This is a genomic window from Alteromonas sp. IB21 (assembly GCF_016405965.1).
In the GTDB taxonomy this organism is placed as follows: Bacteria; Pseudomonadota; Gammaproteobacteria; order Enterobacterales; family Alteromonadaceae; genus Alteromonas.
The window spans coordinates 1-57,333 of record NZ_JAEFCD010000022.1 but is presented as its reverse complement, the minus strand read 5'-3'; the positions used below and the strand labels follow the sequence as shown (position 1 = coordinate 57,333).

Genomic DNA, 57,333 nt, shown 5'->3' with positions numbered 1-57,333 from the left:
CCGCCTCTTCTTATAATTCGCAACTGTTCCTGTTGTTAGGCTTCTTGTTCGTTATTCCTATTGTATTAGCCTATACCAGCTGGACCTATTGGGTATTTAGAGGAAAAGTGGGCGACGCTGGTTATCATTAATCATGACTAGTAGTACCCCAAGTGCGCCTGATACCAAGGCTGTATCAGGCGTGCAGTTTTTAAAAGAGCAAGTGATTAGCCAGCGCTCACTTTTGAACCAGTCAGTGCTTTATGGTTCGCTTGGGTCAGTACTCATGATAATGCAGTGGCTGTTGGTTGCACTAATTGCACACGACACGCTCGTGAACAAGTCCCCTATCAGTACTATGCCAGGCTACTGGCTGCTACTTTTAGCCGTAAGTGTTGTAAAACCGATATTCACATGGAAACAAACAAACCTAGCGCAAGACGCAAGCGCTAATGTAAGAAACCTTTTGAGGAATACATTACTTAAACGGTGGAGTGCCACCAGCCCTGTTGCGTTACAAAGCCTATCTAACGGCGCATTGGCGTCGCAGTGGATTGAAGATATCGAAGCTACCGATGGCTATTTTTCTCGTTATTGGCCGCAGCAAATGCTTGCTGTGATAACCCCACTGTTTATTCTTATCACCGTTGCCTATTTAAATTGGCTTTGTGCCATTTTGCTCTTAGTATCAGCGCCTCTCATTCCACTATTTATGATTTTAGTGGGCATGGGTGCAGAACACGTGAACGAAAAGTATGCGCTATTAAGACAACGATTGGCAGGCCACTTTCTTGATCGTGTAGCGAACCTCTCAACTATTGCGCTTTTAGGTGCTCAGGAAACTATGTCTGATGAGGTTGCTAAGCGCGGTGACACTTATCGTAACGTTGTTATGAAAACACTTAAGTTGGCGTTCCTTTCTTCAACCGTGCTCGAATTTTTCACCAGCGTAGCCATAGCAAGCCTTGCTATTTATATTGGTTTTTCACTTTATGGAGCAATAAATTGGGGGCCCGCACAGTCGTTAACGCTGTTTTCAGGGCTTGGTATTTTACTGCTTGCACCTGAGTTCTTTAAGCCTCTGCGCACTCTATCTACTTACTATCACGACAGAGCCAGCGCTTTAGGCGCCGCTAATAATATTGTGTCTTCACTGCAGCATTTGGAAGAACAGGAAGCAGTATTAGGCGACAGCGATGCCAGACAGGTTACGGCTTCAAATGATGTTACTCGCTTGATGCTAAAAGACGCCATAATCGGGTATAACGGCAATAAACAGAAGAAGCCTGCTCTCAACTTTTCATTTTCCGGGCGAGGCTTGCTGGTTTTCTCTGGCGAATCGGGGTGTGGCAAAACTACTCTTCTCAATACTATTGCAGGCTATTTACACCCAGTTTCTGGCAGCGTTGAAGTAGCGCTTAAAGAAGCAAACTCCATTACCTACTTGCCTCAGAAGGCATGGATTAAAAACGCTACAGTTCGAGATAATTTATCCGTCACCGCCGCCTTCGCATCAGATGAAGAGATGTTAAGGGTTCTTGAAAAGCTTGAATTGTCAGATGAGCTTCTAACACATCATAACGGGCTAGACACCGTGATCGGTGAGCATGGGCAAGGGTTATCTGGAGGACAAATGCAGCGTATTGCGCTAGCAAGAGTACTATTAAATTCACCCGAACTCATTTTGCTTGATGAGCCCACGGCAAGCTTAGACATAAAAAGTAGGCTCGTAATTATAGAGGCTTTAGACGAGCTTAAAAGCCGCGCCCTTGTAGTGGTTGCAACGCACGACAGTGAACTTATTGCAAAAGCCAGTAATCATTTTGACTTAACCAATAAGGCCTAACGGTAATATGAAGTTTTGGTTTTCAATTATCTTTAAGAATGAGCGTAAACGCCTGCTAATTGGGCTCTTTTGGTCGTTTTTTACCATGCTTTCTGGCGTGGGGTTGCTGGCGCTTTCCGGTTGGCTTATTACTGCCACAGCGTTAGCTGGAATAGCCATAGGTGCGGGTTTAATTGTAAAGCTTGATATGTATATGCCGGGCTCTGGGATCCGCTATTTTGCGCTTAGTCGAACCATTGGCCGATACATTGAAAGGCTATACAATCACGACACTATACTAAGGTTAATTGCGACATATCGAGTCACGATATTTAATGCGCTTTCCCATAAGCCACTTCACGATGTTAGGCAAACGTCTGACAGCGAGTGGTTAAGCCGGCTAACCTCAGACTTAGATGCCCTTGATAGCATCTTAATCCGCTACACCATTCCAACTCTTGCCACAGGGCTTCTTTTGGGTGTGGTGAGCCTATTTTTGTGCTTTATCTGGTTTGATTTTGGTATTGTTTTTCTAGTTGCTTCTACACTAGCGTGGTTGCTTCTTATACTGTTTTCGATACGACAAACCAGAGGTGCCGCTTCGCAAGCCATTTCGCACCTAAACCACACTAGAGAAACATTGATTAGCCATCTCAAGGGCGCGTTTGTGCTCAATAGCCAGCATTTGATGAGTTATCACTCACAAGATACTACCCAGGCACTCTCGCAATTTGAACAACATCACAATATTTTGCAAAAACGTATTGCTCGAATTCAGGTGGTAACCGATTCAATATTTGGTATTGCGCTTGTAGCTACGCTTTATGCCAGCCTATGGGCTGTAAACCAACACATTATTGAGGGGCCAACAGCTATCATGTTGGCACTTTTGTTTATTGGTGTGGCTGAATTACTACAAACTACCCCAGAACAGTTCAGTACATGGGGAAAAACCGACTATGCAAGTCAGCGATTATCAGCCTTGGCCAATGAAAGCAGTGATAACGATAGCTCTGATATCACGGCGATAAGCGAAGTGTCTTGCACGATAAGCAATCACCCACATATTCCCGCGAGTGCGTCACGCACCATAAGCTTTAATTTGAGTGATAGCACCCCTCTTTTTATCACAGGGCGCTCTGGCTCTGGCAAATCAACCTTGGCCAAGCTTATGTTCAAGCTTGTACCGTTAGATAAATCGAACGCTAGCGTTGCGATAAATAACACTTCTGTACAAAACATTTCGTCAGACAGCTTATATCGCCATTGTGCCTATCTAGAGCAAACCTCTTCGTTATTGTCTGGCAGTTTGTACTACAACTTGACGTTGGGGCTTGAAAGCATAGAAGACAATAGAGTGTTCGATGTACTTTCGCTAGTAGAGCTACAAGCGTGGGCTGATTCACTTCCCGAGGGATTGAATACCTGGTTAGGTGAAGGTGGAGCAAAGGTCTCTGGTGGGCAGGCAAGGCGTATTTGTTTGGCTAGGTTATTACTTAGAAACCCAGAGCTTATTGTATTAGATGAGCCGTTTAATGGCCTAGATAGCGCTATGGCCGAACGCATCTTTATGCGTATATTGCCTTGGCTGGTGTTACGAAAATCTATTGTTTTACTTCATGAAGTGCCCTTGTTTATCGAGCAGCAAAGTATTGATTATCGCTCGCTTAATGTGGATTTATCTGCAGCGTAAAATTTGAGGCGCCGTTTATTTAACGAATGCTGGCGCCTATGCGTTCATTATCCTGTCTCGCTGTTAACGTATGAAGCGGCAAGCAAAAAGGATAAGTTAAAAGTCGAAACCAACAGCCAAACCAGCAACCTTTGAACTTCCAACGCCCTCATGGTAATCAAAATGAAATTGCGGCGAAAAGGTATACCCGCTATATCGAAATTCATACAAGGCACCTAGTCGTGAAACAAAGAACTCATGTTCAGAGGTGTACTCGTAGCCAGGACCCACCTGAATAATAAACTCATCGGTGAGATGTATATCTGCCACTGCAAGCACAGTTAGTGCGTCTAATGAGCCAAATGCGTACTCCACTACACTACCTAAACCTAATAACGGTGAAACTCTGTATTCGTAATCGATACCAACTGTTTCACCTTTACCATGTTCAGAAAAATCCGTATGACCGATAAATAACGAGACATGATTAGGACTATGTTCATGCTCTGAAGCGTCTGTGGAGAACGCCTGAACAGACAATATCAGTAACAAGAAACCGTACTTTAAAGCTAAGCGGTGTGAATTTAGGCGTATCGTTTTCATATGGTTTACTCCTGAGTGACGTTCCGCTGTTTTATTTAACGCAAACGCGCGTCTGTGCGTGTGGTGAAAGTCTTTTTATTCATTACTGGCATCTTGAATACGCCTGCTTAAGAGCCAGCCTGCGGCATAAAGACCAACTGAGAAAATAAAATGGGATAACAGTACCTTCGACTGAAGCATGGCGGGGTTAGGTGTGTGTAAGCCTGCGATACCATATCCCATTCCTGGATACATAAGGAAAAAAGGAATACTGCACGTTGCAAAACCCACAATAAACGCTGGCAAGAAAGATGGTTTCAGCACCCATTTAACGCCGGTAAAAATGAGCATAAGCAAAGCAAACCCGACGCCAATCGCATAGTGACCAAACCACCCCAGCAGTAATTCACCCTTTCGCGGCTCCGCGGTTTTAATTGATTCATGGGAAAATACGCCGTCTGTCATATAAATAACCCATCGCCCAATAAATTCATACCGCGTTAGTGGCTTATCTAGGACGATATGTTGCAGATAGTTCACAGCGTCTAAAAAGGCGGTTGCTGCTACACCGAGCACTATTGATAAGATCAAGAGTGTGGTTCTGTCATCTTTGTTTGTTAAAGCGAGATCCATGATCAATTACCTAAGTTGAGCCGACAGGCTAAGCTGAATATTCCTACCCATACCTAATGCATCCAACCCCAAAATAACGCTCGTAGGCCCACGTACTACATCAATTCTATAGGCATTAACGGGGCCAACGGTTGGTGCATGTCTAATTCCAAACTGTTGAAAGTCCTGAGGCACACCATCTTGCAACACTCGCACGCGGTTACCGGTTAAGCCTCTTATAACTGGCTTGCCCGCTTGCCCGCTTGCCCGCTTGTACTTACCGTATCTACTCCGGCCATATGTGCAATTGAGAAATTAAAAAAAACGCCACCTCTAAGAGGTGGCCAAGTAGTTTCGACCATATCCAAAATGGAAAAGACATGAAGTGCCTCGTAATGAGTTAAGCGATATCCAATTTTGAACTTCGCTAACTCACTACACCTGATAATATATATTTCATATACACATTACAATATTAAATAAGAGTTTGTTTATATTTAATATTGATTTTTAAATTGGGAGGAGTACGAAAGATTGGGCAAGGTATATGTTACTTAACATCCCCGCCAGATAGATGACGTTGAGATCTGGATTTTCGGGTCAAACTGTTATTAGAACAAAAAAGCTTTAGCCCAATTCACTGGGCTAAAGCTTCCTGTCACATATAGTTACGAGTTATTTATTAACGTGCTGTGTTTCTGGTTTAGCCAGCCACTCTCTGCCTTTTAGCATACCTTCCCAATAAATGGGGGGCAGCAACTTTTCTTTTAAATACCATGCTAGGCGCGACGGCTTCGTGCCATCGAGTACCCACGTTGGCATGCTGTTAAGTATTTTCCCGCCATAGCCAAATTCAGCCAATATCACTTTGCCGCGTTCTACAGTGAGCGGGCAGCTGCCATAACCGTTGTAAATGGCTTTATCTGTTTGTACACCGCGCTCGTAAAGCAAGTTATTGGCAACCACCGGGGCTTGCATGCGCGCCGCAGCGGCTGTTTTAGCATTAGGGGCGTTTATGGCGTCGCCAAGGGCAAAGATATTGGGGAACGACTTGTGCTGTAGCGTTGATTGGTCGACATCAATCCAACCGTTACCATCTACAAGCGGGCTAACTTTTATAAAGTCTGGCGGAGACTGGGGCGGAACCGCGTGCAGCATGTCGAATTCAGTTTCAACAAGCGGGGCGTCTGGGTCTGCCACCTTTTTAAATGAAGCCACTTTTGCTTTGCCATCAACCTTCACCAGCTGGTGTTCAAAGTTGAGCGTTGCGTGATATTTTTTGACGTATTCCATAAGTGCCGGCACGTATTCTTTTACACCAAAAAGTACGGCGCCCGTGTTGTAGAACTCAACGTTAATGTTATCTAGCACGCCTTCTTTAAACCAATGGTCGCAAGACATATACATGGCTTTTTGCGGCGCACCTGCACACTTAATTGGCATTGGCGGCTGTGTAAATACCGCCTTTCCCTTTTTAAGGTTTTTCACCAATTCCCATGTGTAGGGCGCCAAGTCAAAACGGTAGTTTGACGTCACACCATTTTCGCCCAGGGTTTCACTTAAGCCTTCCACTTTATTCCAATCTAGCTTAATGCCGGGGCAAACCACTAGGTGTTCGTATTTAATGGTGCGGCAGCCGTCTACCACAATCATGTTTTCTTTTGGCGCAAAGGCCGCTACGCCGGCTTTTATCCACCTAACGTTGTTTGGTATCACAGACGCTACGGTGCGCACCGTGTCGTTGGCGTTAAATACGCCACCGCCTACTAACGTCCAGCCAGGCTGGTAGTAGTGCACTTCATTGGGCTCTACTATGGCGATATCTAAATCTGGGCATCGCGATTTCAAACTTGATGCTACGGCAACACCACCCGCGCCAGCCCCTACTATCACTACAGCATGAGAGTGATCGGCATGATCACTGGGCGTTTCGCCGCCGTTTTTTAGGCGTCGCACTACCCCGCTTAGGTCGTAGCCGGCTTTTTGTGAAAGACCGAGTATCTCTTCATAAGAAAGGGTTTTGGTTGCGGTCATTGCCCATAGCGTAATAGAGCGCGTGCCTGTTCTGCAGTAGGCAAATACCGGGCCTTCTAGCTTTTGTAAGTTCGCTTCAAATTTTATTGCGTCTTGCTGAGTTACTTTTCCGCTAACTACTGGCTGATACACGCAGGGCATGCCCAATAAGGATGCTTTTGCTTCTATTTCAGAAAAGGTGGGCTGGTCTGCACCTTCACCGTCAGGGCGGTTACAAATAATAGATTTGAACCCTGCTGCTTTGATTACCTCGATGTCATCAACTGAAATTTGAGGGCAGACAGATAGCTGTTGTGTTACGTTGGCGTATTGCATAACTCACCCCTTCAAATGGCATTTACAGGAATTTTAATGAACTGCTTACCGCCTTCAGATTTTTCGCCAAACTGGCCGTTTCGAAGGTTTGCTTGAATAGCGGGTAACAGTAGTTTGGGTACCGCAAGGGTTGCATCTCTTGCCTCGCGTTTTTCCACATATTCCTGAAGCGTAACTTCTGGGCGAATTTGCTTGTTCGTTTCCTTGGCTTCTTTGATAGATACTGTTGATAGCGGCGCTGTACCTTCTTTGGGATAGTCGTGACCAAGATAAACAGTGGTGTCGTCAGGCAGGGTGAAGAAGCGCTGAATGGTGTTGTAAAGTTGCTCTGCACTGCCACCCGGGAAGTCGCATCGTGCTGTACCTAAGTTGGGGGCAAACATGGTGTCGCCCACAAATATTTTGCCGTCTACTAAGAAGCTTGCACAGGCTGGGGTATGCCCCGGCGTATGCCATACTGTCACTTCATATTCGCCGATATTGAACGTGTCGCCTTCTTCGAACAGCACATCGAACTGACTGCCATCGCTTGGCGTGTCATTGGCCGTTTCAAATACATCTAGCCAGGTATTTAGCACCGTTTTAATACCTGAGCCAATACCAATTTTGCCGCCAATTATAGACTTTAAGTAGTGCGCAGCCGTAATGTGGTCGGCGTGTACGTGGGTTTCTAGAATCCACTTATTAGTAAGCTGGTTTTGGTTAATGAAGTCGATAACTTTGTCGGCGCTTTCCATTGACGCGCGACCCGAAAAGATATCGTAGTCAGCAACCGAGTCTATCACGCCACACTCTTTGGAAGCGGGGTCGAATAGCACGTAGGTAAACGTGGCCGTTTTGTTATCGTAAAATGTTTCAACGTTCATGGGTGTTCTCCTAAAGAAGCTCTTTGGTCATGATAAAAACGGCAATAACTAGAGTGAAAAATGCAAAGAACTTCTGCAAAGCTGCACCGTCTAGTTTTCCCGCTACCTTCGTGGAGACTGCCATCCCAATAAACGTGGCTACCAACATAAGCGGCAGCAAAGGCATCTCCAATTGAATTCCGGTTTGTAGGTCGCCAATGAAGCCAAGTAACGACTTTAAGGCGATAATGAATAAAGACGCGCCCACCGCGTTTTTCATGGGCATGCCTAAAATAAGTACCAAAGCAGGTATAATAAGAAAGCCCCCACCCGCGCCGAGTATGCCGGTGATAACTCCCACCACTGCGCCTTCAATAACTATCAACCCTACGTTAGGTTGTTTTTTCTCAACGACATCTGCTACCGGGCCCGATTTGCTGTAAGCCTTTTTCAACATCATGGCGGCCGAGGCCAACATCAGTGCAGCAAAGAGCACCATGATGCCCAGGTTCTTATCTATGGTTAGCGATTGAAAAGAAATAGTTTCGGGAATGGCGGGCATTAGGTAGGCCCTTGAAAGATAAACAGCAATGATGGAAGGCACGGCAAATAAAATAGACGCTTTAACGTCTACTAGACCTTCTTTGAAATACCTTACCGCGCCGAATGCGGCTGTGGCACCCACAATAAGCAAAGAATAGCCGGTAGCGATATCTGGCGTGACGCCCATTAAGTAAACGAGGATAGGCACGGTGAGGATAGAACCCCCTCCACCTATTACGCCTAAAACCATTCCCATAAGAACAGCAGCGATGTAGCCAAGAATAATCATATCGACACCTTATTTCATTTTGTTATATGATAGAACAAAATATACAATAAAGTATATTCTAAATATATATTTAATTTTCAGGGTGCTGTAAAATTGCTAGATTACGTTAATCGTTTTTTTAGATATCCCATGAAAATCAATACTTTTACTAATTTAGCGTTTCGTGTTTTGATCTATCTCGCGCTACGCAAAAACCAAACTGTAAAGACCAGTGAAATAGCAGACGCGTACTTTGTGTCTTTCAATCACTTAAAAAAGGTCATCACTTTGCTAATTGACCAGGGATATATCATTGGTACGAAAGGGCGCGGTGGCGGCATTCGGTTGGCGAAAGAAGCCAACCTAATAAACATAGGCGAGGTTTTTAGATTAACTGTTGAAGATGTAGCGTTAGCTGAGTGTTTTGCATCGCCAACGAATAAATGCGTTATTTCGCCAACATGTCGCTTGAAGACAATTCTTCAAGACGCTGCGGATAAATTCATAAGCGAGCTTGATCAATTCACGCTTCATGACTTGGTTAAAGACAGAGAGGGTGCATTAGCGATGCACCTTGCCATCGATTTTATAGAAGTTGAGTAGAAGTTTTTAAGGCTTCTATTTGTACTGTGTTTATTCGCGATAGCGTCATTTAACTTGGGCATCGCGCGGGTAGATTTAGGAGAGGAAATTGGAAAACTGGACATCAACCCCCTTTGAGCCATTTGCCGGTTTGGCAGGCGGACTGCTTATCGGCTCGTCGGTGGTATTGCTGCTATATACGCTTGGTCGTATAGCAGGCATCTCAGGTATTGCAGCAGGCGCAATGACGCAACAAGGCTCGGAACGTTACTGGCGGCTGGCATTTTTAGCAGGCATTGTTTTGTCTGCCGTACTTTATATTGCGTTTACCGGTGGCATGCAGGTACAAACTCAGATGGGGTCGGCGTGGTTGGTAGTAGCAGGCTTACTAGTAGGCTTTGGTACACGCCTTGGTTCTGGCTGCACGTCGGGCCATGGTGTAGCAGGCCTTTCAAGGTTATCACCCCGTTCTATTGTTGCCACGCTCACGTTCATGTGTGCGGCTGTCATTACCACCACAATCATCAGACATCTGTAAATTTATTGGAGGAGAAAAACCATGAGAGTCATTATCGCCTCACTAATTTGTGGACTGTTGTTCGGCTTAGGCCTTCTGATATCAGGTATGAGCAACCCTGCCCGCGTGCTTAACTTTTTAGATTTAAGCGCCAATTGGGATGCCACGTTAGCGTTCGTAATGGGCGGTGCTATTTTGGTGGCTGCACCAGGTATGTATTGGGTGCGCAAGCGCAACAAGCCTTTGTTTGCCGATAAGTTTGATATTCCAACCAGCACAACTATCGACGCTAAGTTAATACTGGGGTCTGCCGCTTTCGGTATTGGTTGGGGTATCAGCGGCTTTTGCCCAGGGCCTGCTGTGGTAGCTATCGCCTCACTTCAAGCTGATGTGCTGTTGTTTGTAGGTGCTATGATCGTTGGCATGCTGGCGCAGCATTGGTTGAAGCCTAAATCGGCTTAAAACATAACGGCCTCTTTTTGCGGCTTTATCCCCTGGTGGGGATAAAGTCATAATTATCCCCACCAAGGGATAAACCGTGGCTGCCACTTACAAAAAGTGCAAATGGCTCACTTAACGATTTGCGGTTTTCCCTTTCAATAAGCCCACACCCAATGCGGCCATGGTTACCGCGATAACGCCGTTTAGATAGTTAAAAAAGGCATAGGGTGCATAGTCGAGAACCTCAACCCCAAGGGTGGCAGAATAGAATGCTCCCGCTGTTGTCCAAGGTATAAGGCCTGTGGTCATGGTGGCGCCCTCTTCTACCGACCGTGACAGCACAGCAGGGTCGAGGTTTTGTTGTTCATATTTCGATTTGAACAACTGGCAATTTAATATGATTGAGATGTAGGCTTCGCCCATAGCCACATTGCCCAAAAAGCCAGAGGCTATGGTTACCGCTATTAAGCTTGCCGTGCGTTTTACCCGTTTAATAATACCGGCCAACAGGGCTGCCAAAAAGCCAGCACCATGCAATATGCCGCCTAATGCTATTGCCATTAGGGCGAGTAATAGCGTCCAGCTCATACTGCTGATGCCGCCCCGGCCTAATAGTGCGTCTAGATTCGCAATTCCCGTGTTTTGAGGGGTATTTTCCCACAGTGCATTAAGTACATGTATTGTATTAGTATCTTGATAAAAAATAGCAATAACCACGGCAAGCAGAATACTGGACGACATGGTCACTTCAGCGGGTACTTTCTTAATGCTTAACACCGTAAGCAACACCAGTGGTAACAGTGTTATGGAAGGCGCAAGGTTATAATGCGTGGCAAGCGCTGCCTTAATTTCAAATACCTGGTCGACGTTTAAACTTTGATTTGCATAGCTAAAACCTAATACTAAAAAAATGACCAGTGTGAGAAGGAAGCTAGGCAACGTTGTAAACAGCATGGCATACATATGCCGATAAAGGTTCGTGCCTGCGCTCATCGCAGCAAGGTTGGTGGTATCAGAGACTGGCGACATTTTATCCCCAAAGGTCGCCCCACATACCACCATTGCAGCCACTATAGGCGACGGTATATTCATAGCCTCGCCAATCCCCATCAAAACTACGCCCATAGTGCCCACGGTGCCCCACGACGTGCCTGTTGACACCGACATTATCGCACACAGTATTAATCCCACCGCTAGAAACACACTGGGATTTAGCCAACTTAACCCGTAATAAATGAGGGTTGAAATAGTGCCGCTTTGCATAAAGCTGGCGATAACCATACCAATTAAAATGAAGATATAAATTGCCGGCATCGCCCGCGTTAATGCGCTTGTCATTAATTCGCGAATTTGCAGGTACGTGTAGCCCAAACTAAAAGCATTCGCCCCAGCCCACAGCAAACATAAAAATATGAGCGCGTGTAGGCTAATACCTAAGCCGAACAACCCACCTGCTATTAGCGCAACAATAACGCTAAAACAAAGCAGTGACTGAGCAAAATTCGGAGTACGTAAAGACTGAGGCGACATTGAAGACACGTTGATACGCTTAAAAATTAAGTAGTGAAGAACAGTATAACTATTTTTATATAACTTGTGATTAAGTAAAACAAAGCGTGTGAGAAAGGGCTCGCCTGCATTTCATTATTTCAAAGTCTTCAGCAATCATGGCTTCTATGTAACCAGCAAAGCGGACCTAAGCCTGGCTATAACGAGCCATGGCGAAGTGATATGTGGAACTATGTGCTTTGCAATAAATCATTTCCCTCCCTACTCCAGATTGTCAGAAGGTAAGCCCCCAGCTGGAATGAATGTTAAAGCAAATACACACACTACAGATGGAATGAAATTATGCCTTGGCACTGGCCTGAACATGATAAAAAGCAGGGAATAAGTGAAGCGCAAACTCTCGCTATCATGACGTCTTTAGTGGGCAAATTAGAACCAGCATTACGAGCATCTTTGAAGGAAGCCAATATGCTTTTTGACAAAGAGGTTGGTGAGGCTATAACCGAGGACACACTGACATGTTTGCGCAAAATAGTTCACTTTTTAAAGAGATAGTTGGTAGGCGCTGATAATTTGATGCTTACCAAAGCTCGCCTGTAGTTTTTGCCCTTCTAAAAGCGCGATATCTATTTTCATAACGGTAGCCTTGCATTCAATTAAACTAATGAACAATATGTTGATCCTGAGAGGAGTTGTGCGCGGAGTCAAGGTTATTGTGTGCTTTGACGCTAACGATAGTAAAGCACCGTTGTTAAACGGCATTTATCAACACGATGCAGCGCAAATTAATGTACAACGTATCGCATTAAAGTGGAGTTAAACAAAAAACAAATTTAACTTTTTACATTATCAATATTCGTTTCATTACCAAAATACAGCTTTACGAGCTTACGCTTACTTCTACTGATAGGCAGTTTTGCGCCATAAGGCATTTCACACCACGCGTCACTGCCTGAAATATGCACCCTAATAACGTGATCTTTATGCACCCAGTGAGAACGATGAATTAATATACCTTCATCGTCTAAGGCGTGTGCTATTTGGTTTAGCGCACCAAGTATGAGTGTATTCCCTTTTGTGGTTTTCACGTTCACATAATGAAGTTCGGAGCTTATAGAAATTATATCTCGGCCAAGCACTTTCGGAAGTCTTTCGTAAAATTCAGCCTTTAGCTTTTTCCGCTTTTCTAGTTCTAGTTCTTTTTCGGTTTTAGGCCGGCTATGTCGTTCAGGCGTATTATCTTTCTCGTTAGGTAGTTTATAAGTAACCTTTAAAAGTAATGGAATGTTTATTAAAAACCATAGCGTAATAATGCCAGGTGTCACTTCAAGAAATTCTGATATTACCCGAAAGAAAGGGCCTTTCTGATCGAGCATATCAACCCAACTGTCCGGCTCATCTTCTAAGCCGGGAAACCAATAATCGATTGATGCAAAAATAGGAGAAACAAGCACGGCCCCCAAAAGACCAGATATAAGTAGTAATAAGTACAAAGGAAATTGCTTGGGTGGCATCTTGGTGGTTACGTAGCTAGCAAACATTAACCCCAGTAACGCAGCCGAAATTTGCAGAAACCAGAATAGCAATCGTTGGAAAAAGTTTAGGCCGTAAGAAGATTCCGGCTCCATTAACGTAAACAACAGGGTGAGGCCAAATGCTGTAACGGCAAATCCACTCTTTAACGGTGCCCTGCCTAAAACTGTATCGCTAACTAACACTTACTGCGCTCCTAGGTTCGTATCACATACATTTATACAGTGAACACTCAACGAAATACCCCTTTTTTGTATTAACGGTTAGTTTTTTTCACAAGTTGCTAGTGGAAATGGTCGAATAATCGTTGGCCATTCATACATAAAATCAACAGCTTCTACATTTTCGATATGCACCGCCGAACGGTCGTCTATACTCATGCCCATGTTAAACCAAATATCTGCGTTACTAGCGCGGCCTGTTATTTAGCGTATCGGATGATTCAAAAACACTGATTAACCATGGCGCGAAACTCAATAGTAAACTCGGCTGTTTGATGTGTTGCGCAACTAAGAACTTACAATTAAAAATAACAATGTGGAGTTACTGTTACATGAAAAAGGCTATCTCATTTGTATTGTGTATTTACTGCCTCACTTTTCAATTGGCTTCGGCACAGGAGAACAATGCTGCACTGGTTCCTTTGCCATCGCTAGACGACTTTACTAAGGGGGAAGACGGTTGGAGCTTTGGCCTTGGCTTAGGTATTGAATACGAAACCGCATACGAAGGCTCGGATGAGTTTGGGTTAGAACTTCAACCTGCAGGAGCCGTGCAGTGGCGCAGCGGTGATAATATTTTTTATTTTGCCGGAGAGGCATTTGGCTGGCGAGGACTTCAAGGTGACAAATGGCTGTTAGAAGCCTTATTAGGTTTTGAAGAGGGCCGAGAAGAAGGCGACTCTGACGATGGCAACCTTGATGGCTTAGGTGAACAAGACGAAGGATTTGAATTGGTACTTCAAGCTCGACGTTCATTTACTGATGACTGGCGTTACTGGTTGGTTGGCCGAGTGGTAACCGGCGGAGACGGAAATTTAGGGTTATTTGGCATAGGCCGCCGCTTTGGCGACCACATTGACGGTACCGGCCATGAAATAAACTTAGTAGCCGTGTTTCATGATAGTGAATATGCCAATAGAGGTTTCGGCATAAACGCCGAGCAAGCGCAAGCCTCTGGATTGGCTGAAACTAACTTAAGCGGTGGCCTGCGTTCCATTGGCGTTGACTATAGTTTTCGACACTATATCAATGACAGTTGGCAGCTTTATGGCGAGGCACTTTTTGAGTATTACAGTAGTGACGTGCAAGATAGCCCTATCGCGCGAAGCGATTACGAAACTGAAGTGGGCGTGGGTTTTATTTATATTTTTTAGGGTGTAGTGAGCTTTGCTTTCTACATTTTCATGTATGAATCGTGGCCATTTGTGGAATTTCTATTCAGCGCCGCTCCAATTGTCTCGATTTGTGAGGCTATCGTTTCACCCACATATGGCCAAAACTCCTTGCGATTTAAGGTACGTTCGCGGATATCTTTAGGGACAAATCGTAACATTTCTCTCTCAAAGTGAAATTTCGTCTCATCCGACGCCAGAATGGATCCAACGTGTATCTTTATATTTTTGAGAAAACCTTTCTGAGTTTTACCACGCATCACAAGCTTCTTTTTTACCAGTGAAGCTTCAATCGGAACGTTCTGTTGGCTTAGCCACGCTAAGTCCCACACGTCCCTTGGTTTTATCCGGTGCTCTCGAAACGCTAACGCAATCAGATTGTCGGCCAGTATCTCTTTGCTGCTTTGTACCGGAAGATGCTTACGTGTTGGGACAACTCATTAAAGCCAAGCGAACGGCGATGGGTATGGTGAAGCGCGAAAGCTCTTAGCTGATCATCTCGGTATCTCAGAAAGAAACGTCTATTCCCAAGTCAGAGCCATTGGCAATGATCTGGCAGGGGCCTTTTTATTTAAGGCGAGTGAACAGGAGTCAGAAGTTTCACCAGATGCAAATGAGCCACAATATAGAGTAATCGAGCCTGACGAGCTAACCAAGCGGCTTGCCAGTAAGGAAGATATTTAGTAACTCGAGCTCAAAGCGTACTACTTGGTCACAACGTGGTCACAGGTCGCTTTTGGGCAAGTTGTAACGAAATAAAGCGAAGGACAAACAAGAGGGAAATGGCCCGCCCTAGAGGATTCGAACCTCTGGCCTCGGCCTCCGGAGGGCCGCGCTCTATCCAGCTGAGCTAAGGGCGGTTTGTGTAAACAATGTAGTAACTTTGTGGCGTTTGCACTAATGAACTGCGGTGTTAAACGTATAATGCGAACGGGGCGTAATAATACTTATGGCACGGGCTGGCATCAACTCATTTATTAAAATCTCTTCAGGTAGCTTGGCTTTAGTGTTAAAAATCCTTACTTTTTATGGGTAATTGGCTTCAAATAGTTGTTCAGCCCTAATTTACCGTTATAATCTGGCCAGTTATATTTTAAACAAATTCATCATTGCCTGGAGACAGATGTGAAATTAAAGACTTGGTTAACTGTGGCTGCTACTGCGCTAACTGTTTTTGCAGCACAAGCACAAGAAATGAGTAACGATGAAATTGCCGAGCGTATTAAACCGCTAGGCCAGGTACACGTGGCGGGCGCAGCAGCTCAAGGCAGCGCGGCAGCAGCTGGCGGCGCAAAGTCTGGTGAAGACGTTTACAACTCAGCGTGTGTTGCATGTCACGCAGCGGGCGTACTAGGTGCACCCAAGCTTCAAAACGCAGCTGACTGGCAACCTCGTTTAGATGATCGCGGTCTTGACGGTGTATGGCAAAACGCATTAAACGGTATTAACGCCATGCCTCCTCGCGGCACATGCGGAAACTGTTCTGATGACGAAATTAAAGCTGCAATCGAGTACATGATTGAAGGTATCTAATACCCGCACAATCCCTACAACTTGATGGAAAAAGTAGCGTTTTACCTACTTATCGGGTAATTTACCTTGGTGGTGAAATGTTACTTTTTAACTGGCGAGCGGAATGTCAAAAGATTCGACGCAACATGAGTTGACGGAAGAAGAACTGCGCGAACTTATACCGCAGCTTCAGCAACTCACCGAAAAATATAAGCGTGCTGAGCGTGTTCAGAAGGCGCTTTTTGATATTTCCGAGCTTGCCAGCTCTGTAAGCCAACTCAATCGTCTTTACTCCGCCATTCATGAAATCATTGCCGACTTCATGAACGCAGATAACTTCTTTGTCGCCTTTTACGAACCAGAAACCCACGTAGTTGATTTTGCCTATTTTGTTGATGAGTTCGACGAAAAAACCGTCAGGCAATTACCCGCTGAACAATTAATGGATGGCATGACCGGTTACATTCTGAAAACCGGCAATCATTTGTTCTACAAACGCGATGATGAAGAACGGCTCGCTGCAGAATACGGTATCAAACTGGTAGGTTCGCCACCTGTTGAATGGCTAGGCGTGCCGTTAAAACGTGGCAGTCAAGTTATTGGGGCAATGGTAGTGCAAACCTATGATGAGGGTGTGCATTATTCACAAGAAGATTTAGAAGTTCTGCTATTTGTTTCACAGCATATTGTGACCACGGTAGATCGAGTAAAAAATAGAGAACTCACCGAACGCACCATTCGCGAAAGAACCCGTCAGCTACGAAAAATTAACGATGATCTTCAGGAAGAAATTCTCGAACGTCAAAAAGTAGAGTCGTTACAACAAGCGCTTTTCGAAATTTCTGAACTTGCCGCTAACCTTGAAGGCGATATGGATGCGTTTTATTCCAGTTTGCATGAAATTTTGGCAAGGCTTATCAGTGCACCTAACTGTTACATTGCTATCCTTAATAAAGAAGAAGGTTTATTAGAGTTTCCTTATTTTAGCGATACCAAGCAAAGTGAAATAAGTGCTAGGCCACTCGGTTTGGGCCTGACTGAATTTGTATTGCGCACTGGTCATGCAGAGCTCATCAACCCGCCAAGAGTATTAGAGCTAGCAGAGTCAGGCGAGATTGATGTATCGGTAGCGCAAACCATGTTGAATAGCGCAAACTCATGGCTAGGCTCTCCACTTGTTGTTGATGGTGAAATAGCGGGTGTTATCGCGGTACAAACTTACGGAAAATTAGCGAAATATAATTTACGAGACCAAGAGTTGTTGCGTTTTGTATCGCACCATATTGCTGTTGCCATTGAGCGTAAACGCAATACGGAATCAATGCAGCGCTATAACGTGCAGCTTGAAGAACGTGTAAAAGAGCGCACTGCCGAACTAAACCGTACCAACAAGTTCCTAAAACAGCAGATTGAAGAGCGTAAAGAAATTGAGCTTAAGCTTATCCATGATGCGCATCACGACGCGCTGACTGACTTGCCAAACCGCTCTATGTTCACCAGCCGCTTAGAACTTGCTATAGCCAGCAAGCAACGCTACAGCGATAGCATGTTTGCGGTTTTGTTTATCGACCTAGACAGATTTAAAGTTATTAACGATACCCTTGGCCATCATGCAGGCGATGAGTTTCTTATTGAAGTATCTCGGCGCATAACGCTGTGTATTCGCGGCCACGACTTATTAGCCCGACTAGGCGGCGATGAGTTTGTTGTGCTGCTGGATAACTTCGAAGATGAGGCCGATGTGGAAGAAGTCGCTAACCGCATTATCTCGTCTATTTCTGAGCCGTTTTTACTTGATGGCCGCGAAATGTATTCCGGTGCGAGTATAGGTATTGCGCATCTAGAGAGCTATTATCGCAGCGCAGATGAAGTATTACGTGACGCCGATGCTGCCATGTACCAAGCAAAAACTCTTGGCCGCGGTCGCTTTGTGATGTTCGATAAAAGCATGCGCGACAGGCTTATTGAAGAGCTTGAACTTGAGAATGAGTTTAGGCGAGCCTTACGTGAAGAAGAGTTCGACTACTTCCTACAGCCTGTTATCAAGCTTAACGACAATAGCACGCTTTACAGAGAGATGTATATTCGTTGGTCGCATCCTGCTTATGGCAAGATAGCCAGGGAACAGTTTAGGCAAGTGGCCGAGCAAAGTGGACTTACTTTAGACCTCGACCTGTTTCAGCTAACGAAGGCTTGCGAGTTGCTGAACTATTACGCGAATACCGACGAACCTATCAACAAGATTGCGGTAAACGTCTCGATAAATCATCTATTGCAAGCCTCTATGGTCAACCAAATGCTAGCCGTAATAGATACTTCTGGCATAACACCCAGCCAGTTAGTTTTCGAGTTTGATGAAAATGATCTGAACCGTCGCTCTCAGTTTATCCTACCTGCCATTAAAAAATTAAAGCGTGCAGGCGTGACGCTGGTGTTAGATAACTTTGGTAGCGGTTTGGCCTCCTTAAGTTATTTATTTGCCTACCCGTTTGACTATATTAAAATTGACCATCGATTTGTGAAGTCGCTTCCTCGCTCTCAACGTAACCTAAAACTTATTCAGTCTGTCATGCTTATTTCCGAGCATTTGAAGTTTCAGGTTATTGCAGAGGGTGTTGACTCTCAAGCCCAGCTAGATGCGCTTAATGAAATTGAATGTATTTATGGGCAAGGCAAAATATTAAAGCATGCAAGAGTGCTTGATATGTCGTCGCTTGCAAGTTAAAAGCAAGTACTTACTATCAAATATAGCCTAAAAATAAGTACTTCTTACTTCTTACTTCTTACTTCTTACTTCTTACTTCTTACTTCTTACTTCTTACTTCTTACCAAGAATATCTCGAAGATTAGCAATGCCCACCTGCGCTTTTTGCTGACGCTCTTCTTTGGTTGCTTTGGGCTTTTGATTTTCCCACTGAACATCATCAGGCGGTAGCTCAAATAAGAACCGGCTCGGCTCTGGATTAATGACTTCTCCGAACTGCCGCCGTTCTTTGGCAAGGCTGAAAATAAGTTCACGCTGGGCTCGGGTAATACCTACATACGCAAGCCTGCGCTCTTCTTCAACATTATCTTCATCAATACTGCTTTGGTGGGGTAACAACCCTTCTTCCATTCCCACTAAGAATACAATAGGGAATTCCAAGCCTTTGGAGGCATGCAGGGTCATTAGCTGAACTTGGTCCCCTTCCCCATCGTCTTCGCCGCGTTCCATCATGTCTCGCAGAATAAGGCGGTTCACAACTTCGGTTAACGTCATGGGCTGGTCGAGGTCGTTGCCTTCTAGCATGTCATTCACCCACCCAAATAGGGTACTTACGTTAGCCATCGCCATTTCAGCGGCTTTGGGGCTGGCGCTGGTTTCATATAGCCATTCTTCGTAACCCATGGTGCGGATCATGGTACGCACAGCGTCTGCCGTATTGCCGCGCTCAGCGTTGTCTGAAAGTTCAACTATCCATCGCGAAAAGCTCGATACCGCGTGAAAGGCTTTATCTGGCAATACACTATTTAAGTTAGGATGTGTGGCCGCCTCAAACATAGACACGCCTAAGCTATTGGCAAAGTTGCCTAGCTTTTCTAGCGTAGCACGGCCTATGCCCCGCCCTGGCGTGTTAATGATACGCAGTAAGGCATTATCGTCATCTTGATTCACTAGCAGCCGTAAGTAGGCCATGATGTCTTTCACTTCGGCCCGGCCAAAGAACGACATACCGCCGCTAATCTTGTACGGAATGCGGTTGCTCATTAGCAGCTTTTCGAAGATACGGCTTTGGTGGTTACCGCGATACAAAATAGCGTAGTCTTTAAATTGCGTGCGGTTCATAAACTTGTGCGCCAGCAATTCTGCCACTACACGCTCGCCTTCGTGCTCTTCGTTTTTTGCCTCGATGACTTTTAGCGGTTCACCGTACTGCAGTTCTGAAAACAGGGTTTTGTCGAACAAGTGCGGATTATTCTGAATAAGAATATTCGCGCAATGCAGAATACGGCCTGATGAGCGATAGTTTTGCTGCAGCTTAATTACGTTTAAACGGGGAAAATCTTGCTGCAATAAATGCAGGTTCTGAGGCTTAGCGCCCCGCCAAGAATAGATAGACTGGTCGTCGTCGCCTACCACGGTGAAGCGCGCGCGCTCCCCTACCAAAAGCTTTACCAGCTCATACTGACTGGTGTTGGTGTCTTGATATTCGTCCACCAGCAGGTAGCGAATTTTGCTTTGCCATTTTGTTCTTATGGCTTCGCTACTTTTCAATAGAAGCGTGGGAAGAAGAATGAGGTCGTCGAAATCCAGCGCGTTATAAGCTTTTAGGTTATCTTGATAGCGTTTATAGGCTTCTGCAAATTCTCGCTCGCCAGTACTCGTTGCCGACCGTAGTAAGGCATCGGGCAAGATAAGGTCATTTTTCCAGTTCGAGATACAGCTTTGTAAGAGCTGAAGCTGATCTTTATCACCATCTAGGGTGTCGGATGTTAGATCACTAAGCAGGGCAAACGAGTCTTTATCATCGAACAAAGAAAAGCCTGGTTTCAACCCTAAATCTTTCACGTGGGCTTTGATTATGGTTAAGCCCATAGTGTGGAAGGTAGATACTTTTAACCCGCGCGCTTCGGGCTTACCCAAGGTTTGCGCCACACGTTCTTTCATTTCACGTGCGGCTTTGTTGGTAAAGGTAACGGCTGCAATATACCGGGCTGGCATATCGCAGTTTCGCACTAAATGAGCAATTTTGTTGGTAATTACACGGGTTTTACCACTACCAGCCCCAGCCAGCACCAAACATGGTCCAGAGACGTAGGTTACGGCAGATTCTTGAGCTTCATTTAGTTTCATCTAATTCCTAAAACAACGTTCACGGGGGTTCAACACAGTTTTCATTGCATGTCGTGCCGATACCGATAGAATAGCTTTCATATTTTGAGCTGCGCATTATAAGGGAATTCCATGTTGGATCCGAAGAAACTCGAAGATTTAGCGAAACAAATTGCTGATGCCGTACCACCCGGCGTAAAAAACATGGCTGAAGAAGCTGAGGCCCGCGTAAAAACAGTTTTGCAGTCGCAGCTATCTAAGCTTGATTTAGTGACTCGTGAAGAATTTGATATTCAAAGCCAAGTGCTTATTCGCACCCGTGAAAAGCTAGACGCGATGGAAGGTCGCATTGCTGAGCTTGAAGCGAAGCTAGCAGAAAAGTAGACATTTGTACTTTTAGAAACCAGAAAGCGCCTTTACGGCGCTTTTTTTGAATGAGCAAATATAAAATCTGACGGGGCGCATTTCTTACGCGCCTAAACCATATAAAAATGAAGTGCAGTACCTAGGGTAATGGCTAAGCCGATATAGTGGTTTTCAATAAACGCGGTAAAGCAACCTTCTCTCTGGCGGCGTTTAATAAGTTGATATTGGCGCACACATAAAAGAGCCGAAAACAGGACTGCGGTATAGTAAGGCCAGGTGGCATTAATAGCGCAGCCTATAAACCACAGAATTGTTAGCGCCAAGGCTTGCAGCAGCATGACTATCAGTACGTCGTTTTTACCGAACAATATGGCGGTAGACTTAACACCTATTTGCAAGTCGTCGTCGCGATCTACCATGGCGTACATAGTGTCGTACGCTACTGTCCATAGCAAGTTGGCAACGAACAACCACCACGCGTACGTAGGTACAGTCTCCAATACTGCCATAAAAGCCATAGGAATGGCCCAGCCAAAGGCGGCACCCAAAACCACCTGCGGTAAGTGGGTATAACGCTTCATGAAGGGATAGCTTGCAGCAAGAAGCAAAGCAATAACCGACAGCGCAATGGTTTGCCAATTGAGAAACAGCACGAGCACAAATGCTATGGCGATAAGCAGGCCAAATAGCTGAAGCGCTTGTTTAGATGTGACTTCTCCGGTTGCCAACGGTCGCTGCGCCGTGCGCTTTACGCTTCCATCCACTTTTCTGTCTGCATAGTCATTAATCACGCAGCCTGCCGAACGCATAACGATAACGCCAGCCACAAAAATTAGCGTTATAGTTAACGACGGCACGCCCTGAGCGGCCATTAAAAGCGCCCACAGGGTTGGCCATAGTAGTAAGTAAATACCTACGGGTTTATCTAAGCGCATGAGTCGCGCGTACGCATTCCAATTGTGCTTCATAATTGCTTTTCGCTTTTTATGTTACTGCTCGCGGGCTGACGATAAGCTGGACAAGCCGGAAGGAAAACCTCGGCCACTATCATGCTGTAACTGTCTAACGTAAACAACGACCGTCTACCCCACAAAACTTCATTGCTATGTATGCCAAACTGCGAAGCCGAAACCTGACATACTTCAAAGGCAGAGCGGATAAAGCGCGCATCATTAAAAAGACGCTTTCCCAACGGCTCTTGACCTAGGTTCGATAACTCACTATCAACAAATGCCTGGGGAATGATAGAGCGCGCAAATACCCAAGGGGTGTGATCGCCACATAGCAATATTTCCCGGGCTTGATAGCTGGTTTCTCCGTTAACGTGCAAAAGAGACAGTTCGTTACTATGAGGGGTTTGAGTTTGTTGACCTAGTAGCTCTAACGCGAAATGTTCGCTTGAGGATTGCACACGTTCGGTAAGTGAACCCGTGTCTAATAGCCAGCTGTTAAGCTGTAAATGAGGAATTGTGACGTCAGACGGTGCTTGCCAGTTTACCGGCAGACCCACTGGAAAAGTGGCATTAAAACTCACACGAAAAACCCGAATAATGAATCTGTTAGTATGATAACACGTCATATTCAAATATTTTCATTAGGTTAAACTTTTGCAGTAGTGTGTTTAATCTGAGTTTTGCTAAACTACTAGGGAATTTTTAACTTTGGTATTCCGGACTTCACTATGCTTAAGTCGTTAGTTTTACGCGTTTTTGCGCTTGGTTTGTTGGTTATCGGCGGTAGCCCAGCAATGGCGCAAGATAAAGCCAATTTTGCCTATTTAAGTTTAGAGCCAGAAATTGTTACAAACTACATTAGCGACAGCGCACAAAAGTTAGGCTACGTTCGCGTATCTGTGGAATTGATGATCAACGATGTGAGCCAATTAGAAATTGCCGAGCACCATCTACCTTTACTGCGTTCGACAGCCATTGAGATATTCGGTCAGCAGCCAGCGGAAAAGGTCAAATCACTGACCGGTCGTGAAGACATCCGCCGCGCCATTCTGAAAGCCCTTCAAGAGCACATGAAACAGGAAACCGGCGGCGAAGTGGTGAAAAATGTTATCTTCACAAAATACCTTTACCAAGGCGGTTAAGCGATTAGGCGTCATCGATAACCGCTTTCTATTGTTATCGCTTTGCAGAGCCTAAGCTTAAAGCTCCTGCCAGTAAGCAACCTGAAATAAGACCCGCCGTATGAGCAGCATTCGCCATATTTACCCAAAGAATGTCAGCGTAACCTAAAACTAACCATACCAGCATGAAGCCAACTATGGAGTTTGGTAACGACAAGCCCCAGCTTGGTCGTAACCAGCCCAACCACCAAACAAAGCCCATTACGGCATAAACAACACCCGACAGTCCGCCAAACAAATACAAATTAGCCTGAACCGGGTCGCTAAAGATAGCTTGAGCAGCGTTTGAAATAGTCGCCGACACTAAGAACACGATAAGTAACATACTCACCCCAAGCGTACGTTCTATCTTGGCGCCTAGCATGCCCCACCAAAGCAGGTTAAATATGATGTGTAAGGCTGAGAAGTGAATAAACGCTGGGCCCAATAAGCGCCACCACTCGTGATTTTCCAATAAGACTGAGAATGGCTGCATGAGCAAATGTTGCGCAATAGGCGCAAATAGCCCTAATAACGACAATGTATAAACCGCAACACAAAGAAGAAACACGACTGAGGTGAAGGGAGCTTTAATTGCATCATGAATGATGTTTTTCACTGATAAGCCACTACCAGAAGGCGCTAACTGCACATTCTTACCGCTATCCCAGGCCGCTTGCTGATATTTAGGATGGGTTGGGTTGGCCAAAAAGTCTTCTGCAATTACTTTTGCGCGATCGACATGTGCATGATCATTTAGCACTACAACAAACTCTTTGTCACTCTGCATCACCGTTGCCGTGATGCTTTGACTGGTTAGGTAGTTAGCGAGAAGATGCGCGGGACTTTGTTGATTAAACGCAATTAAAGGATGGCCCATAAGCTACTTATTACCCTAAAGCATGAAATGAATTAACGCGACGTTACGTTTAGTGAGGATGCCCTACATAACACCTTTATACTGGAATGTATTGCGAGTGAAAAGCATAAAACAAAGGTGCACATTGTGCACCTTTGTTTTATGCTGTTTCTACTGGGTTTGCTAGTCGCCAGGCTTCAAACCCACCGTCCATACTATAGACGGTTTCAAAACCCTGCTGAGCTATTACCTGCGCAGCTTGTTGGCTACTTACACCGTGATAACAAACAACCACCACGGGCATGTCTTTAGGCGTCTGCTCGATAAACGCAGCAAAATTGTCATTGTTTAACGGGGAAGCGTTCGGCATATGCCCATTAGCAAATGATTGAGGATCGCGTATGTCCACAATAGTGACGTCGCCTTGAAAATTAGCCACGTCGTCTACGCTAATGTGTGTGAATGTTGTCATTATTGCCAGTCCAGAATAACTTTACCTGAGTGTCCTGATCCCATGGTATCAAACCCTTTCTGAAAGTCATCAATAGAAAAGGTATGAGTAATAATGGGTGATAAATCTAAACCACTTTGCAGCAGGCTTGCCATCTTGTACCAGGTTTCAAACATTTCTCGGCCGTAGATACCCTTTATCACCAAGCCTTTGAAAATAACCTGATTCCAGTCAATCGCCACATCTTGTGGCGGAATACCTAGCATGGCTATTTTGCCGCCGTGGTTCATTTTGTTAAGCATGTCTCTGAACGCAGCCGGCACACCTGACATCTCAAGACCTACGTCAAAGCCTTCTGTCATGCCCAAGTCGTTCATCACGTCTTTAAGATCTTCCTTGCTGACGTCCACGGCGCGAGTGGCGCCCATTTTCTTTGCAAGTTCAAGACGGTATGGATTGATGTCGGTGACAACAACGTGACGTGCGCCAACGTGCTTCGCTACTGCCGCTGCCATGATACCAATTGGGCCAGCCCCAGTAATAAGTACGTCTTCACCCACTAAATCAAAACTGAGTGCGGTGTGAACCGCATTGCCAAATGGGTCAAAGATAGACGCGAGATCATCACTGATGTTGTCTGGTATTTTAAATGCGTTGAACGCAGGGATTACCAAATATTCGGCAAATGCGCCTGGACGATTCACGCCCACACCTTCAGTGTTACGGCATAAATGCACCCGGCCTGCTCGACAGTTACGGCAATGGCCACACGTGATATGACCTTCACCAGAAACCCGGTCGCCAACGCTGAACCCTTTCACTTCTTGGCCCATGCCAACCACTTCGCCTACATACTCGTGACCTACCACCATGGGTACTGGGATCGTATTTTGCGACCACTCGTCCCAGTTGTATATGTGCATGTCGGTACCACAAATTGCGGTTTTGCGAATTTTAATCAGCAGGTCGTTATGACCTACCTCAGGTTTTAGCGTGTCTTGAAGCCAAATGCCTTTTTCTGCTTTCGCTTTAACTAGTGACTTCATGAAATCACTCCCATTTCGCGACCAACTTCGATAAACGCGTCAATGGCTTTATCAACGTGTTCTAAACTATGACCAGCTGACATTTGGGTACGAATTCGGGCTTGCCCCTTCGGTACCACTGGGTATGAAAAACCAATAACGTAAATGCCTTTTTCAAGCAGTTTGTCTGCCATTTCGCTTGCTAAACGGGCGTCACCTAGCATAACTGGAATAATAGCGTGGTCTTTACCCGCAAGCGTAAAGCCCGCGTCTTCCATACGTTTACGGAAATGGTTGGCATTGCGCCACAGGTTAGCGCGAAGCTCATCGCCATCTTTCATCATTTCAAATACTTTAAGTGATGCCGAAACAATAGGTGGCGCAACAGAGTTAGAGAAAAGGTAAGGACGAGAACGCTGGCGTAACCATTCAACCACTTCTTTTTTGCCCGACGTATAACCGCCCGACGCACCGCCTAGTGCTTTACCAAGGGTACCAGTGATAATGTCTACACGGCCCATAACGCCACAATATTCGTGACTGCCTTTGCCGTTTTCACCAAGGAAACCTGTTGCGTGACAGTCATCAACCATTACCATGGCATCATATTTATCCGCTAGGTCGCAAATTGAGGCCAAGTCGGCAATTACACCGTCCATTGAGAACACACCGTCTGTGGCAATAATTTTAAAGCGCGCTCCATCGGCATTCGCTTGCTTCAGCTGCTCTTCTAGTGCGGCCATGTCATTGTTCGCATAACGGTAACGCTTCGCTTTTGACAAGCGCACGCCGTCAATAATACTGGCGTGGTTTAGCGCGTCAGAGATAATGGCATCTTCTGGCCCAAGTAGGGTTTCAAACAAACCGCCGTTGGCGTCGAAGCAAGAAGGATAAAGAATTGTATCTTCCGTGCCTAAAAAGTCGCTAATCGACGCTTCAAGTTCTTTGTGAATATCTTGAGTTCCGCAGATGAAACGTACGGAAGCTACACCGAATCCATGGCTATCCAGACCGTTTTTAGCCGCTTCTATCAAGCTTTCATTGTTTGCTAGACCAAGGTAATTGTTAGCACAAAAGTTAATAACGTGATCGCCACCAGCTACGCCTATATCTGCTTGCTGTTGCGACGTGATAACACGCTCTTTCTTGTACAAACCATCTTCTTTCGTGGCTTCAATTTGCGATTGCAATTGAGAGATAAATGCCGCAGACATGCCATTCTCCGAGTGTAGGTATTTAAAAACCTGTAGTGTAATGAAAGCGGGTTGAAGGGTACACACCCATGCGGTGTATTTAATGGGTTTGTCGACTAAGTTTGTAAATTATTCAACACACTTGAATGTACAGACATCTGCGTGAAGCGGTGCAACGCACTGCTACGCAAAGTCCTTCCAAAGGTTGTACTCTACTTTGCTGTCCAGCACGGCCCAGATATCTGTTTCTGATATCGGCTTACTAATGAGGTAGCCTTGTCCGATATCGCAGTCAAAATGACACAGTAATTCATACTGCTCGCTGGTTTCGATACCCTCTGCCACAACCTGCATTCCCATATTACGCACCATGGATATAGTGGAATGAACAATGTTCCTATCGTCGGCGCTACTGGCTATATTAGCAACAAATGATCGGTCTATTTTAATGTAGTCTGCCGGCAAGGATTTGAGATAGCTGAGCGATGAATAGCCGGTTCCAAAATCATCAATTGCAAGCATACATCCCATGTCCTGAATGGTTTTCATAATGCTGGTTGCACGATTGATGTCAGAAACGAGCACGGTTTCGGTCAACTCTAAACAAACTTGGTTTGGCGCGATGTCATTTATGATGATCTGCTGCTGCAAAAACTCTGGCAACGTTGGGTCCAAAAACTGGCCTGCGGACAAGTTAATAGCAATCTTGATATGTGAATATCCGTTACTGTTAAACTCGCGAATTAAATGGGTTGAGCGCGCGATAACCCAGTAGTCTAATTCAAGCATGAAAGAGGTGTTTTCAAGTAATGGGATAAACTCTGCCGGTGAGATTTGCCCTTTCGTTGGGTGACTCCAGCGTAGTAATGCTTCAAACCCTACTAGCTTGCCAGTATGCATCTCTATTTGAGGCTGAAGCGCTAAGCTGAACTGGTTATCTCTAAGTGCTTCTCTTGCCTCAGACTCTAACTCCACCTTTTGCATTACTTTTAGGTTCATGGTGGCATCATAAACTCTAAACGCAGCGCCTTTTTTGGCTTTGGCCTCATACATAGCAATATCAGCGTGACGTAAGAGCTCTACAGGCGTGGCTCGTGCATGGCTGGTTATGGCAATACCTATGCTGATAGAGACATAAAAAGTCACCCCATCAACTATTATCGGCTCTTTGAACTCGTCGATAATTTTTTGCGCGACCTTATCGATGTGTTTCTTGCTTTCGATGTTTGATAATAAAATAACGAACTCATCGCCGCCGAATCGTGAAGCGATATCAGATTCTCTAATAGGGCGAGAAATACGCATTGCAGCAGCTTTTAATAACTTGTCGCCCACGTCATGGCCATGACTATCATTCACTTTTTTAAAGTCATCCAAGTCCATAAACATAAGCGCCACTAACCGTTCATCTCGGATAGAACCCGCCAACTGCTTTTCTATTTGAAAGGTCAGCATATTTCTATTAGGCAAGCCTGTGAGCACATCGAACATGGCCATTTTTTCAAGTTTAGCTGTATTGATGGCCATTTGACCGTCAAAGCTTTCGAGTTGACGGGCTAAATCGTTAGCAGCTTCTTCTACAACGTCAAGCTCATCAGTAAACCTGAAAACGGGAGTCATTCTGCGCTTAGCCGCACTGGTGTAAAATTCACTAAACTTGTGCTCAGCTAACATAGGTAAGCGCTCGCTTATGCCTAGAAGCCTGATGCGATATTGATTTAAAAACAGATAAAGGAGTGATGAAAAAATTAAGAAAAGCGCGATCGCGCTGGAAATAACCACATATTGATACTGTTCATTTTGTTGTACGGTGGCGGATACGTCTTGCACTATTAGCAAATAAGGCCGATCGCCGGTTGCATGTTCAAATGGCAACAAACTCACTAGCAGGTGTTTGTTTTCAAGCGCGATATTGAGCCCTTTTATCACTAAATCATCAATACGCCACGCTTGGGGTAAAGCGTCAAAAAGTGACTGCAGATACTGACGGTTTGCTGCAGAGACTTGGCTTGCTATGGTGAGCGCTACCGCGTTATCTCGCGTTTCTCTTGCTTGAACAATGGCCACCTTGTGAACATCCGTTGCACGACTGAACAAATACAATAATTCGCGCATTGATGTTGACACCACAATGATGGGAATGACATCGCCATCAGCCATCACAGGAATTGAAATATGGTGAGTACACACACTGTTACAAGCCAACAGCGAGCGACTTTCAAAAGTGGCTCGAGTGGTATTGACGAGATTGGTAATTTTCGCATCAACGGGTCGACCTGGACTCCCTACCACACCGTCTTCGTCGAACAACAATAACGACTCAACTTGGTACGTTAAAGTGAGATATTCATTGAGATTACTTAACGACTGTTGTAGTTCATCTACGCTAGTTGTGTAGGCATCATTTCTTCGGCTAATGAGGTCGATGAGGGTGACCATACGTCCGTGAAGTATGTCTTCAAAAAGCTGGACGCGACGATGGTTGGCTATTTGACTCTCGCGCTGCTGAAGTAGCACTCTAGCGTCAGATTCTTGGATCAAAACAGTCGATATAACGATAGCAACGGTTAAAACCATTGCCAGCAAGATGAGGATGGTTTTGGTAGTAAAAGATACCTGAACCTTCATTTTATCCCTTAAAACCAGTACATCAATTGCAGAGACCACATTTCCCAATATTTGTCAGCATGGGATGCAACGTCCATATTCAACAAACTTACCACACGTGTCGCTCCCTCGGCCCAATGATACTCACCTTGAAGTCGCCATTTCGGCGCGATGTCCCAACGCAACCCTAATGTATAGGTATCCTGATAGCCAAAATATGCCGGTATTAACCCGCCTGACATCGCCTCTAACTGTTTTCCGTTTCTGTCTGACGTGTCATTAACGTATGTATCAAAGCCAATAAGCCCACTTACGTCGTTGTTGAACAAATATCTAAATTGGACGAAACCGCCTTCGCCTGTTCGTTTTGAAACAAAGTTAGGAGAGAATAGGCCCTGGCTGTCTTGAGCTTCTCTGATTAGTTCAGCAGAGATTTCCCAGCTTTCGGCAAAGTATTGACCTGACAGCATGATTCTTTCAATGTTAGCCCCGCCAGCGAGCCGGTTGTCGTCTTCAGAGGGCGTATATCGAAAATCTGAGTTCAACCAGCTCGCTCCTAACTTCCATGTCATTGATGAGGGCTGCCAAAACACACTGGCTTGATGAACAAAATCCTGTTTGATTTTGCCCTTGGCCTCATTCCCTAACAAAAAGTCTCGTTGAGAGTCATTGATATTCGACCGTCCATAGCTCCAGTTCAGTTCCCAAATATTATTTTCTCCAAAGTGGGAAAAGCTCGTCTGAATACCGTTGCTGCCAAGCGCAACATCCCGAAAACCATCGAAGTAAACCGATTGCGGAAGTACTGAAGTGTAGCGTGTCTGCGGTACGTCTCGTGTTACCGAGTACAGCCAATGTCTATTTTTAAAGCGACCTGCATGGATTTGGCCACGCCACCCGCCGGGCAAGTTGGGCAGTTTCCAATCTACAAACAAGTAATCGAGACGCGCCCCTTGCTCGAACCGATTGCCACCATCTAGATAGTTAATTTGCCCAGCAATAGAGATATTCTCAGCCAGTTGATAATAGCCATTGAGTCCAATTTCAGTAAGCTCTCCGGTCACATCGTCATTATCGGTGATAAAGCTACTGCCTTTTGACTGGGTAGCGCCTTGAGAAATATAGCCATGCCAAGAAAAGTCGGACGAAGAGGCAGCAGTGTTGAAACTGGCAAAACACAACGCGAAAACAAACCATTTTTTCATTATAAATTTACCTCTACCCGTCGTAGCTTCACGATATCAGTGCGCTCGACATAGCCAATAGCGCCGGGCGTGTTTTCTAATGCGTCGATTAATGCTTGATACGAGGTCACTCTCACCGGCGTCACTCCTTGACCTGAATAAGTGATTTGGTCCCACAATCGGGACAATTGATAAGGAAACATTTGAAGTATGTTGCGGCAAAACTGTTTGTGCAGTTCGTCTCTATCTTGAAGCACAAACACCGTGATTTTGGTGCCGTTATCCCAGTACTGACGCTGCCCTGTAAAAATCTGGCGAAGCTCAGAACGGCTTAGCTCTGTTACCATCACACTTTCATTTACCATGACGTTAAGCTCTGAGGCATCTGCTTTATGAACACTTAAAAGCAGCGCTGCTATAATAAGCAGCGCAAATTTAAACTTCTTCAAAGCAAACACGTGAGTTAGCCACCGCAACGCTGGCTTTTTCATTCAGAAACGACTCCCTGTTATATCGGAGGTACACTTTGCAACGCTAAGTGTAGATAATAGCTGATTGTTTTACCTTACAACAAAGTAAATCACAGGATAAATGGCGCAACATTCTTCTTCACCATCTCCACTGAAATTTTTTCCATTAATGCACTACCTTTAGCACGCGCTCCCCACGGAAGACGTTCCCACGACTTCCCCTTTTGCGCTTCGATGCACTCGTCGTATACCGACACTACCTTATCAAGATCTAAATAAGGCCCTGTACGTCTTGGGTTGGAATGCGCATAAAGCCCTATCACCGGCGTACCAACAGTCGTCGCCATGTGGGCAGGTCCTGTATCAGGAGCGATAACAAGGTGAGCATGCTTCAACAACATCAGAAGTTGATGCAATGACGTTTGCCCAGTGAAGTCTTTAAGCGGATATCTTACGTTAGCTTTGATTTCATCGGCTGTTTGCCGATCTAATCTTCCCGGACCGCCGCACAGTATCACGTTGACTCCCGCTTCTTGGATATAGTCAGCGATACCCGCGTATCGCTGCGGTAACCAATTTCTTTCAGCTTTGCTGGCGGCAGGAGAAATAACCACGTATTTGCCAAGCCCAACGGCCTGCTCAGCCCCCCACACTTCGTCTTCTGGACTTACAGGTATATTCCACGTCAATGAGTCTGACGCAGGCACGCCTAGTGCATCGGCAAAGTCCATGAAACCTTTAAGAACGTGAGCGTGTTTTGTTGCGGCAATACGCTTATTGGCAAACAACCAATGCAATTCTTTACTGCGGGCCCAGTCAAATCCAATACGCTGTTTTGCGTTAATCACTCTCGACGCCATATTGGCGCGCAAGGCCACCTGCATCATCAAAAGTGCATCAAAGGTCTCATTTGCCACGGCAGCCTTTAACGATTCAACGGCAGCTTTTCCCTGTGATTTATCGAAAATAATAAATCGAATATTTGGCATCAGCTTAACCAGCTGATATTCCACTTTCCCAATGATCCATGTGATTTCAGCATCGCGCCACTGCGATTGAATTCGAGTGACCATAGCGACGGCATGACACACATCACCTATGGCCGATAAGCGCATTAAACAAATCTTTTTTCCCACAGAAGCTCTCTCGTTGCTGAAAAACTGAAATAAATCGTTAGAATGTGAAATTTACCATAAGTTGTGGGCAACATGGCGACAATACGACGAGACATCGGTGCTGGACACCACTTTATTTTCGACGACGCTTTAGTCAATCAGCCCAGCACAGATATGTTCAACCCCGAGTTTTGGCATGCGCAGGACAAAATAACAGGTCAGGCAAAAGGACGCGGTACCACCATCTTCATTGAGCACGAAAGCCAAAAATGGGTTTTACGTCATTTCAAACGCGGTGGCTTGGTTGGCAGAATACTTAGCGATCAATACGTGTTTCTTGGTGTTGAACGTTCACGTCCCTTTGAAGAGTTCAGATTACTTGAACATATGCAGGCCCAAGGTTTGCGTGTTCCTGTTCCGGTAGCGGCACGCATTCATCGCAGAGGACTCATTTATCGCGGCGATCTCATTACATTAAACATCCCTAACAGCCGGGATTTACATCATGTACTTTGCAATCAATCCCTTCAAAAAGAGGAATGGCACAAAGTAGGACATGCACTTGCAGCCATACATAACTGTCAGGTGTACCATCATGATGCCAATGTTAGAAATATTATGATTGATGCTGACCTTCAGATATGGCTAATCGATTTTGATCGTTGTCATATAAAAGAAGGGGATGACTGGAAGCAAAGTAATTTGGACCGTTTGTTGCGCTCGTTACACAAAGAGAAAGCGAAAAACCCCGTATTTCATTGGGACGAAAAGCAGTGGGCTTGGTGCATAGACGGGTATCGTGCTGGCATTAGTCAATAATGGCACATGGTGATGTATTGCCAGCGGCGCTCTACTTCCGTGATTATTATGCTACATTAACCACGTTCAACACATAAATCACCTATAACGATAAGATTATACCTTATGCACACACGAGCACTTTATCCCGGCACCTTCGACCCAATTACGAACGGGCATGCCGATCTCATTGAACGCGCATCACAGCTATTTTCCCATGTAATCGTAGCCATCGCATCTAACCCCAGTAAAAAGCCGCTGTTTACGTTAGAAGAACGTGTGGAAATGATTAAGAAAGTTACCGCCGACTTACCTAATGTGGAAGTTGTAGGTTTTACCGGCCTGCTCGCTGATTTCGCCGACGAGCAAAATGCTACAATCTTGATTCGAGGTCTACGGGCTGTTTCTGATTTCGAGTATGAATTTCAATTAGCAAACATGAATCGACGCTTAAACCCAAAGCTTGAAAGCGTGTTCCTAACGCCTGCAGAAGAAAACTCATTTATTTCTTCCACATTAGTTAAAGAAGTGGCGCTACACCGAGGAGCGGTAAACGGGTTTTGCCATCCTGTTGTAGAACAGGCATTAAGAGATAGGCTGGGTAAAAGAGACTAAGCGCCTTTAGCAGGCGCTTGATAAAATTAGCGTTGGCAGCGGGTACAAAAAAACGTATTGCGCTGCCCAATAACTTTGCTTTCTATTGTCTTACCACAAACTTCACACGGCTCACCTTTCCGCCCATATACGTTGAGGTGCTGAGCAAAGTAGCCCGGCTTACCATCGGTCTGCGCGAAATCTTTCAAGGTAGTTCCACCTTGCTCTATGGCTTTAGCTAATACTTGTTTTATTTTTGCAGTGAGCACTTTATATCGCGCTGCACTTATATTGCCAGCCGCTCGTCGCGGGTCGATACCTGCTAAAAATAATGCCTCGTTTGCATAGATGTTTCCCACACCTACAACAATAGCATTATCCATAATAAAGTTTTTGACGGGGCTTTTTCGGTTGCGCGATAACGCAAACAAGCGTTCATCGTCGAAATCGTCTGTAAGTGGCTCAGGCCCCAAATTGTCGAGCATAGCAACCTTGGCATCAGGAGCCTGATACAACACTGCACCGAAGCGCCTAGGGTCGTTTAAACGCAAGCATTTGCCTGTGTTCAAAACAATGTCTACATGATCGTGTTTGATTACCGGTGTTGACGCATCAATGACCCGCAACTTGCCCGACATGCCGAGGTGTAATATTAACGTACCAGTAGCCGTTTCAATGAGCAGGTATTTCGCTCGACGCTTAACTGCCGTAACCTTCTGTCCTTCAACGAGGGACACTTCGTTGGGTATTGGCCAGCGCATTCTTCGCTCACGAACCACGACTTGTGTAATCGTATTGCCAATAAGATGTGGAGAGACGCCCAACCGGCTTACTTCAACTTCTGGTAACTCAGGCATTCATTCAATCCAGGGTAAAAGTTTATCGATTTCTGTATTGGCTAATGTGTACCAATTATTTTCAAATTTGATCACTGTCGGTGAAGTATCTGGATAGATGGCGTATACAAGGCCATTCGTGTTACCTGCTAGCCACACAACCGTGATATAGGGCTCAACGTCGGATAACGCTTCAGGGATAGAAGTAGCAGGCGTTAATACCCCGCGCTGCCATTGAGAGAACTGCATATCCGGGGCCATGGTAAGACTGTCAACTTGCCCTTTTTGACGCCATTGCTGCCCTACTCGTTCCAAGCTGTTTCCATCGTGCTCTATTTTTAACACATAGGCATCTTCAGGCAATAAACTGCGGGTCTGCACAATGTTGCTTTTAGGGCGAAGACTGTCTAAATTAAACAGCGCGATCATTATAAGCATAGCAATGATAACAACGTTATTCATCGCTCGCTGAGAAAGTCTAGCCACGCTTTATACCCATCAATATCAAAGTAACCAATACCGCCATATACTAATACCTCATTTGGACAGACGCTAATTCAATTCGATAAATGTCGTCAGACAGGGAAAGTCGTTCGTTTTTCGGTACGGCGGATCGCACTGTAGTTAGCGATCAATCCTGCGTTTTGATGATAATCTACTTTGATCTACATAGAAACTGGACCAAAGCAAGGTTTTGAAAGCAAAAAACCCAGCAAAGGCTGGGTTTTCGTGGAGACAAAAGCAAGCTAATTACTTGATTTTGGCCTCTTTGAACATAACGTGCTTACGCACAACGGGATCATACTTTTTGATCTCCATTTTGCCAGGCATGTTACGCTTGTTTTTATCAGTGGTGTAGAAGAAACCTGTACCTGCTGAAGAAACTAGTTTGATTTTATCACGCATTGTCGGCTTCCTTAGATTTTCTCACCACGGGCACGGATATCAGTTAGTACTGAATCAATACCTTTCTTATCGATGATACGCATGCCTTTAGCAGACAAACGTAGTTTTACAAAACGGCTTTCGCTCTCAACCCAAAAACGGTGTGTTTGAAGGTTTGGTAAAAAGCGACGACGAGTCGCATTTCGTGCGTGTGAACGGTTATTACCAACCGTTGGACGCTTACCTGTTACTTGGCATACTCTTGACATTGTATTTGTCTCCAGAACAACGATAACTGTCGCGTCAGTTAATCCCAAGCGCTCAAACAGTGGTTGGGTCAAATGACGTATTACTATAAATTAGAGGGCGCATTTTATACAGCAAAGGCAGGATCATTTCAATAAGAAAGTACAAAAAGGTTACTTTTACGTACGATTTTTGCGCAAAATACCACCAACACTCTTTTTTGTGGCGTGTATTGTACTTTTCTCTCGCAAGTTAAGCTACGAATAAATTTACGCTTTGCATTTTAAATTTTTATTGTTGATTTAGCTTATCAGACATAAATATGTCACTAAATATTAGTAATGGTGTCATGGTTGGGCTTTAGTATTTCAGATCACCTGTAGTCATTATCAGCAACCTTGCTTTCTATGGTCGATCGTAAACACAACACACAAAGCACGCCCCCGGTTTACCTCATTAATTTAGATAGAAGTACCGAGCGACTTCAGAAGTCTCGGGCGCTTCTGGAAAAACACAACATAGTGTTTGAGCGCGTCCCTGCTATTTGTGGTCGTTTACTATCAGAGGATTCTTGCTTGGAGCATTACTGCCCTAACTTAAACAAGGCTCGTTATTATTATAATTTGACACCTGCTCAAATTGGCTGTTTCTTAAGCCATCGTGAAGCATGGCGTCGTATCGCCGAGGGAGAAGCTGATTACGGCATCGTTTTAGAAGATGACTTTTTAGTAGAAGGCAACGTGCAAAAAGCTTTTGCTACGCTCAATAGCCTTACCCATGATTGGGATCTAATTAAGCTCAGCGCTTACGCTAACAGAACACGGCCGATCGCCAAACAATTTTCTATCAACGACGAATTCAATCTAGTCGTTCATAAAAAGCCAATGAGTGGTGGCGCAGCGACAGCGATTTCTAAAAAAGGAGCGCAAAAGCTCTATGCCTCTACGGCTAAATTTGGCAGACCTTGCGATACAGAAATTCAACATTTTTGGGAGCACGGCATTACTGTTTTATCACTAATGCCTTATCCATTTGCGCAAGATGTAACCTGTGCCAGCACCATCGCGTGCAGTAAAAAATCAAAACAAGACAGACGTCCTCTACGCAGGCTTTCACAACAATGCTATCAATACTTCCGCAATAAATACGAAGTGAGTAAGCAACTTAAAAGCCTGGAGTTTTAATAAACTACAGATTAGTTACTTAAAAAAAGCCACACGATGTGGCTTTTTTTGTTTAGTCGTAAAAAGGAGACCTGGTTTCTGTAAGGTCTATTAACCGTGAAGGACGGCGTAGTAACTGCCCACCATCACGAGAGATAGGCACCCAAGGGAATAATCCACGGCCCTTAGACGGTTCGAGTAAGAACAAGTCTGTAGGGATGGAAATATAAAAACCTTTGGTAAAACTTCCTTCTCCATATTCCTCTGACGATACGTCTGTGAACGCGGCGTAAGCACCAACGATAATGCCGCTGTCAAAGCGCTTGGCATAGTCAATATTAACACCTTTGTCTTTTGCCAAGAACTGACCGGCACTTACCGTAATTTGTGTATCGTCTAAGAATTCAGGCTGCCAATATACGCTCGCGTGCCCAGTAATGGTGTCGTAATCCTCCAAGCCTGTTTGACTGTAAGGATCACGTTGTTTTACGTAGTTAATATCTACGCCATACGCAACATTGCTATCAACAGGACGATACAATATTTCACCACCTACACCGGCGAACATGGTTTCGAGATAACCTGCGTATGCTTGGGCATAAAGATCTTCGGCAATATTGTCTTTGTAATGTAAAAACGCGGTATCTAACCATACGTCATTTTCAGACACGTATTCGCGAACCCGTGTACGAACGCGAGGTAAAGATACATCTTCACCGTCAACTAGGTAGTTAAACTTATCAAAGTTATCAAGAAGCGTGACTCGCGCACTACTCATAACCGAGAAGTTTTCATTGAACGCATAGCCACCGTTTAACAGCAGACCGGTCTGATACAAAAAGAAATCTTCCGGATTGCCAAACGATTGAGTAAAGAAGAAATCAGCGCCATAGAATATCCCTGAGGTATTTTCAGGATCGTACGCGTCTCTGATCTCTTTAGATGGTGACGTTCTCACATACGTTTCTTTTATGTCGGCGTCCACCGATTCATATCGCGCTGCAGCGATGAAGGCTTCCGCATCTATTTGCGTATCGACCATCGGCAGACCACCGCGGTTATCCACAATATGATAAGTTTTTACGCTATCAGGGAGTTCTGAGGCGGCGACACGGCCAACTCGTTCAATAGCGTCGTCTTCGTCGCGATATTTTAGCTGAGTTCCGTAAAAGGTTGCGCTGTCTTCTTTAATTTCAGCATCAGATAAGAAAAAGCCACTGTGATTATACAGGTCGTTATAAAGTCGAGGTTTATCGACGTCTTTCACATTAGAAGACGCGTTTCTACCCATCAAATTGCGCGGATCTTTATCAAACTTTATCTGCGATACTGTATTCATATTAAAGCGATAGGTCACACCAAAACCGATCGTATTTCCACGTTGGTAGTTCAACGAGAAATCGAAGTCTTTGTAGCGGTAAACCGCACCTACATTCCAGCGAGAATCCTGCTCTAAACGACCCGCTCTGTCACGAGAGTAATCATTCCCCTCAAACTCCAGTTTAAGCGTTAACGGCTCCCATGGTGTTTGATACTCTACTCCCCCAAAGAAGGCGGTAGTGCCTTTGAAGAACTGGTCGTAATCCACCTTGCCGCCTCGGCCTGAAAAGCCGCCAGGACGTTCACAGAAGCTGTCTTTAACTTCACAAAAAGGATTAGTAATATCGTCTGCTGTACCTAAATATCCCCAGCCCAAGCCTAAGTGAAAATCAAATGGTCCCACAGACTTACTAGCATTTACGTATTCGCTTTCAAAAAAGCCTGTGCCGCCAAAATCTCGAAAGCCAACGCTGATGTCAGGTAAGTAGAAACTTTCTTTCCATAGTCTAAATTTAACATCTAACCCTTTATCTTTAAGGGTTTGATCGCCACTGAACGATTCAACCTGGCTATATAATTGCGTACGCACGTCGGTATAGCGAGCGGTGGCTTCCATCCAATCATACAACTGAATATTGACCGACCAAAAACGATATTCACCATTGTCGGTATAGTTGATGGCCATTCCACCTTCGTCTCGCATGCGCGCCGTTGGTGTCTGAATAAGGCCATTACCGCCTTGCACCATTTGCGACGGAGTAACCCGAATTTGCTTATCGGCAAACGCGGCGGAAGAAAGTGCGCTTCCAATTACAAGCGCTAGTGTTTTTTTAGTGAAAAGTTGTGGCGCACTCATTGAGGTAAAACCCTATGTACTGCTAACGCGGCGACGCGCTTATTTAATTGCTTAAGTTTATCGCTGAAAAGCTCTGAAGATATTGGCACATAAACCTGACTTCCCGGCATAATTTGGGCAAAGTCTAAATTCCAGTAAGCAATCCCTTTTTCTTCAATGTTACCCATTGGGTCGATTACATAAACGTGACTTTTGTCAGCATCAACTGCTTTTTTAACCGTGTGCACTGCCGTATAAACCGAGGTATCACTTTGATGCTTGTAAGCGCCAGGCTTTACCACTGCACCAGAGAAATGCACAACATTCGGTCTACCATTTAAACGAATCCAGTAGTTTCCAGGCTGGAACATTGGGTTATCTTCATAGAATAACCGAGCACGGTTGTAGGAAATTGGCATGTCAATTCGGGTAGACACTGTCCATGATGTAACCTGCTCGTACAAATTCTCAAGCGCTTCGTGAGTTTTAGAATCTTTACCAAATTGGGTTAAAAGCGTTCTAATTTCAGACAACGCGATTTCTTTCTCGCGCTCCGCTTTAGAATTAGATAAATCAAACGCAGATGCACTTGGCCAATACCAGTCACCATTGTCGGCAACAATGGATAGTGCACTAGACAGTCTTATAGGCCTGTCAAACTGATACGTTTGCTTGTTTATCCTTATGCTAACCATATTGTCGTCAGCAAAGAGTGAACCTGCTGCGGTAATGCCTAACGCAGCAATAAGCGTAGAGATAAACTTCATTATTGTGCCGCTCCTTGCTTGGTCATTTCACGCACAATTCGGCTTAAGTAGACCATGTCGTACACGTCCCCTTCCGGGCTAAACTGCTGCTTTGAGGCCAGTAGCGCTTTTGAATACTGATGCAAAAAATAAGTATTTTCCCACGACAAACCCACATCAATAAAAGGGGTGTATTCTGAAAATGACACGCGCTCAACGACTTTGATTACAGGCACAGAAAAACCAAGGTATTCACGGGTTTCTTCTCCCTCAATTCTCCACGATGAGTCTATTGGTATGCCGTATCCAATAGCGGCAATGTCAACCTTGCGATCCCAGTTAAACGGCAAAACATTATTCGTTGCAAGTGGGTTATGCTGAAGGTTGCCCGTGTAATAAAGGTCGTTATCTAAACCTTCTGTTTTAACGATGATACCGTGGTGCAAAGTGAAAATTACTCTGTCACCTGATACCCATCTGTACTTGTCACCATCAATGTAGGCTAATGCAAGTGAAGCAGTATCTCGTTCACCCGCTTTAATTTGCATGATATCTGCTTTACTCGCCGCTATTTCCTCGACCGTATACGATACACTTCGGTCTTTAAAAGCGAGCTTGAGTGTATTGTTATAAGCGAGTGTTGTGGTTGAGCACCCTGAGAGAGAAAAACAAAGAAAGCCTAGAATGACTGATAGAATGTGTAGTTTCATTGAGGTACGCCGACTAAAACTAAAAACAAATAATTTTGCTATATAAATAAAAAAAGCCGCTAAAAAAAGCGGCTTTTTCGAATACTCTTAGATTTACTGTACGGTCGGCGCGTAAGTAAATGTAACAGGCACAGTAATAGTTTGTGTCACAGTACCAGAGGTCGTTACAGTGACCGTATTAGTAGTACCAACGCACACGCCGTCTACAAGAGGATCATCGCCTTCACAAACGAAAACTGGATCTGGGTCTGGATCTGGACCAACTCCTCCTGACTCGGAGCGGTTGTTGTTGATCATAGCAGCCAAGATACCGACCCCAACAGCCCCAGATACAACAAGCTCTGAATTTGTAGCTCCGTTACCTAAAGCAAGGATTCCACCACTTTTTTCTTCTGATGTCTGTGCGCTCACTCCTGTAACAACAAGAGCAGATGCGAACAACGCGATAATTGACTTCTTCATAACAGTCCTTTAATAAAATTACCCATTAAATCCTATGCTAAATCATTTTCAATCATTTGACTAGATTATAATCGACAAATGACTAAGGTTTCTTATGTTAGCAAGCCTCTTTGCGCAAATGAAATGGTTTCTTTGTCTCCAACCACAAAATGATCGAGCACGGGTACATCGATCGATGCCATGGCGCTTTTGATCTCTGCCGTTAAACGGATGTCTGCATGGCTGGGTTCAGCTACGCCTGAAGGGTGATTATGGACTAAAATGATCGCAGCGGCGTTATCGATCATAACTTGTTTGATCAATTCTCTCGGGTATACCGCCGCACTGTTGATCGTACCGTTAAATATAGTTCGAAATGCAATGAGTTGATGCTGACTATCCAGCATTAAAAGGGCAAATTTTTCCCGTTCACAATCTCTTAATTTAGCCTGCAGATAGCGTTTAGTGTCATCAACATTATTAAACACATCCTGTCGCTTGAGCTTTATTTCTAAATTGCGTTTGTAAATTTCAAACCCAGCCTGAAACTGCGCATACTTGCACGGGCCAACACCAGTTATTTTAGAAAATTTTTCTAGTGACGCCGTTGCAACGCCACGTAAGCACCCAAGCTCAATCAATAGCTCGTGAGCCACTGCCACTGCGCTCTTACCCCTAACGCCTTTTCCTAACAGTACGGCAATAAGCTCTGCATCACTTAAACTTTCTGCGCCGTGTTGTAATAGCTTTTCTCTAGGCCTTTCGCTTTTCGGCCATACTTTTATCGACATACATTCGGTCCACCAGCTTAATCAAACTGAGTTTATAGATGAATACCAATATATTAACGACTGTATTAAGGGTCTGTTTCTTCTTCGGCATTAGGCCATAATCAAAAAATTAAACACCTTCGTTCGGCGACATCGACTTTCGTTCAGCTATCCGATTTTTTGTCACCATGGTAGGCTAATATCAATATTTAGATTTAGTGTTCTTTTATGTCTATTGCTAATAAAAACATTTTGCTGGGCGTGACTGGCGGTATTGCTGCCTACAAAGCTCCCGATATGGTTCGAAAGCTTACCGCGTTAGGCGCTAATGTTCGTGTTGTTGTGACTGACTCTGCCGCAGAGTTTGTAAGTCCATTAGCACTACAGGCTGTATCAGGCCATCCAGTCCACCAACATCTATTAGACCCTGCAGCCGAGGCAGCTATGGGGCATATTGAGCTTGCTAAATGGGCCGACATTTTATTGATTGCACCGGCTACAGCTAATACGCTGGCAAAGCTCGCTCACGGTATGGCTGACGACTTACTTACTACGTTGTATTTAGCAACAACGGCAACACTCTACATAGCTCCGGCGATGAACCAACAAATGTGGAAAGCGGTAGCTACGCAGCGCAACATCGCGTGTTTAGAAGAGCATGGGGTCACGTTTATCGGTCCGGCTAGCGGTGAACAGGCGTGTGGAGATATAGGCGCCGGAAGAATGGTTGAACCGGTCGATATTGCTGAAGTATTAAACAGTGCTAAAGACAGTGTACTTCAACGGTATCCTGCACTTAAAAGCTTAGCGGGAAGAAATGTGATGATTACCGCAGGGCCAACAAGAGAGCCATTAGACCCGGTACGTTATATCTCAAATCATAGTTCGGGCAAGATGGGGTTCGCTATTGCAAAAGCTGCATCAGCGGCTGGCGCCAACGTAACATTGGTCGCAGGTCCAGTGTCTCTTAATACCCCAGCTAATTGCGCTCGCATTGATGTTGTGACCGCCGATGACATGCTATCGGCGTGTGAAAAGCTCACACCTTCCACAGATATCTTTATCAGTACCGCGGCCGTTGCTGATTATAAAGCAGCCACAATCGCCAATAACAAGATTAAGAAAACAGGTGATGAGTTAACACTTACTTTTATTAAAAACCCTGATATTCTAGCAAATATATCTGGAAGACCTGACCGACCGTTTTGCGTAGGCTTTGCAGCAGAAAGCCAAAACGTTGAAGATTATGCACGTTCAAAACTAGCCAAAAAGAAGCTAGATATGATTGCAGCAAATGACATTACTGTGGACGGTCTTGGATTTAATAGCGATAAAAATGCGCTACACGTTATCTGGCAAGACGGAGATAAACGTTTTCCAGCAACGAGTAAAAATGAACTGGCGGAACAGCTAGTTGCACTTATTGCAGAGCGGTTCGCGCTAGGTAATAAAAGCTAACAGATGCTTATTAAGTGTCGATAATAAAAACGATAAATATAAACGCTTTGGTGTAAGCCAACTTAACATGGAGCCCGAGTTGCTGTAACTCGGTAGCGGAGGAATTACTTTCGTCATGCCTGCTGTCAAAAAAACAAATCGCAGAGCCCAAATTCTGCAAGCACTCGCTGGAATGCTAGAAACCAGCCCTGGTCAACGTATCACTACAGCTAAGTTAGCGGAAAAAGTGGGAGTGTCTGAAGCGGCACTCTACCGCCACTTTCCAAGTAAAGCGCGTATGTTTGAGGGACTCATTGAGTTTATAGAAGAAACGCTCTTCACGCGTATCAATAAAATTGTGAATGAAGAAAAAGACTCGCTTACGCGCTGCCAGCTTATTTTGCATCTCATTTTAGGCTTTGCGGAGAAAAACCCAGGCATTACTCGAATCTTAAATGGTGATGCTCTTATGGGCGAACAAGACCGTTTGCGCGCGCGTATCGCAAAACTTTTTGAGCGCTTAGAAACGCAGCTAAAACAAGTATTGAGAGAACGCAAGCTACGCGAAGGTAAGACACTTTCCGCGGATGAAGCGATTATTGCCAATATGTTGATTAGCTACACTGATGGTCGCATCAACGGCTTTATTCGCAGCGGCTTTACACGAAAGCCTACAGAGCAGTTCAATGAGCAATGGGCAACGTTTAAACAGATGTTTGTTAAGTGACGAGGATAAGTCTGCTATTGCAAAAGTTCACTTTTCAATAGTGCTGTACGACAGCTGTTTAAAAGCGATTAATTATGAAGAGTACCCCAATTTTTGTAATCAATATGAAAGCCTGCGTTGAGCGTTGGGAGTCAACATCTTCGAAGTTAGACGCACTAGGTCTTCATCCTATTCGGTTTGATGCAACTGTTGGACGGGCATTGAGTAATGAAGAAATAGAACAGCACTATGATGCTTATGCAAATCGTAAGTATCACCATAGAAATCTTACCGTAGGAGAGATAGGTTGCTATATCAGCCATCAAAGCCTGTGGAAGAAAATTTCTGAAGAAAAAATACCTTACTGTCTTATTTTAGAAGACGATTTATGTATAGACGATAAACTTCCGTCTCTGCTACAGCATATCGAACAGCTTAAAGGCTGGGACATGATTAAATTATTCGACAACCGCGATAACCCTTTTATTGACTCAATGTCATTAGATAATACCTTTACTCTAGGTAATTTTTTAAAAGTTCCAAATTGTGCAGCAGCATATGCATTAAGTTTATCTGGTGCTGAAAAATTACTAAAACGTAAGCTATTTTTTCGGGCCGTAGATGTCGATATGCAATTTCATAGCGAGGTGGGGATCAGCGTTGTTGGAATTCGCCCGTATCCCTTCACTCAGGATAAAACGTTCGTCAGCGCCATTGAAGCTGTAAACGGGGGCCGCCACTCCAATCATAGCTCCTTTTGGCGAAACCTAAAATTCCGTATAAAAATGTACTTGGAGCGTAAAAAGCTTTCTGCTGATTTGACAGAAATTAGTCAATAATTAAAAACGCCGGCCTTCATGAATGAGAGCCGACGCTAGTCACTAATATTTAGTAGCTAATATTTAAAAATATATGAGTTATTTACTAAATGTCTTACCAAAGAAGTCACCATCGTTCCACTTAGGCTTGTTCTTCTGATTTGCTAATGTCCAACCGATTTGCGCGTTTACTTTGGTAAAAGTTTCGGCGGCGTTCCAGTTAAATGGCTGATTTAGATCATCGCTTGGCTTGTGGTAGTGCGTAGATAAGAACTGACCGAACACCTTGCTACCATCTACATTAGGATCTTTTGACTTAAGACCCGGCACCATAAACACTGAAGGTACACCTTGTTTTACAAACGCATAGTGATCTGAGCGTGTGAACAAGGCTTGCTCTGGCCATGGATCTGGGCTCAGCTCGATATCAGCATTGGCTGCGGCCTTTTCCACTGAGTCTTGTAAGTCACTGTGATTAGCGCCAAACGCAATAACATCGGCAAACTCGTAGGTCAGAATAGGCATATCCAAGTTTACGTTCGCCACCATTGAAGTAACGGGTACCGTTGGGTTACGCGCGAAATAGTCTGCACCTAGCAGGCCTTTCTCTTCACCGGTTACGGACACGAACAAAATTGAGCGCTTTGGCTTTTCTTCCATTTCGCTAAACAGGCGTGCCGTTTCTAACATCACTGACGTACCTGACGCATTGTCCATGGCACCATTGTTAATGTTGTCTTTCTTCACGGTCTTGGCAAAACCAATGTGATCTGAGTGCGCAGAAAAAACCACGTATTCGTTTTTAAGCTCTGGGTCTGAACCTTCTAGTACACCCACAACATTTGGGCTTGTAATGGTGTCGTGTACACTCGTCTTACTGATATCAACGGTGCCGTTTAACGCAAAGCCTTGCGGTACTTTGTCAGCTTCAAGAACTGCATAAACGTCATCAAGGCTCTTTTCTGCGCCTTGAAACAGTTTACGCGCAGCACCTTCACTCATATAGGCACCACCTTTAAGCTGCGAAAAACTATTCGCAGGCTCGCCGTTTTCGTCTAACCACGCCATACGCGGTGTGTGAATGTAGTTTAAGCGGCTTTGATACGGGCGCACTTTCTCGTTTTTAGGCGTAGTAATAGTGATCATGCCGATAGCGCCATTGTCTACCGCATACTTTTGTTTTTGATAGCCAGACGCAAAGTGAGCCCCCTCTTCTGATGGAAAGTCGCTTGGCTTACCGGCAAGTGCTACAACAATTTTGCCTTCAACATCTAGGTCTTTATAATCGTTGTGCGAAAGCTCGTCAGCTACAATGCCGTAGCCTACGAATACCATTTCACCTTTTACATTGGCCTCGGTGCTAAGCAAGCTTGGGCTAGCTAGATATTCTTTCGGGTAATCAAAATCGACGGTTTCGCCGTTTTGTGTAAATGTAAACTTAGGTGATTCTTGAACCAGATTGGCTTTGCGAAACGATACATTTTGTATGTAGCCATCTGTGCCTGCTGGCTTTAGCCCGTACTTGGCAAATTCGGTCGCAATATAAAGCGCCGCGATTTCATGACCTCGAGAGCCAGTATCACGCCCTTCAAGTAAATCGTCTGCTAAGAAAAACAAGTGCGATTTGATTCGTTGTGTATCAGGGTTAAAAGCATTATCTGTCGATGCGTGGTTGTGTGCTGTTGCAGCAAATGTTATTGCCGTCATTGCACTACCAATAAGGAGTTTTTTTATCATTTTAATTTCACCGTATAACTAAGTGTGCGTCATAGTAACGCAGTTAATACGGGAAATACCATCAAACAGCTTTCGTTTACCACGTGTTTCCTACCGTTGCTCGCATTTTAGGAGCAAGGTAAAATTGTGAGTCACATGCCGGCTCGATTTCCGGATATTATTATTTTTTTAGTGAAGAGCAGCATCTATGTCGAAAGACGATATTCTTTACCGCGTCCAATTTATCAGCAATGGCGAACGCTACGAGTTGTATGTTAAAACCCTTACACAAGGCGCTTTGTTTGGCTTTATCGAAATAGGTGACTTTGTGTGGGATACCCACACAAGTGTTGTTGTGGACCCTAGCCATGAAAGACTAAAAAATGAGTTTTCAGAAGTAACGAAAACGTATGTTCCTATGCACAATGTTTTGCGCATTGACGCCGTAAATAAAAAAGGTTCTGCCAAAATTACTAAATTAGAAAATAAATCTGATAAAGTAACGGCATTCCCTAGTCCAATATATACACCAACGAAAGAGTAACCGCCGTGTCTAGCCGGTAAAGGTTGCCGGAGACCCTTATGCATCGCTACATATTCGCGGCATTACTATTAGTTTGCAGTATAGGCACCACTGCAAAAGAATTGAACGATGAAAGCTTGTACCAACTTCTCGATGAAATTTGGAACTATGAGCTTTCGGTCTCGCCACTTTTAGCCTCTAGGGAAGGCGATACATCACTCGCTCATGTTTTGCCAGATAACTCTCCCAAAGCCTTGAAAGCACAAGATGAGCAATGGCGAGCTTTTCAAAAAGCCTTAAGTCAGTACGAAAAAGAGAATATCTCTACTGACGCTTATATTGCTTTGCTGATGCAGCAATACCGTTTAGCCAATTATGTGGATGAATACACCTATCGCGCGCACTTGGTACCCATCAATTCAGAATATGGTTTTCACGGTTCAATGGCGTCATTGCCTAATCTATCTACTTTCAAACGCGTAGAAGATTACCAAGCCTACATTAGTCGTTTAAACGCACTAAAGCCTTATTTTGAACAGCAAATCACCTATATGAAAGAGGCGCTAAAGGAAGGTTACACGCAACCTAAAGTCGTGTTGAAAGGGTTTGAAAACTCAGTGGCGTCCTACATTGTTGAAAAGGCTGAAGACAGTGGTTTTTATTCTCCATTTACCCGGTTTCCTGAGTACTTTACTGCCGAACAAAAATCAGCGCTAACGGAACAGGGTAAGGCAGCCATAAACAGCAGCGTGTTGCCTGCATATCAAATGTTCTACGACTTCATGGTAGATGAATACATTCCCAATGCCCGTAAAGATATTGCTGCGAATAACTGGCCTGATGGCGTGGCGTATTATGCTAATAGAGCGAAGCATTACACTACTACCGACATGACGCCTCAGGAAATCCATGATTTAGGATTATCAGAAGTAAAACGCATTCGCGAGCAAATGCAGCAGATTGTGGATGAACTAGGCTTTGATGGCGATATTAATGACTTCATTACTTTTTTACGGGAAGACCCCCAGTTCTATGCCACCAGCGCTGAAGATTTGTTAAAAGAAGCGTCATTTATTGCAAAGAAAATGGACGCAAAACTCCCTTCTCTTTTTGAATATTTGCCAAGAACCCCCTACGGTGTAGCGCCTGTACCAGACGCTATCGCGCCTAAATATACAACGGGACGGTACATCCATCCTAGCCGCGATGACCAGCCAGGCTATTACTGGGTAAACACTTATGCCCTTGATAAGCGCCCTTTGTATGCCCTACCTGCGCTGACCTTGCACGAAGCGGTGCCTGGTCATCACCTTCAAATATCATTGGCAGCAGAGCTTGAAAACTTACCTATGGTACGTCGCAATACTTATATTTCAGCCTTTGGTGAAGGCTGGGGGCTGTACTCTGAGTTTTTGGGCATAGAAGCGGGTATTTACGAAACGCCTTATGACAACTTTGGTCGCTTAAGCTACGAAATGTGGCGCGCGTGTCGGTTAGTGGTTGATACTGGCATGCATACCATGGGCTGGAGCCGTCAACAAGCGGTGGACTATATGATGGAAAACACCGCGCTTTCTGAACACAACGTTAATACTGAAATAGACCGCTATATTTCATGGCCTGCACAGGCGTTATCATACAAAATTGGTGAAATTAAAATTAAAGCGCTGCGTGAAAAAGCAGAGAATGCGCTAGGACAGCGTTTTGACGTTCGTAAATTTCATCGCGCCGTTTTAGAAAATGGCTCTGTGCCACTTTTTATTTTAGAACAACACATAAATACCTTTATAGAAGAGCAAAAGGCAAAATAAGATGTTCGTTGCATTTGGTGTTATTGGATTACTTATCCTGTTTTTAATTTACTTGGTACTGCGAACGCAGAATTTACAAAAAGAATTGGCGCTATTGCGTCACTCAAATAAGCAAACTAGCAGTAAAGTAACTTATGCTTATCGCAATCTTGTTCTCGTCACAGACGCGTTAGAAAAAAATCTTACTGCGCGCGTAGAAAGTGATTATAAGAGTCGTCTTATCGAACAATCGCAATATCAAATACTCCACCCGCTAATGCGAAATTTCTCGACCATTGTAATGGCGTGCTGTGAGAAAGGTATGTCGCTTGAAGAGTCTTTGAATAAAGCGTTGCTGAATGAAGACGTAACGGTTGAAGAGGTTCGCGATATGGTAAAGACACTGCCCAGCAATGCACGCATGGTATGGGCAAAAAATACCGCAGATGGTTTTATCGCGTTTTGCCAAACGGTTACTGCACCAATAAATACCACTAAAGCCAATCAACCAACAGCGGTCTTACAAGAAAGCTAGTACTGCTTACTGATTAGCATAGGTGTAGCGTTATTAGGGCCTTCTACTCTTTGCTGTATGGTAAAGAGCAGCCAAGGCCTTAATAGCTATTTCTTCTTGAATTAAAAATTTAAACGCTCGCCCGCCCCTTTACACTCTTCTTCTTCTTAAAGATTTAATCTTTTACCTTTTTAGGCTAATCAATAAGTTAGCATTAAAAGCTTCAAGGCTTGAGCCTTTAATATTGAAATGAATCATTGCTGCACTATAATACTGTATATAAATACAGTTCATTTTGAGTGCCATGAATAAACCGTTATCTGTACTTAACAATCACCCTCATATTTGGCGGGCCAGAGAACAAAAGCAAAATGAAACAAAGTTTTCATTAGGTTTTCCGCGACTAGATAAAGCGCTTAACGGTGGCGTTGCTTCTACAGGCTTAGTACGTATAGCTTCTCTAACGGGCGTTGGCGAACTCTCATTGTTTAAAGACGTAATGTGCCAGCATCGTACTCATAAACTCGTTGTATTTATCAATCCTCCAGGGCATTTGCAGTCGCCGTGGTTAGAAAATTTAGGCCTTAAGACGCAACAAGTACTTGTCGTAAAAACGCATACACAGCAAGAATCATTGTGGGCGGCAGAGCAGTGCCTAAAAAGTACAGCTTGTCATTGCGTAGTGCTGTGGAGCAATACAATAAGCCAAAAGGAAGCTCGCCGTTTACAGGTAGCTGCGACGCATAATGATGCCCTATGCTTGCTTTATACTCCCCTGCTTCGGCAGCTGTCACCGTCAAGTAAACAACAAAACAGACCATTGAGCAGCGCCCAAGGTTATAGTGACGATGCGCTACCTATTACTTTAGATCTTTATCTGCAAGGAACCCCGCACGCTTTATCGGTAACTATTCGCAAACAGCGTCATGGGTGGCCTAAAGATAACATCGTTATTTCACACAAATGGACGCCTGACAATAACGCCATTAAGTGGGCGATGACACATAATACGCTTTCTGATCAGGCGCTACACTCAGTGAGCTGAACATGCTATGGGCTTATATTTACTGCTACCAACTTACTTTAGATAGTCATAATAGAGCGACTGGGCGTAAAGGTGCGCATTATCAAGAGTCTTGTGACGGCGCTATCAATAAATGTTCGTCATTACCATCAAGCACACCCGTTGTCGTCTACTGCAGTAAAATGAATAAAATTGTTCAATGCAATGATATTGCAAAGGTGGAAGGCATTGAAATTGGGCATGGTTTAGCGCAAGCGGCTGCATTATGCCCTTATGTACATGTACTGCCTTTCAATGAAGAAAACGAAAGGCATATGCTAACGCAGTTAGCATATCGGCTCTATCCGCTGGCATCCGACATTGTGCTATGTAGTCATGCCTATTCAGGCGGGCTAGCTATAAGATTGGACAATTTAACCCATTACTATGGTGGGCATGAACCGCTTTGGAAAACCCTCACTCAGGCTTTATCGGAGTCTGATGTTCGCTACCATTTTGGCTGTGCGTGGACAATAGAAGCCGCAAAGGTGCTGGCACTTCAAAAACACGACACTTATGTATGTGCACTTGATGACATAAAAAAAGCGTTAAATGCATGCCCTCTTTCTATTACCGCACTGGCGCCTAAAGTTATAGAGTCGCTGGCTAGAGTGGGGATTACTCGTGTGCAGCAGCTGCTCGCCATGCCTGTCCAAGAGCTAGGTCGACGCTTTGACAATAACACCATTATGTATCTGACTGCATTGAGAGGAGAGACGTTCCCACGCGCTACGCTGTTCAGGCCGCTAGAGCGCTTTGATAACTTCTTACTGTTACCTTTTGACGTAGAAAACATACAGCACTTAGGGCCTTTTGTTACTCAACAATTTGAGCATCTATCTCATTATTTACGAGCTAGAAATTTATACACCTCAAACGTGGCCGTTCACATTCATTTTAGAGAAGCACCACCCATGAGTATTGATATTCAATCTGCGCTTCCTCAATCTTCCGTTAAAAGCTGGCTGCCGTTATTTACCCTTAAAATTGAAAACCTTGTATTGCCTGAGCCAGCTACTGCTGTTGAGCTTAAATGCCATCAATTTGAGGAAATAGATAGCCACAATGGCGACTTTTTCAGCGACCGATTTAATGATGTGGCACAAAAGCAATTAATTGGCCGCTTAAACGCTAAGCTAGGTGATAACAGTACTTTTCAACCTCGCACAGCTAACAGTCATCAGTTTGAATATATGACGGTAACCGAGCCAAGCGCGTCTGAATATGCTTATGCCTGCGATACTGCGCCTACTTTTACATTTGAGGTGCCTACGCCACTTACTCAACCAACACAAATTTGTTTTGGGCCCTTACGGTTACATAGCGAATGGTGGCATGACCGCCCTACCAAGCGCGATTATTTCATCGCCCAGACGCCGCAGAGTGTGAGGTTATTGGTGTTTAAAGACGAAGAATCCCAATGGTGGGTACAAGGGCTTTTTTGTTAGGCATATGCGGTTAGAGTAAACACGGTAGCATGAAGTACAGCGAACTATTTTGTCAAAGCAACTATAGCTTTCTTTGCGGGGCTTCTTCTCCTGCGGAGCTAGTCACCACCGCGTCTTTTCTTGGCTACGAAGCTCTCGCTATTACTGATGAATGCTCTGTAGCAGGCATAGTACGAGCTTTCGATGAGATTACCCACCAAAAATTACCTATCAAGCTTATTGTGGGCGGTTACTTTGTATTTGATGAGACCTTATCTTTTGTGTTGTTGTGCCCAGATAAAGCAGCCTACAGTGAACTCTGCCGCATCATAACAAACGCGAGGCGTCGTTCTGAAAAAGGTGAATATCAACTCGACGAATGGGATTTGCGCACTATTCGACACTGTAAGTTTATTTGGTTACCCAGTGGGAAGGAAACTCAAGATAAACATTGGGCAGAATGGCTGTTAAAGCACCCCAGCATAAACGCCTACATAGGTGCGCAACGCTTATTAGATGGACGTGATCATCATAGATTTGCGCACTATAACTCTTTGCAATCTACCTACTCATTTCCTGTTATTGCGTGTACGGGTGTATTAATGCATCACGCAGATAGGTTGCCACTACAGCATGTTTTGCACGCCACAAAAATTCATACCAGCGTTGACGAGATAGGAAGGAGTGCACTAAGTAATGCAGAACGTAGCTTACGCACCATACATAAAATTAAAAAGCTATATCCTGAAAAGTGGGTGGCGAATACTAATGCTCTTAGCCAATTATTTACGTTTTCTTTAGAGGAGTTGCGCTATCAATACCCAGCCGAACTTGTACACAAAGGCTACACACCAACGTCTTATTTACGAGAGCGTGTAGAAGAAGGGATTAAAATTCGCTTTCCAGAAGGTATTACTACAGAAATTAGGCAGACAATTGAAAAAGAGCTTACGCTGATTGCAGAGCAAGAGTATGAATATTTCTTTCTAACAATTTACGATATCGTCCAGTTTGCCAAACAACAACGCATCTTATATCAAGGTCGTGGCTCTGCGGCGAACTCTGTGGTTTGCTATTGTTTAGAAATTACCGCCGTTGACCCTAGACAAATCAGTGTACTTTTTGAACGCTTTATTTCAAAAGAGCGTAATGAACCGCCCGACATTGATGTTGATTTTGAGCATCAACGCCGTGAAGAAATTATTCAGTACATTTATAAAAAGTACGGCAGAGAAAGAACCGCTATCGCCGCGACGGTGATTTGTTACCGCTTTAAATCAGCATTTAAAGATGTGGGAAAAGCACTAGGCTTTAGCGAATCTCAACTGGACTTTGTTGTTAAGCAAATAAACCGGCGAGATAGCGTTATACCGTGGAAGTCCCAACTAGCCAATCTCGGTTTAAACCCACAAGAGAAACGCGTACAACAGCTTATTAGCTTAACAGAAGCTTTATTGGGCACACCAAGGCATTTATCACAGCATGTAGGTGGATTTGTAATAAGCGCGGGCCCTCTGTATGACTTAGTTCCTGTAGAGAACGCAGCGATGGAAGCTCGCACAATTATTCAGTGGGACAAAGACGATATAGAAACACTAGGCCTATTAAAAGTCGATGTGTTGGCTCTGGGTATGTTAAGCGCTATTCGCCGAGCTTTTTCCCTCATTAATAAGCAATACCCAGTTCAGACAAGCATTCCCTTCATCACTAAACTTGGCGATGACAAACAGGTTTTCGATATGATTTGTCGCGCTGATACCGTTGGGGTTTTCCAAATAGAATCGCGGGCACAAATGTCTATGCTTCCGCGGCTTAAACCCCGCCGTTATTACGACTTGGTAGTGCAAATAGCTATCGTACGACCAGGCCCAATTCAGGGGGATATGGTACATCCTTATTTAATACGCCGGCACGGCAATGAAAACATTAGCTACCCCTCAAAAGAAGTCGAAAAGGTGCTGTCCCGTACTATGGGCGTCCCTATTTTCCAAGAGCAGGTTATTCAACTTGCTATGGTTGCCGCGGGCTTTAGTGGCGGCGAAGCTGACCAACTTCGTCGTGCTATGGCGAGCTGGAAAAAGGACGGAAGGATTTTCGAGTTTAGAGACAAGCTAATCAAAGGCATGACAGATAAAGGTTATGACAATACTTTTGCACATAACGTATTTGAGCAAATTAAGGGGTTTGCAGGGTATGGATTTCCAGAGTCACATTCTGCCTCTTTCGCAGTGTTAGCTTATGTATCTTGCTGGCTAAAATTTTATTTCCCCGTAGAATTTTACGTAGCGTTATTAAACAGCTGGCCAATGGGTTTTTATACGCCGTCACAGCTAGTTCAAGATGCAAAGCGCCATAATATTCACGTAGAAGCGCCCTGTGTGAACAAGTCTGACACTGAGCATACCTTAGTCATAGTAAACCAAGAAAAACACATACAATTAGGCCTTAAGCTTATTAAAGGACTTAGCGAAGCCTCGTCGCAGCAAGTTGTCAAGAACCGACCTGACAAGGGGTATAGCAATGTAGATCAACTACACCAGCTATCGCTTAAGAGTAACGAGCTAGAAGCGCTCGCTAGCGCCGACGCACTTCGTACCATTTCAGGTAACCGTTATGAAACACGCTGGAAAATAATGGATACGCAAACGCGCTTACCTTTATTCGACGCTGAGGAAAAATGTATTGATGAAAGCATTAGCACATTAAAAGTGTCACCCTCTGAGGCTGAGAATCTACTTGAAGATTATGCATCGACGGGACTATCAGTCAATAACCACCCAATTTCACTTCTTCGGCGACAGCATCAACTCAAAGATATCAGTTGGTCTGATACGCTCGCTATCAAGAAAAATAAATCGGTAGTTAAAGTCCTTGGCGCCGTAACGGGCCGCCAATCACCAGGTACGGCGGCTGGCGTTACATTTCTTACCTTAGAAGATGATATTGGCAATATGAACGTAGTCGTATGGCAATCCACAGCGCGAGCTCAACAACACACTTTTTTAAAAGCCAAGCTTCTACAAGTTAATGGTATTATTGAACACTCCAAAGAGGGAGTAATACATATCATCGCCGGTAAGCTTATTGATCGTACCCCTTGGTTAGAGAAAATATCACTTAACTCACGAGATTTTCACTAGGGATTTTACTCTCAAGTAATGGTACCTTAATCTCTTAATTCAATGCCTTTTTGTTTATTTAAGGGCTGGTTAATTGTTTTAACAGCTGTAGTAATTAAGCGTATGGCGCTTTATAAAGTATTGTGATCATTTTGGAGCTTAAATGATGCGATGGGTTGTGCTTTTCTGTACCTACCTGCTAAGTAACAATGTCTATGCCGAAAAGTATATTGTTGGGGCTCAGAATTTAGCATACTTTCCTCATTATGATTTTGCCTCTACCGTTGATAAAGGCGCAGCGTGGTCGATTTTAGAAGCGTTCTCTAAGGCTTCTGGGCATGAATTTATCTACGTAAGCTTGCCGATACGAAGACTTCAGCTTGAACTGGTCAAGGGGAATGTAGACTTCGTTTATCCTGACAATAGTGGATGGTATAACAGTATTACCACGTCGAAAGACAAATACTTCTCTTCTCCTCTTACATATGCCATGACTGGCACTATTGTTAAAAAAGAAAATGCAGGAAAAGGTATTGGTACGATAAAAAATCTCGCCATGCCTTTAGGCTTCACGCCGGTAAACTGGCAAATGCGAATAAACAATCAAAGTACTAAAATTACGTGGGTAAGTAATATCCAACAGGGGCTTGCCCTTTTGTATCAAGAACGCGTAGACGCTTTAGATTTAGAGTATTTCGTGAGTCAACACTCTTCATCCCTTTCCTTTGACCAAGATACATTTACCTTAGATTTAACGCTTCCACATAATGAAATTCCTTTCTCCCTATCTACACTTTACCAACCAAACATTATTACTGAACTTAATGATTTTATATCCTCAAACCCTGAATTAATTGATAGTATTAAATCGAAGTACGGCATAGTACCTTTCGAACAACTATCTAAACAGCTTTTGAATGAACAAGGATTGAAAATTGAAGAGGTTTGGCAATAACGCGCGCCGTTTTATTCAGGCTCTATCGATAATACTTTCTTTTTCATCTTTATCTTCAACTGTTAAAGCCGACACCTACATCGTAGGTGCTCAAAATATTGAGTACTCTCCTTATTACAATTTTTCTTCACCCCATGAAAAAGGTTTAGGATGGGCCATACTGGAAGCGTTTTCAAAACACAGTGGGCATCAGTTTATTTACCTAAGCATGCCCGTTAAACGCCTTCAAATTGAATTAAAGAAAGGGAACGTTGATTTCGTTTTTCCAGATAACCCTAGGTGGAGCGATCAAATAACACATAGCCTTAATAAAACGTATTCTCTTCCACTAGTAGACACTTTTGCAGTTACGTTAGTTAAACCAAAAAACAAAGGTAAAGGCATTAGCTACGTAAGTAAACTCATCATTCCCGATGGTTTTACCCCTGCTAAATGGAAAACTCAAATCAGCGAAAATACTGTAAGTGTGGTTGGCGTAAGTAGCGTGCATGAAGGACTATTACTTCTAGATAATGAAAAAGCCGATGCCATGGATGTAGATTACAACGTCGCTCAACGTATTCTTCGTCGATACCCTAATATCGGCCAATTCACTGCTGATCTCACCCTTCCTCACAACACGGTCTCTTTCTCTATTTCAACATTAAAGTATCCTAGCATTATTAAAGAGTTTAATACCTTCCTACATTCCAACTCACAAGCCATAGATGAAATAAAGGATAAATATGGTATTGAAGAAACGCTACCGTTAAGTCAGCGCCTGATGAAAGAACAAGGGCTTCAAAAGAACGCCCTTTGGTCGGGCTTGTAATAATTCCATAAACACGGTAAATAGCACATTCAATGAAGCGTAAATTATAGAAAAAAGAACCTATGCCATTGATATAAATACCTTTTCCAGTTGGAGGGAATTTTGCTTGTTGATTAGCATATCAAGGAGCAATTATGAAACAGATATCATTTCTACTATTTTCTTTTTTAATCACTTTTACTGCGAATTCGGTGCAAGCTCGACAGACTGTAAGCGTTGACTATATGCATGGATTCGATGATATCGACGGAATGCGGTTTGCTTACAGGCCTTTAGAACAAACACTTGCAACCGACTGGTTTGGTGACGTAAAGCTATATTGGGAGGTAAGTGCGGTAGTCTGGGAATACGGTAAGAGTGATACACACAGTACAAGCTATGCCGCATCTATCACTCCTGTTTTCATGAAGCAAATTACAACGCTAAATGATAAATACCCGATTTATTTGGAAGCGGGTATCGGTGCAAGTTATATCGGTGATCAGAAAGTGGCAGGTAAAGATATTGGTTCGAATTATCAGTTTGAAGATCGTATTGGCATCTTTGTGGAACTGGATAAGACGCAACATATAGCGTTGCGATACATGCACTTTTCCAACGGCGGCTTCAACAACGACAACCCTGGATTAGACTTCCTAAACTTGTCATACGCCTACCACTTCTAAACGCAAAAAACCCGCCATTAGGCGGGTTTTTCTTAATGGGACCTGGCAGTGTCCTACTCTCACATGGGGAGACCCCACACTACCATC

Annotated in this window: 58 protein-coding genes and 1 tRNA gene (1 of these 59 only partly in view); 28 read left to right on the top strand and 31 right to left on the bottom strand. The window is 44.3% G+C overall.

Annotated elements, in window-relative coordinates; genetic code table 11:
- The 3 genes in view from cydB to JC525_RS14700 are tightly spaced (at most 7 nt apart) and all read left to right on the top strand, a layout consistent with a single transcriptional unit that may run on beyond the window.
- Positions 1–131 carry the end of a cytochrome d ubiquinol oxidase subunit II gene (gene cydB, locus JC525_RS14710; protein WP_198816493.1) on the top strand. Its footprint begins 871 nt before the window's first position, so only the last 131 of its 1,002 coding nucleotides appear in the window; its start codon lies beyond the left edge, outside the window; the stop codon is at positions 129–131.
- Between the two features lie 2 nt (positions 132–133).
- Entirely contained in the window at positions 134–1,825 is a 1,692-nt protein-coding gene (cydD, locus tag JC525_RS14705; protein ID WP_198816492.1) for a thiol reductant ABC exporter subunit CydD, read from the top strand.
- Between the two features lie 7 nt (positions 1,826–1,832).
- Positions 1,833–3,497, top strand: a complete 1,665-nt coding sequence (locus tag JC525_RS14700) for an amino acid ABC transporter ATP-binding/permease protein (protein WP_198816491.1) — start codon at positions 1,833–1,835, stop codon at positions 3,495–3,497.
- A gap of 96 nt (positions 3,498–3,593) precedes the next feature.
- Here JC525_RS14700 and JC525_RS14695 read toward each other — a convergent pair whose 3' ends face one another.
- From JC525_RS14695 to JC525_RS14670, 6 genes are all read right to left on the bottom strand, one after another.
- Positions 3,594–4,079, bottom strand: coding sequence for a hypothetical protein (locus tag JC525_RS14695; protein WP_198816490.1), 486 nt, complete (start codon positions 4,077–4,079; stop codon positions 3,594–3,596).
- A 75-nt stretch (positions 4,080–4,154) separates the two neighbouring features.
- Positions 4,155–4,691, bottom strand: a complete 537-nt coding sequence (locus tag JC525_RS14690; RefSeq protein ID WP_198816489.1) for a DUF2938 family protein — start codon at positions 4,689–4,691, stop codon at positions 4,155–4,157.
- Between the two features lie 6 nt (positions 4,692–4,697).
- Positions 4,698–4,886 carry a TonB-dependent receptor plug domain-containing protein gene (locus JC525_RS14685; protein WP_332874118.1) on the bottom strand — a complete coding sequence of 63 codons (189 nt, stop codon included), beginning with the start codon at positions 4,884–4,886 and terminating at the stop codon, positions 4,698–4,700.
- 459 nt (positions 4,887–5,345) lie between these two features.
- The gene (locus tag JC525_RS14680) at positions 5,346–7,019 is read right to left on the bottom strand and encodes a TIGR01244 family sulfur transferase (RefSeq protein ID WP_198816488.1); all 1,674 of its coding nucleotides are present in this window, start codon (positions 7,017–7,019) and stop codon (positions 5,346–5,348) included.
- 11 nt (positions 7,020–7,030) lie between these two features.
- Positions 7,031–7,885, bottom strand: coding sequence for an MBL fold metallo-hydrolase (locus tag JC525_RS14675; protein WP_198816487.1), 855 nt, complete (start codon positions 7,883–7,885; stop codon positions 7,031–7,033).
- A 10-nt stretch (positions 7,886–7,895) separates the two neighbouring features.
- Positions 7,896–8,696 carry a sulfite exporter TauE/SafE family protein gene (locus JC525_RS14670; protein ID WP_198816486.1) on the bottom strand — a complete coding sequence of 267 codons (801 nt, stop codon included), beginning with the start codon at positions 8,694–8,696 and terminating at the stop codon, positions 7,896–7,898.
- Between the two features lie 129 nt (positions 8,697–8,825).
- On the opposite strand from JC525_RS14670, the gene JC525_RS14665 reads away from it, so the two are divergent.
- From JC525_RS14665 to JC525_RS14655, 3 genes are all read left to right on the top strand, one after another.
- The gene (locus tag JC525_RS14665) at positions 8,826–9,278 is read left to right on the top strand and encodes an RrF2 family transcriptional regulator (RefSeq protein WP_071950432.1); all 453 of its coding nucleotides are present in this window, start codon (positions 8,826–8,828) and stop codon (positions 9,276–9,278) included.
- A gap of 88 nt (positions 9,279–9,366) precedes the next feature.
- Positions 9,367–9,795: a YeeE/YedE family protein gene (locus JC525_RS14660; protein ID WP_198816485.1), complete on the top strand. Its 429-nt coding sequence runs from the start codon at positions 9,367–9,369 to the stop codon at positions 9,793–9,795.
- A 21-nt stretch (positions 9,796–9,816) separates the two neighbouring features.
- Positions 9,817–10,236, top strand: a complete 420-nt coding sequence (locus JC525_RS14655) for a DUF6691 family protein (protein ID WP_198816484.1) — start codon at positions 9,817–9,819, stop codon at positions 10,234–10,236.
- 111 nt (positions 10,237–10,347) lie between these two features.
- Here the strand turns inward: JC525_RS14655 and nhaC are convergent, their stop codons facing one another.
- On the bottom strand, positions 10,348–11,745 hold the full coding sequence (gene nhaC / locus JC525_RS14650) for a Na+/H+ antiporter NhaC (RefSeq protein WP_198816483.1): 1,398 nt from the start codon (positions 11,743–11,745) through the stop codon (positions 10,348–10,350).
- Positions 11,746–12,066: 321 nt separating this feature from the next.
- On the opposite strand from nhaC, the gene JC525_RS14645 reads away from it, so the two are divergent.
- The gene (locus JC525_RS14645) at positions 12,067–12,279 is read left to right on the top strand and encodes a hypothetical protein (protein WP_198816482.1); all 213 of its coding nucleotides are present in this window, start codon (positions 12,067–12,069) and stop codon (positions 12,277–12,279) included.
- Between the two features lie 278 nt (positions 12,280–12,557).
- On the opposite strand, the gene JC525_RS20200 is transcribed toward JC525_RS14645, so the two are convergent.
- Complete coding sequence (locus JC525_RS20200) at positions 12,558–13,442, bottom strand: LytTR family DNA-binding domain-containing protein (RefSeq protein ID WP_198816481.1); 885 nt, start codon at positions 13,440–13,442, stop codon at positions 12,558–12,560.
- A gap of 368 nt (positions 13,443–13,810) precedes the next feature.
- Between JC525_RS20200 and JC525_RS14635 the strand changes: the two genes are divergently transcribed.
- Positions 13,811–14,632 (top strand): MipA/OmpV family protein, encoded by an 822-nt coding sequence (locus tag JC525_RS14635; protein WP_198816480.1) that lies wholly within the window; start codon positions 13,811–13,813, stop codon positions 14,630–14,632.
- A gap of 20 nt (positions 14,633–14,652) precedes the next feature.
- Here the strand turns inward: JC525_RS14635 and JC525_RS14630 are convergent, their stop codons facing one another.
- Positions 14,653–15,024 carry a nucleotidyl transferase AbiEii/AbiGii toxin family protein gene (locus JC525_RS14630; RefSeq protein WP_332874119.1) on the bottom strand — a complete coding sequence of 124 codons (372 nt, stop codon included), beginning with the start codon at positions 15,022–15,024 and terminating at the stop codon, positions 14,653–14,655.
- Here JC525_RS14630 and JC525_RS19960 point away from each other — a divergent pair.
- Entirely contained in the window at positions 14,931–15,140 is a 210-nt protein-coding gene (locus JC525_RS19960; RefSeq protein ID WP_233095219.1) for a hypothetical protein, read from the top strand. The genes JC525_RS14630 and JC525_RS19960 overlap by 94 nt on opposite strands.
- Positions 15,141–15,433: 293 nt before the next feature.
- Here the strand turns inward: JC525_RS19960 and JC525_RS14625 are convergent.
- Positions 15,434–15,510 (bottom strand) — tRNA-Arg (locus JC525_RS14625).
- Between the two features lie 265 nt (positions 15,511–15,775).
- Between JC525_RS14625 and JC525_RS14620 the strand changes: the two genes are divergently transcribed.
- Together JC525_RS14620 and JC525_RS14615 are read left to right on the top strand one after the other, a co-directional pair.
- A complete protein-coding gene (locus JC525_RS14620; RefSeq protein ID WP_198816479.1) occupies positions 15,776–16,183 on the top strand; it encodes a c-type cytochrome in 408 nt (135 codons plus the stop codon).
- A gap of 103 nt (positions 16,184–16,286) precedes the next feature.
- Positions 16,287–18,887, top strand: coding sequence for a sensor domain-containing phosphodiesterase (locus JC525_RS14615; protein WP_198816478.1), 2,601 nt, complete (start codon positions 16,287–16,289; stop codon positions 18,885–18,887).
- A 93-nt stretch (positions 18,888–18,980) separates the two neighbouring features.
- On the opposite strand, the gene rep is transcribed toward JC525_RS14615, so the two are convergent.
- Complete coding sequence (rep, locus tag JC525_RS14610) at positions 18,981–20,996, bottom strand: DNA helicase Rep (RefSeq protein WP_198816477.1); 2,016 nt, start codon at positions 20,994–20,996, stop codon at positions 18,981–18,983.
- 111 nt (positions 20,997–21,107) lie between these two features.
- Here rep and ubiK point away from each other — a divergent pair, with 111 nt between their 5' ends.
- Complete coding sequence (ubiK, locus tag JC525_RS14605) at positions 21,108–21,359, top strand: ubiquinone biosynthesis accessory factor UbiK (RefSeq protein WP_105929834.1); 252 nt, start codon at positions 21,108–21,110, stop codon at positions 21,357–21,359.
- A gap of 92 nt (positions 21,360–21,451) precedes the next feature.
- Here ubiK and ubiA read toward each other — a convergent pair whose 3' ends face one another.
- Both ubiA and JC525_RS14595 read right to left on the bottom strand, forming a co-directional pair.
- Positions 21,452–22,309 carry a 4-hydroxybenzoate octaprenyltransferase gene (gene ubiA / locus JC525_RS14600; RefSeq protein WP_198816476.1) on the bottom strand — a complete coding sequence of 286 codons (858 nt, stop codon included), beginning with the start codon at positions 22,307–22,309 and terminating at the stop codon, positions 21,452–21,454.
- Positions 22,306–22,875: a chorismate--pyruvate lyase family protein gene (locus tag JC525_RS14595; protein WP_198816475.1), complete on the bottom strand. Its 570-nt coding sequence runs from the start codon at positions 22,873–22,875 to the stop codon at positions 22,306–22,308. Before JC525_RS14595 ends, ubiA begins: the two co-directional genes overlap by 4 nt.
- 147 nt (positions 22,876–23,022) lie before the next feature.
- Here JC525_RS14595 and JC525_RS14590 point away from each other — a divergent pair, with 147 nt between their 5' ends.
- Complete coding sequence (locus JC525_RS14590) at positions 23,023–23,436, top strand: flagellar basal body-associated protein FliL (RefSeq protein ID WP_198816474.1); 414 nt, start codon at positions 23,023–23,025, stop codon at positions 23,434–23,436.
- A gap of 34 nt (positions 23,437–23,470) precedes the next feature.
- Here the strand turns inward: JC525_RS14590 and glpG are convergent, their stop codons facing one another.
- The 8 genes from glpG to JC525_RS14550 form a co-directional block, all read right to left on the bottom strand.
- Positions 23,471–24,334: a rhomboid family intramembrane serine protease GlpG gene (glpG, locus tag JC525_RS14585; RefSeq protein WP_198816473.1), complete on the bottom strand. Its 864-nt coding sequence runs from the start codon at positions 24,332–24,334 to the stop codon at positions 23,471–23,473.
- A 139-nt stretch (positions 24,335–24,473) separates the two neighbouring features.
- Positions 24,474–24,785 carry a thiosulfate sulfurtransferase GlpE gene (glpE, locus tag JC525_RS14580; RefSeq protein ID WP_198816472.1) on the bottom strand — a complete coding sequence of 104 codons (312 nt, stop codon included), beginning with the start codon at positions 24,783–24,785 and terminating at the stop codon, positions 24,474–24,476.
- Positions 24,785–25,810, bottom strand: a complete 1,026-nt coding sequence (tdh, locus tag JC525_RS14575) for an L-threonine 3-dehydrogenase (RefSeq protein WP_198816471.1) — start codon at positions 25,808–25,810, stop codon at positions 24,785–24,787. Before tdh ends, glpE begins: the two co-directional genes overlap by 1 nt.
- Positions 25,807–27,003, bottom strand: a complete 1,197-nt coding sequence (locus tag JC525_RS14570) for a glycine C-acetyltransferase (protein ID WP_198816470.1) — start codon at positions 27,001–27,003, stop codon at positions 25,807–25,809. Before JC525_RS14570 ends, tdh begins: the two co-directional genes overlap by 4 nt.
- A gap of 162 nt (positions 27,004–27,165) precedes the next feature.
- Positions 27,166–29,610 carry a bifunctional diguanylate cyclase/phosphodiesterase gene (locus JC525_RS14565; protein ID WP_198816469.1) on the bottom strand — a complete coding sequence of 815 codons (2,445 nt, stop codon included), beginning with the start codon at positions 29,608–29,610 and terminating at the stop codon, positions 27,166–27,168.
- A gap of 8 nt (positions 29,611–29,618) precedes the next feature.
- Entirely contained in the window at positions 29,619–30,794 is a 1,176-nt protein-coding gene (locus tag JC525_RS14560) for a hypothetical protein (RefSeq protein WP_198816468.1), read from the bottom strand.
- Entirely contained in the window at positions 30,794–31,264 is a 471-nt protein-coding gene (locus JC525_RS14555) for a hypothetical protein (protein WP_198816467.1), read from the bottom strand. Before JC525_RS14555 ends, JC525_RS14560 begins: the two co-directional genes overlap by 1 nt.
- An 89-nt stretch (positions 31,265–31,353) precedes the next feature.
- Entirely contained in the window at positions 31,354–32,358 is a 1,005-nt protein-coding gene (locus tag JC525_RS14550) for a glycosyltransferase family 9 protein (protein ID WP_198816510.1), read from the bottom strand.
- 93 nt (positions 32,359–32,451) lie between these two features.
- Here JC525_RS14550 and JC525_RS14545 point away from each other — a divergent pair, with 93 nt between their 5' ends.
- Both JC525_RS14545 and coaD read left to right on the top strand, forming a co-directional pair.
- A complete protein-coding gene (locus JC525_RS14545; RefSeq protein WP_198816466.1) occupies positions 32,452–33,177 on the top strand; it encodes a 3-deoxy-D-manno-octulosonic acid kinase in 726 nt (241 codons plus the stop codon).
- 105 nt (positions 33,178–33,282) lie between these two features.
- Positions 33,283–33,771, top strand: a complete 489-nt coding sequence (gene coaD / locus JC525_RS14540) for a pantetheine-phosphate adenylyltransferase (protein ID WP_198816465.1) — start codon at positions 33,283–33,285, stop codon at positions 33,769–33,771.
- Positions 33,772–33,797: 26 nt separating this feature from the next.
- Here the strand turns inward: coaD and mutM are convergent, their stop codons facing one another.
- The 4 genes from mutM to rpmB all read right to left on the bottom strand — a co-directional run bounded on the left by mutM (position 33,798) and on the right by rpmB (position 35,740).
- Entirely contained in the window at positions 33,798–34,607 is an 810-nt protein-coding gene (gene mutM, locus JC525_RS14535; protein ID WP_198816464.1) for a bifunctional DNA-formamidopyrimidine glycosylase/DNA-(apurinic or apyrimidinic site) lyase, read from the bottom strand.
- On the bottom strand, positions 34,608–35,072 hold the full coding sequence (locus JC525_RS14530; RefSeq protein ID WP_198816463.1) for a hypothetical protein: 465 nt from the start codon (positions 35,070–35,072) through the stop codon (positions 34,608–34,610). It abuts the gene before it with no gap.
- Positions 35,073–35,336: 264 nt separating this feature from the next.
- Positions 35,337–35,492 carry a 50S ribosomal protein L33 gene (gene rpmG, locus JC525_RS14525; protein ID WP_012516577.1) on the bottom strand — a complete coding sequence of 52 codons (156 nt, stop codon included), beginning with the start codon at positions 35,490–35,492 and terminating at the stop codon, positions 35,337–35,339.
- Between the two features lie 11 nt (positions 35,493–35,503).
- Positions 35,504–35,740 carry a 50S ribosomal protein L28 gene (gene rpmB, locus JC525_RS14520; protein WP_012516576.1) on the bottom strand — a complete coding sequence of 79 codons (237 nt, stop codon included), beginning with the start codon at positions 35,738–35,740 and terminating at the stop codon, positions 35,504–35,506.
- Between the two features lie 384 nt (positions 35,741–36,124).
- On the opposite strand from rpmB, the gene JC525_RS14515 reads away from it, so the two are divergent.
- Positions 36,125–36,901 carry a glycosyltransferase family 25 protein gene (locus tag JC525_RS14515; RefSeq protein ID WP_198816462.1) on the top strand — a complete coding sequence of 259 codons (777 nt, stop codon included), beginning with the start codon at positions 36,125–36,127 and terminating at the stop codon, positions 36,899–36,901.
- A gap of 52 nt (positions 36,902–36,953) precedes the next feature.
- Here JC525_RS14515 and JC525_RS14510 read toward each other — a convergent pair whose 3' ends face one another.
- From JC525_RS14510 to radC, 5 genes are all read right to left on the bottom strand, one after another.
- A complete protein-coding gene (locus tag JC525_RS14510; protein WP_198816461.1) occupies positions 36,954–39,056 on the bottom strand; it encodes a YjbH domain-containing protein in 2,103 nt (700 codons plus the stop codon).
- Positions 39,053–39,802: a capsule biosynthesis GfcC family protein gene (locus JC525_RS14505; RefSeq protein WP_198816460.1), complete on the bottom strand. Its 750-nt coding sequence runs from the start codon at positions 39,800–39,802 to the stop codon at positions 39,053–39,055. Before JC525_RS14505 ends, JC525_RS14510 begins: the two co-directional genes overlap by 4 nt.
- Positions 39,802–40,491, bottom strand: a complete 690-nt coding sequence (locus JC525_RS14500; RefSeq protein ID WP_198816459.1) for a YjbF family lipoprotein — start codon at positions 40,489–40,491, stop codon at positions 39,802–39,804. Before JC525_RS14500 ends, JC525_RS14505 begins: the two co-directional genes overlap by 1 nt.
- Positions 40,492–40,584: 93 nt before the next feature.
- Entirely contained in the window at positions 40,585–40,953 is a 369-nt protein-coding gene (locus JC525_RS14495) for a hypothetical protein (protein ID WP_198816458.1), read from the bottom strand.
- A 92-nt stretch (positions 40,954–41,045) separates the two neighbouring features.
- Complete coding sequence (radC, locus tag JC525_RS14490) at positions 41,046–41,723, bottom strand: RadC family protein (protein WP_198816457.1); 678 nt, start codon at positions 41,721–41,723, stop codon at positions 41,046–41,048.
- Positions 41,724–41,930: 207 nt separating this feature from the next.
- Here radC and coaBC point away from each other — a divergent pair, with 207 nt between their 5' ends.
- The 3 genes from coaBC (at position 41,931) to JC525_RS14475 (ending at position 44,684) form a co-directional block, all read left to right on the top strand.
- Positions 41,931–43,160 carry a bifunctional phosphopantothenoylcysteine decarboxylase/phosphopantothenate--cysteine ligase CoaBC gene (gene coaBC, locus JC525_RS14485; protein WP_198816456.1) on the top strand — a complete coding sequence of 410 codons (1,230 nt, stop codon included), beginning with the start codon at positions 41,931–41,933 and terminating at the stop codon, positions 43,158–43,160.
- 115 nt (positions 43,161–43,275) lie between these two features.
- Complete coding sequence (gene slmA / locus JC525_RS14480) at positions 43,276–43,866, top strand: nucleoid occlusion factor SlmA (RefSeq protein ID WP_198816455.1); 591 nt, start codon at positions 43,276–43,278, stop codon at positions 43,864–43,866.
- Positions 43,867–43,940: 74 nt separating this feature from the next.
- Positions 43,941–44,684: a glycosyltransferase family 25 protein gene (locus tag JC525_RS14475; protein ID WP_198816454.1), complete on the top strand. Its 744-nt coding sequence runs from the start codon at positions 43,941–43,943 to the stop codon at positions 44,682–44,684.
- A 78-nt stretch (positions 44,685–44,762) separates the two neighbouring features.
- On the opposite strand, the gene JC525_RS14470 is transcribed toward JC525_RS14475, so the two are convergent.
- Positions 44,763–46,400: a M28 family metallopeptidase gene (locus JC525_RS14470; RefSeq protein ID WP_198816453.1), complete on the bottom strand. Its 1,638-nt coding sequence runs from the start codon at positions 46,398–46,400 to the stop codon at positions 44,763–44,765.
- 187 nt (positions 46,401–46,587) lie between these two features.
- Here JC525_RS14470 and JC525_RS14465 point away from each other — a divergent pair, with 187 nt between their 5' ends.
- From JC525_RS14465 to JC525_RS14425, 9 genes are all read left to right on the top strand, one after another.
- The gene (locus JC525_RS14465) at positions 46,588–46,923 is read left to right on the top strand and encodes a DUF1820 family protein (protein ID WP_198816452.1); all 336 of its coding nucleotides are present in this window, start codon (positions 46,588–46,590) and stop codon (positions 46,921–46,923) included.
- 38 nt (positions 46,924–46,961) lie between these two features.
- The gene (locus JC525_RS14460; RefSeq protein ID WP_198816451.1) at positions 46,962–48,713 is read left to right on the top strand and encodes a DUF885 domain-containing protein; all 1,752 of its coding nucleotides are present in this window, start codon (positions 46,962–46,964) and stop codon (positions 48,711–48,713) included.
- 1 nt (position 48,714) lies between these two features.
- The gene (locus JC525_RS14455) at positions 48,715–49,227 is read left to right on the top strand and encodes a hypothetical protein (RefSeq protein ID WP_198816450.1); all 513 of its coding nucleotides are present in this window, start codon (positions 48,715–48,717) and stop codon (positions 49,225–49,227) included.
- 283 nt (positions 49,228–49,510) lie between these two features.
- Positions 49,511–50,251 (top strand): recombinase RecA, encoded by a 741-nt coding sequence (locus tag JC525_RS14450; RefSeq protein WP_198816449.1) that lies wholly within the window; start codon positions 49,511–49,513, stop codon positions 50,249–50,251.
- Positions 50,252–50,253: 2 nt separating this feature from the next.
- Positions 50,254–51,717: a Y-family DNA polymerase gene (locus JC525_RS14445; protein WP_198816448.1), complete on the top strand. Its 1,464-nt coding sequence runs from the start codon at positions 50,254–50,256 to the stop codon at positions 51,715–51,717.
- 29 nt (positions 51,718–51,746) lie between these two features.
- Entirely contained in the window at positions 51,747–54,836 is a 3,090-nt protein-coding gene (locus tag JC525_RS14440) for an error-prone DNA polymerase (protein WP_198816447.1), read from the top strand.
- 142 nt (positions 54,837–54,978) lie between these two features.
- Positions 54,979–55,770 (top strand): hypothetical protein, encoded by a 792-nt coding sequence (locus JC525_RS14435; protein WP_198816446.1) that lies wholly within the window; start codon positions 54,979–54,981, stop codon positions 55,768–55,770.
- Entirely contained in the window at positions 55,751–56,581 is an 831-nt protein-coding gene (locus JC525_RS14430) for a hypothetical protein (protein WP_198816445.1), read from the top strand. Before JC525_RS14435 ends, JC525_RS14430 begins: the two co-directional genes overlap by 20 nt.
- Positions 56,582–56,715: 134 nt before the next feature.
- Positions 56,716–57,246: an acyloxyacyl hydrolase gene (locus tag JC525_RS14425; protein WP_198816444.1), complete on the top strand. Its 531-nt coding sequence runs from the start codon at positions 56,716–56,718 to the stop codon at positions 57,244–57,246.
- Positions 57,247–57,333: the final 87 nt, after the last annotated feature.

Excerpts from the sequence above, each read along its gene's own strand:
- cydD (WP_198816492.1), top strand. The coding sequence starts at position 134 with ATGACTAGTAGTACCCCAAGTGCGCCTGATACCAAGGCTGTATCAGGC.
- JC525_RS14700 (WP_198816491.1), top strand. The coding sequence starts at position 1,833 with ATGAAGTTTTGGTTTTCAATTATCTTTAAGAATGAGCGTAAACGCCTG.
- JC525_RS14695 (WP_198816490.1), bottom strand. The coding sequence starts at position 4,079 with ATGAAAACGATACGCCTAAATTCACACCGCTTAGCTTTAAAGTACGGT.
- JC525_RS14690 (WP_198816489.1), bottom strand. The coding sequence starts at position 4,691 with ATGGATCTCGCTTTAACAAACAAAGATGACAGAACCACACTCTTGATC.
- JC525_RS14680 (WP_198816488.1), bottom strand. The coding sequence starts at position 7,019 with ATGCAATACGCCAACGTAACACAACAGCTATCTGTCTGCCCTCAAATT.
- JC525_RS14675 (WP_198816487.1), bottom strand. The coding sequence starts at position 7,885 with ATGAACGTTGAAACATTTTACGATAACAAAACGGCCACGTTTACCTAC.
- JC525_RS14670 (WP_198816486.1), bottom strand. The coding sequence starts at position 8,696 with ATGATTATTCTTGGCTACATCGCTGCTGTTCTTATGGGAATGGTTTTA.
- JC525_RS14665 (WP_071950432.1), top strand. The coding sequence starts at position 8,826 with ATGAAAATCAATACTTTTACTAATTTAGCGTTTCGTGTTTTGATCTAT.
- JC525_RS14655 (WP_198816484.1), top strand. The coding sequence starts at position 9,817 with ATGAGAGTCATTATCGCCTCACTAATTTGTGGACTGTTGTTCGGCTTA.
- nhaC (WP_198816483.1), bottom strand. The coding sequence starts at position 11,745 with ATGTCGCCTCAGTCTTTACGTACTCCGAATTTTGCTCAGTCACTGCTT.
- JC525_RS14645 (WP_198816482.1), top strand. The coding sequence starts at position 12,067 with ATGCCTTGGCACTGGCCTGAACATGATAAAAAGCAGGGAATAAGTGAA.
- JC525_RS14635 (WP_198816480.1), top strand. The coding sequence starts at position 13,811 with ATGAAAAAGGCTATCTCATTTGTATTGTGTATTTACTGCCTCACTTTT.
- JC525_RS14615 (WP_198816478.1), top strand. The coding sequence starts at position 16,287 with ATGTCAAAAGATTCGACGCAACATGAGTTGACGGAAGAAGAACTGCGC.
- rep (WP_198816477.1), bottom strand. The coding sequence starts at position 20,996 with ATGAAACTAAATGAAGCTCAAGAATCTGCCGTAACCTACGTCTCTGGA.
- ubiK (WP_105929834.1), top strand. The coding sequence starts at position 21,108 with ATGTTGGATCCGAAGAAACTCGAAGATTTAGCGAAACAAATTGCTGAT.
- ubiA (WP_198816476.1), bottom strand. The coding sequence starts at position 22,309 with ATGAAGCACAATTGGAATGCGTACGCGCGACTCATGCGCTTAGATAAA.
- JC525_RS14590 (WP_198816474.1), top strand. The coding sequence starts at position 23,023 with ATGCTTAAGTCGTTAGTTTTACGCGTTTTTGCGCTTGGTTTGTTGGTT.
- glpG (WP_198816473.1), bottom strand. The coding sequence starts at position 24,334 with ATGGGCCATCCTTTAATTGCGTTTAATCAACAAAGTCCCGCGCATCTT.
- glpE (WP_198816472.1), bottom strand. The coding sequence starts at position 24,785 with ATGACAACATTCACACACATTAGCGTAGACGACGTGGCTAATTTTCAA.
- tdh (WP_198816471.1), bottom strand. The coding sequence starts at position 25,810 with ATGAAGTCACTAGTTAAAGCGAAAGCAGAAAAAGGCATTTGGCTTCAA.
- JC525_RS14570 (WP_198816470.1), bottom strand. The coding sequence starts at position 27,003 with ATGTCTGCGGCATTTATCTCTCAATTGCAATCGCAAATTGAAGCCACG.
- JC525_RS14565 (WP_198816469.1), bottom strand. The coding sequence starts at position 29,610 with ATGAAGGTTCAGGTATCTTTTACTACCAAAACCATCCTCATCTTGCTG.
- JC525_RS14560 (WP_198816468.1), bottom strand. The coding sequence starts at position 30,794 with ATGAAAAAATGGTTTGTTTTCGCGTTGTGTTTTGCCAGTTTCAACACT.
- JC525_RS14555 (WP_198816467.1), bottom strand. The coding sequence starts at position 31,264 with ATGAAAAAGCCAGCGTTGCGGTGGCTAACTCACGTGTTTGCTTTGAAG.
- JC525_RS14550 (WP_198816510.1), bottom strand. The coding sequence starts at position 32,358 with ATGCGCTTATCGGCCATAGGTGATGTGTGTCATGCCGTCGCTATGGTC.
- JC525_RS14545 (WP_198816466.1), top strand. The coding sequence starts at position 32,452 with ATGGCGACAATACGACGAGACATCGGTGCTGGACACCACTTTATTTTC.
- coaD (WP_198816465.1), top strand. The coding sequence starts at position 33,283 with ATGCACACACGAGCACTTTATCCCGGCACCTTCGACCCAATTACGAAC.
- mutM (WP_198816464.1), bottom strand. The coding sequence starts at position 34,607 with ATGCCTGAGTTACCAGAAGTTGAAGTAAGCCGGTTGGGCGTCTCTCCA.
- rpmG (WP_012516577.1), bottom strand. The coding sequence starts at position 35,492 with ATGCGTGATAAAATCAAACTAGTTTCTTCAGCAGGTACAGGTTTCTTC.
- rpmB (WP_012516576.1), bottom strand. The coding sequence starts at position 35,740 with ATGTCAAGAGTATGCCAAGTAACAGGTAAGCGTCCAACGGTTGGTAAT.
- JC525_RS14515 (WP_198816462.1), top strand. The coding sequence starts at position 36,125 with ATGGTCGATCGTAAACACAACACACAAAGCACGCCCCCGGTTTACCTC.
- JC525_RS14510 (WP_198816461.1), bottom strand. The coding sequence starts at position 39,056 with ATGAGTGCGCCACAACTTTTCACTAAAAAAACACTAGCGCTTGTAATT.
- JC525_RS14505 (WP_198816460.1), bottom strand. The coding sequence starts at position 39,802 with ATGAAGTTTATCTCTACGCTTATTGCTGCGTTAGGCATTACCGCAGCA.
- JC525_RS14500 (WP_198816459.1), bottom strand. The coding sequence starts at position 40,491 with ATGAAACTACACATTCTATCAGTCATTCTAGGCTTTCTTTGTTTTTCT.
- JC525_RS14495 (WP_198816458.1), bottom strand. The coding sequence starts at position 40,953 with ATGAAGAAGTCAATTATCGCGTTGTTCGCATCTGCTCTTGTTGTTACA.
- radC (WP_198816457.1), bottom strand. The coding sequence starts at position 41,723 with ATGTCGATAAAAGTATGGCCGAAAAGCGAAAGGCCTAGAGAAAAGCTA.
- coaBC (WP_198816456.1), top strand. The coding sequence starts at position 41,931 with ATGTCTATTGCTAATAAAAACATTTTGCTGGGCGTGACTGGCGGTATT.
- slmA (WP_198816455.1), top strand. The coding sequence starts at position 43,276 with ATGCCTGCTGTCAAAAAAACAAATCGCAGAGCCCAAATTCTGCAAGCA.
- JC525_RS14475 (WP_198816454.1), top strand. The coding sequence starts at position 43,941 with ATGAAGAGTACCCCAATTTTTGTAATCAATATGAAAGCCTGCGTTGAG.
- JC525_RS14470 (WP_198816453.1), bottom strand. The coding sequence starts at position 46,400 with ATGATAAAAAAACTCCTTATTGGTAGTGCAATGACGGCAATAACATTT.
- JC525_RS14465 (WP_198816452.1), top strand. The coding sequence starts at position 46,588 with ATGTCGAAAGACGATATTCTTTACCGCGTCCAATTTATCAGCAATGGC.
- JC525_RS14460 (WP_198816451.1), top strand. The coding sequence starts at position 46,962 with ATGCATCGCTACATATTCGCGGCATTACTATTAGTTTGCAGTATAGGC.
- JC525_RS14455 (WP_198816450.1), top strand. The coding sequence starts at position 48,715 with ATGTTCGTTGCATTTGGTGTTATTGGATTACTTATCCTGTTTTTAATT.
- JC525_RS14450 (WP_198816449.1), top strand. The coding sequence starts at position 49,511 with ATGAATAAACCGTTATCTGTACTTAACAATCACCCTCATATTTGGCGG.
- JC525_RS14445 (WP_198816448.1), top strand. The coding sequence starts at position 50,254 with ATGCTATGGGCTTATATTTACTGCTACCAACTTACTTTAGATAGTCAT.
- JC525_RS14440 (WP_198816447.1), top strand. The coding sequence starts at position 51,747 with ATGAAGTACAGCGAACTATTTTGTCAAAGCAACTATAGCTTTCTTTGC.
- JC525_RS14435 (WP_198816446.1), top strand. The coding sequence starts at position 54,979 with ATGATGCGATGGGTTGTGCTTTTCTGTACCTACCTGCTAAGTAACAAT.
- JC525_RS14425 (WP_198816444.1), top strand. The coding sequence starts at position 56,716 with ATGAAACAGATATCATTTCTACTATTTTCTTTTTTAATCACTTTTACT.